The sequence below is a fragment of the Streptomyces sp. NPDC111606 genome (genome assembly GCF_055656945.1).
Window position 1 is genome coordinate 57,552 of the sequence record NZ_JBVKBY010000014.1, and the last position, 54,517, is coordinate 112,068.

At 71.0% G+C, this 54,517-nt stretch carries 55 protein-coding genes, 1 tRNA gene and 1 riboswitch (2 of these 57 only partly in view); of the genes, 25 read left to right on the top strand and 31 right to left on the bottom strand.

Going from position 1 to position 54,517, the window contains the following annotated elements; translation table 11 throughout:
- Positions 1-82: the 3' portion of an oligopeptide:H+ symporter gene (locus ACZ7M7_RS38145; protein ID WP_383613394.1), read on the top strand. The gene continues 1,415 nt to the left of window position 1, outside the view; the window shows 82 of its 1,497 coding nt (coding positions 1,416-1,497); its start codon lies beyond the left edge, outside the window; the stop codon is at positions 80-82.
- A 73-nt stretch (positions 83-155) separates the two neighbouring features.
- Here the strand turns inward: ACZ7M7_RS38145 and ACZ7M7_RS38150 are convergent, their stop codons facing one another.
- Both ACZ7M7_RS38150 and ACZ7M7_RS38155 read right to left on the bottom strand, forming a co-directional pair.
- On the bottom strand, positions 156-374 hold the full coding sequence (locus ACZ7M7_RS38150) for a DUF397 domain-containing protein (protein ID WP_472125154.1): 219 nt from the start codon (positions 372-374) through the stop codon (positions 156-158).
- Positions 356-1,198: a helix-turn-helix domain-containing protein gene (locus ACZ7M7_RS38155; protein WP_472125157.1), complete on the bottom strand. Its 843-nt coding sequence runs from the start codon at positions 1,196-1,198 to the stop codon at positions 356-358. Before ACZ7M7_RS38155 ends, ACZ7M7_RS38150 begins: the two co-directional genes overlap by 19 nt.
- Positions 1,199-1,387: 189 nt before the next feature.
- Here ACZ7M7_RS38155 and ACZ7M7_RS38160 point away from each other — a divergent pair, with 189 nt between their 5' ends.
- From ACZ7M7_RS38160 to ACZ7M7_RS38170, 3 genes are read left to right on the top strand one after another with little or no spacing between them, the layout of a single operon-like run.
- Complete coding sequence (locus tag ACZ7M7_RS38160; protein ID WP_472125160.1) at positions 1,388-1,534, top strand: hypothetical protein; 147 nt, start codon at positions 1,388-1,390, stop codon at positions 1,532-1,534.
- Complete coding sequence (locus ACZ7M7_RS38165) at positions 1,531-1,707, top strand: hypothetical protein (RefSeq protein ID WP_472125163.1); 177 nt, start codon at positions 1,531-1,533, stop codon at positions 1,705-1,707. The genes ACZ7M7_RS38160 and ACZ7M7_RS38165 overlap by 4 nt, the downstream gene beginning before the upstream one ends.
- Entirely contained in the window at positions 1,704-1,889 is a 186-nt protein-coding gene (locus ACZ7M7_RS38170) for a hypothetical protein (RefSeq protein ID WP_472125166.1), read from the top strand. Before ACZ7M7_RS38165 ends, ACZ7M7_RS38170 begins: the two co-directional genes overlap by 4 nt.
- Here the strand turns inward: ACZ7M7_RS38170 and ACZ7M7_RS38175 are convergent.
- Positions 1,872-2,774: a helix-turn-helix domain-containing protein gene (locus tag ACZ7M7_RS38175; RefSeq protein ID WP_472125169.1), complete on the bottom strand. Its 903-nt coding sequence runs from the start codon at positions 2,772-2,774 to the stop codon at positions 1,872-1,874. The genes ACZ7M7_RS38170 and ACZ7M7_RS38175 overlap by 18 nt on opposite strands.
- A gap of 103 nt (positions 2,775-2,877) precedes the next feature.
- Between ACZ7M7_RS38175 and ACZ7M7_RS38180 the strand changes: the two genes are divergently transcribed.
- A complete protein-coding gene (locus ACZ7M7_RS38180; protein WP_472125172.1) occupies positions 2,878-4,362 on the top strand; it encodes an MFS transporter in 1,485 nt (494 codons plus the stop codon).
- A gap of 69 nt (positions 4,363-4,431) precedes the next feature.
- Here ACZ7M7_RS38180 and ACZ7M7_RS38185 read toward each other — a convergent pair whose 3' ends face one another.
- From ACZ7M7_RS38185 to ACZ7M7_RS38215, 7 genes are all read right to left on the bottom strand, one after another.
- The gene (locus ACZ7M7_RS38185) at positions 4,432-5,751 is read right to left on the bottom strand and encodes a hypothetical protein (RefSeq protein ID WP_472125486.1); all 1,320 of its coding nucleotides are present in this window, start codon (positions 5,749-5,751) and stop codon (positions 4,432-4,434) included.
- Between the two features lie 62 nt (positions 5,752-5,813).
- Complete coding sequence (locus ACZ7M7_RS38190; RefSeq protein WP_472125175.1) at positions 5,814-6,920, bottom strand: hypothetical protein; 1,107 nt, start codon at positions 6,918-6,920, stop codon at positions 5,814-5,816.
- On the bottom strand, positions 6,917-7,771 hold the full coding sequence (locus ACZ7M7_RS38195; protein WP_472125178.1) for a COG1470 family protein: 855 nt from the start codon (positions 7,769-7,771) through the stop codon (positions 6,917-6,919). Before ACZ7M7_RS38195 ends, ACZ7M7_RS38190 begins: the two co-directional genes overlap by 4 nt.
- Positions 7,772-7,802: 31 nt before the next feature.
- On the bottom strand, positions 7,803-8,492 hold the full coding sequence (locus tag ACZ7M7_RS38200) for an LPXTG cell wall anchor domain-containing protein (protein ID WP_383626455.1): 690 nt from the start codon (positions 8,490-8,492) through the stop codon (positions 7,803-7,805).
- Positions 8,493-8,656: 164 nt separating this feature from the next.
- Entirely contained in the window at positions 8,657-9,955 is a 1,299-nt protein-coding gene (gene serS / locus ACZ7M7_RS38205) for a serine--tRNA ligase (protein ID WP_472125181.1), read from the bottom strand.
- A 335-nt stretch (positions 9,956-10,290) separates the two neighbouring features.
- Complete coding sequence (locus tag ACZ7M7_RS38210) at positions 10,291-10,884, bottom strand: ATP-binding protein (protein ID WP_472125184.1); 594 nt, start codon at positions 10,882-10,884, stop codon at positions 10,291-10,293.
- Between the two features lie 236 nt (positions 10,885-11,120).
- On the bottom strand, positions 11,121-11,507 hold the full coding sequence (locus ACZ7M7_RS38215; protein WP_369271502.1) for an STAS domain-containing protein: 387 nt from the start codon (positions 11,505-11,507) through the stop codon (positions 11,121-11,123).
- Between the two features lie 237 nt (positions 11,508-11,744).
- On the opposite strand from ACZ7M7_RS38215, the gene ACZ7M7_RS38220 reads away from it, so the two are divergent.
- A complete protein-coding gene (locus ACZ7M7_RS38220) occupies positions 11,745-12,698 on the top strand; it encodes an RNA polymerase sigma factor SigF (protein ID WP_383613412.1) in 954 nt (317 codons plus the stop codon).
- Between the two features lie 250 nt (positions 12,699-12,948).
- A complete protein-coding gene (locus ACZ7M7_RS38225; RefSeq protein ID WP_472125187.1) occupies positions 12,949-14,538 on the top strand; it encodes an RICIN domain-containing protein in 1,590 nt (529 codons plus the stop codon).
- A 39-nt stretch (positions 14,539-14,577) separates the two neighbouring features.
- Here ACZ7M7_RS38225 and hutI read toward each other — a convergent pair whose 3' ends face one another.
- The 4 genes from hutI to hutU form a co-directional block, all read right to left on the bottom strand.
- On the bottom strand, positions 14,578-15,867 hold the full coding sequence (gene hutI, locus ACZ7M7_RS38230) for an imidazolonepropionase (protein WP_383626463.1): 1,290 nt from the start codon (positions 15,865-15,867) through the stop codon (positions 14,578-14,580).
- Entirely contained in the window at positions 15,864-17,213 is a 1,350-nt protein-coding gene (locus ACZ7M7_RS38235) for a formimidoylglutamate deiminase (protein ID WP_472125190.1), read from the bottom strand. The genes hutI and ACZ7M7_RS38235 overlap by 4 nt, the downstream gene beginning before the upstream one ends.
- Positions 17,210-18,418, bottom strand: coding sequence for an allantoate amidohydrolase (locus ACZ7M7_RS38240; RefSeq protein WP_369276212.1), 1,209 nt, complete (start codon positions 18,416-18,418; stop codon positions 17,210-17,212). The genes ACZ7M7_RS38235 and ACZ7M7_RS38240 overlap by 4 nt, the downstream gene beginning before the upstream one ends.
- 107 nt (positions 18,419-18,525) lie before the next feature.
- Entirely contained in the window at positions 18,526-20,190 is a 1,665-nt protein-coding gene (gene hutU, locus ACZ7M7_RS38245) for a urocanate hydratase (RefSeq protein WP_383613424.1), read from the bottom strand.
- Positions 20,191-20,354: 164 nt separating this feature from the next.
- Between hutU and ACZ7M7_RS38250 the strand changes: the two genes are divergently transcribed.
- From ACZ7M7_RS38250 to ACZ7M7_RS38270, 5 genes are all read left to right on the top strand, one after another.
- Positions 20,355-21,761 carry a type III PLP-dependent enzyme domain-containing protein gene (locus ACZ7M7_RS38250; protein ID WP_472125193.1) on the top strand — a complete coding sequence of 469 codons (1,407 nt, stop codon included), beginning with the start codon at positions 20,355-20,357 and terminating at the stop codon, positions 21,759-21,761.
- Positions 21,762-21,943: 182 nt separating this feature from the next.
- Positions 21,944-22,333, top strand: coding sequence for a hypothetical protein (locus tag ACZ7M7_RS38255; RefSeq protein ID WP_383613429.1), 390 nt, complete (start codon positions 21,944-21,946; stop codon positions 22,331-22,333).
- The gene (locus tag ACZ7M7_RS38260) at positions 22,333-23,115 is read left to right on the top strand and encodes a transcriptional regulator (RefSeq protein ID WP_383613432.1); all 783 of its coding nucleotides are present in this window, start codon (positions 22,333-22,335) and stop codon (positions 23,113-23,115) included. The genes ACZ7M7_RS38255 and ACZ7M7_RS38260 overlap by 1 nt, the downstream gene beginning before the upstream one ends.
- Before the next feature lie 76 nt (positions 23,116-23,191).
- A complete protein-coding gene (locus tag ACZ7M7_RS38265) occupies positions 23,192-23,689 on the top strand; it encodes a roadblock/LC7 domain-containing protein (protein WP_383613435.1) in 498 nt (165 codons plus the stop codon).
- Between the two features lie 14 nt (positions 23,690-23,703).
- Complete coding sequence (locus ACZ7M7_RS38270) at positions 23,704-24,078, top strand: roadblock/LC7 domain-containing protein (protein ID WP_359044022.1); 375 nt, start codon at positions 23,704-23,706, stop codon at positions 24,076-24,078.
- A 1-nt stretch (position 24,079) separates the two neighbouring features.
- On the opposite strand, the gene ACZ7M7_RS38275 is transcribed toward ACZ7M7_RS38270, so the two are convergent.
- The 3 genes from ACZ7M7_RS38275 to ACZ7M7_RS38285 form a co-directional block, all read right to left on the bottom strand.
- Positions 24,080-24,667: a hypothetical protein gene (locus ACZ7M7_RS38275; protein WP_472125197.1), complete on the bottom strand. Its 588-nt coding sequence runs from the start codon at positions 24,665-24,667 to the stop codon at positions 24,080-24,082.
- 89 nt (positions 24,668-24,756) lie between these two features.
- Positions 24,757-25,641, bottom strand: a complete 885-nt coding sequence (locus ACZ7M7_RS38280) for a MurR/RpiR family transcriptional regulator (RefSeq protein WP_383613441.1) — start codon at positions 25,639-25,641, stop codon at positions 24,757-24,759.
- The gene (locus tag ACZ7M7_RS38285; RefSeq protein WP_472125200.1) at positions 25,638-27,155 is read right to left on the bottom strand and encodes an aromatic amino acid ammonia-lyase; all 1,518 of its coding nucleotides are present in this window, start codon (positions 27,153-27,155) and stop codon (positions 25,638-25,640) included. The genes ACZ7M7_RS38280 and ACZ7M7_RS38285 overlap by 4 nt, the downstream gene beginning before the upstream one ends.
- Positions 27,156-27,297: 142 nt before the next feature.
- Here ACZ7M7_RS38285 and ACZ7M7_RS38290 point away from each other — a divergent pair, with 142 nt between their 5' ends.
- From ACZ7M7_RS38290 to ACZ7M7_RS38310, 5 genes are all read left to right on the top strand, one after another.
- A complete protein-coding gene (locus tag ACZ7M7_RS38290; RefSeq protein WP_472125203.1) occupies positions 27,298-28,353 on the top strand; it encodes an ABC transporter ATP-binding protein in 1,056 nt (351 codons plus the stop codon).
- On the top strand, positions 28,350-28,991 hold the full coding sequence (locus tag ACZ7M7_RS38295) for an ABC transporter permease (RefSeq protein ID WP_472125206.1): 642 nt from the start codon (positions 28,350-28,352) through the stop codon (positions 28,989-28,991). Before ACZ7M7_RS38290 ends, ACZ7M7_RS38295 begins: the two co-directional genes overlap by 4 nt.
- Positions 28,991-29,653: an ABC transporter permease gene (locus tag ACZ7M7_RS38300; RefSeq protein ID WP_383613595.1), complete on the top strand. Its 663-nt coding sequence runs from the start codon at positions 28,991-28,993 to the stop codon at positions 29,651-29,653. The genes ACZ7M7_RS38295 and ACZ7M7_RS38300 overlap by 1 nt, the downstream gene beginning before the upstream one ends.
- Before the next feature lie 40 nt (positions 29,654-29,693).
- Positions 29,694-30,626 (top strand): ABC transporter substrate-binding protein, encoded by a 933-nt coding sequence (locus tag ACZ7M7_RS38305; protein WP_472125209.1) that lies wholly within the window; start codon positions 29,694-29,696, stop codon positions 30,624-30,626.
- A gap of 91 nt (positions 30,627-30,717) precedes the next feature.
- Entirely contained in the window at positions 30,718-31,146 is a 429-nt protein-coding gene (locus tag ACZ7M7_RS38310) for a hypothetical protein (RefSeq protein WP_383613598.1), read from the top strand.
- A 23-nt stretch (positions 31,147-31,169) separates the two neighbouring features.
- Here the strand turns inward: ACZ7M7_RS38310 and ACZ7M7_RS38315 are convergent, their stop codons facing one another.
- Complete coding sequence (locus ACZ7M7_RS38315; RefSeq protein ID WP_383613455.1) at positions 31,170-31,931, bottom strand: SDR family oxidoreductase; 762 nt, start codon at positions 31,929-31,931, stop codon at positions 31,170-31,172.
- 156 nt (positions 31,932-32,087) lie between these two features.
- On the opposite strand from ACZ7M7_RS38315, the gene ACZ7M7_RS38320 reads away from it, so the two are divergent.
- Positions 32,088-32,918 carry a helix-turn-helix transcriptional regulator gene (locus ACZ7M7_RS38320; RefSeq protein WP_383613457.1) on the top strand — a complete coding sequence of 277 codons (831 nt, stop codon included), beginning with the start codon at positions 32,088-32,090 and terminating at the stop codon, positions 32,916-32,918.
- A gap of 359 nt (positions 32,919-33,277) precedes the next feature.
- On the opposite strand, the gene ACZ7M7_RS38325 is transcribed toward ACZ7M7_RS38320, so the two are convergent.
- Complete coding sequence (locus tag ACZ7M7_RS38325) at positions 33,278-34,666, bottom strand: cystathionine beta-synthase (RefSeq protein ID WP_383613460.1); 1,389 nt, start codon at positions 34,664-34,666, stop codon at positions 33,278-33,280.
- Positions 34,667-34,822: 156 nt separating this feature from the next.
- On the opposite strand from ACZ7M7_RS38325, the gene ACZ7M7_RS38330 reads away from it, so the two are divergent.
- The 3 genes from ACZ7M7_RS38330 to ACZ7M7_RS38340 all read left to right on the top strand — a co-directional run bounded on the left by ACZ7M7_RS38330 (position 34,823) and on the right by ACZ7M7_RS38340 (position 38,364).
- Entirely contained in the window at positions 34,823-35,857 is a 1,035-nt protein-coding gene (locus ACZ7M7_RS38330; RefSeq protein ID WP_383613463.1) for an SGNH/GDSL hydrolase family protein, read from the top strand.
- 209 nt (positions 35,858-36,066) lie between these two features.
- Positions 36,067-37,287 carry an acetyl-CoA C-acetyltransferase gene (locus ACZ7M7_RS38335; protein WP_383613466.1) on the top strand — a complete coding sequence of 407 codons (1,221 nt, stop codon included), beginning with the start codon at positions 36,067-36,069 and terminating at the stop codon, positions 37,285-37,287.
- 294 nt (positions 37,288-37,581) lie between these two features.
- A complete protein-coding gene (locus tag ACZ7M7_RS38340) occupies positions 37,582-38,364 on the top strand; it encodes a hypothetical protein (protein ID WP_472125214.1) in 783 nt (260 codons plus the stop codon).
- Positions 38,365-38,451: 87 nt separating this feature from the next.
- On the opposite strand, the gene ACZ7M7_RS38345 is transcribed toward ACZ7M7_RS38340, so the two are convergent.
- Positions 38,452-38,763 (bottom strand): hypothetical protein, encoded by a 312-nt coding sequence (locus tag ACZ7M7_RS38345; RefSeq protein ID WP_383613472.1) that lies wholly within the window; start codon positions 38,761-38,763, stop codon positions 38,452-38,454.
- A 94-nt stretch (positions 38,764-38,857) separates the two neighbouring features.
- Here ACZ7M7_RS38345 and ACZ7M7_RS38350 point away from each other — a divergent pair, with 94 nt between their 5' ends.
- Positions 38,858-39,088: a DUF4287 domain-containing protein gene (locus ACZ7M7_RS38350; protein ID WP_030049879.1), complete on the top strand. Its 231-nt coding sequence runs from the start codon at positions 38,858-38,860 to the stop codon at positions 39,086-39,088.
- Between the two features lie 63 nt (positions 39,089-39,151).
- Here ACZ7M7_RS38350 and ACZ7M7_RS38355 read toward each other — a convergent pair whose 3' ends face one another.
- The 3 genes from ACZ7M7_RS38355 to ACZ7M7_RS38365 all read right to left on the bottom strand — a co-directional run bounded on the left by ACZ7M7_RS38355 (position 39,152) and on the right by ACZ7M7_RS38365 (position 41,671).
- Positions 39,152-40,048, bottom strand: coding sequence for a Bax inhibitor-1/YccA family protein (locus ACZ7M7_RS38355; protein ID WP_383613475.1), 897 nt, complete (start codon positions 40,046-40,048; stop codon positions 39,152-39,154).
- Positions 40,049-40,262: 214 nt separating this feature from the next.
- A complete protein-coding gene (locus ACZ7M7_RS38360) occupies positions 40,263-41,438 on the bottom strand; it encodes a 4-hydroxybenzoate 3-monooxygenase (protein ID WP_472125218.1) in 1,176 nt (391 codons plus the stop codon).
- A gap of 149 nt (positions 41,439-41,587) precedes the next feature.
- A tRNA-Leu gene (locus tag ACZ7M7_RS38365) sits at positions 41,588-41,671 on the bottom strand.
- A gap of 393 nt (positions 41,672-42,064) precedes the next feature.
- Here ACZ7M7_RS38365 and ACZ7M7_RS38370 point away from each other — a divergent pair.
- Together ACZ7M7_RS38370 and ACZ7M7_RS38375 are read left to right on the top strand one after the other, a co-directional pair.
- Positions 42,065-42,835, top strand: a complete 771-nt coding sequence (locus ACZ7M7_RS38370) for an ABC transporter ATP-binding protein (RefSeq protein ID WP_328427174.1) — start codon at positions 42,065-42,067, stop codon at positions 42,833-42,835.
- A complete protein-coding gene (locus tag ACZ7M7_RS38375) occupies positions 42,835-45,369 on the top strand; it encodes an ABC transporter permease (RefSeq protein ID WP_383613482.1) in 2,535 nt (844 codons plus the stop codon). The genes ACZ7M7_RS38370 and ACZ7M7_RS38375 overlap by 1 nt, the downstream gene beginning before the upstream one ends.
- Positions 45,370-45,420: 51 nt before the next feature.
- Here ACZ7M7_RS38375 and ACZ7M7_RS38380 read toward each other — a convergent pair whose 3' ends face one another.
- Positions 45,421-46,719 carry a class I SAM-dependent methyltransferase gene (locus ACZ7M7_RS38380; protein WP_472125221.1) on the bottom strand — a complete coding sequence of 433 codons (1,299 nt, stop codon included), beginning with the start codon at positions 46,717-46,719 and terminating at the stop codon, positions 45,421-45,423.
- A gap of 214 nt (positions 46,720-46,933) precedes the next feature.
- A complete protein-coding gene (locus ACZ7M7_RS38385; RefSeq protein ID WP_383626485.1) occupies positions 46,934-48,322 on the bottom strand; it encodes an NAD(P)/FAD-dependent oxidoreductase in 1,389 nt (462 codons plus the stop codon).
- A 547-nt stretch (positions 48,323-48,869) separates the two neighbouring features.
- On the opposite strand from ACZ7M7_RS38385, the gene ACZ7M7_RS38390 reads away from it, so the two are divergent.
- Positions 48,870-49,088 (top strand): hypothetical protein, encoded by a 219-nt coding sequence (locus ACZ7M7_RS38390; protein WP_383626488.1) that lies wholly within the window; start codon positions 48,870-48,872, stop codon positions 49,086-49,088.
- A gap of 105 nt (positions 49,089-49,193) precedes the next feature.
- Here the strand turns inward: ACZ7M7_RS38390 and ACZ7M7_RS38395 are convergent, their stop codons facing one another.
- The 6 genes from ACZ7M7_RS38395 to ACZ7M7_RS38420 all read right to left on the bottom strand — a co-directional run.
- Complete coding sequence (locus tag ACZ7M7_RS38395) at positions 49,194-50,150, bottom strand: Ppx/GppA phosphatase family protein (protein ID WP_383613493.1); 957 nt, start codon at positions 50,148-50,150, stop codon at positions 49,194-49,196.
- Positions 50,147-50,704, bottom strand: a complete 558-nt coding sequence (locus tag ACZ7M7_RS38400; RefSeq protein ID WP_383613496.1) for a DUF501 domain-containing protein — start codon at positions 50,702-50,704, stop codon at positions 50,147-50,149. The genes ACZ7M7_RS38395 and ACZ7M7_RS38400 overlap by 4 nt, the downstream gene beginning before the upstream one ends.
- Positions 50,705-50,760: 56 nt before the next feature.
- On the bottom strand, positions 50,761-51,237 hold the full coding sequence (locus tag ACZ7M7_RS38405; RefSeq protein WP_383613499.1) for an FtsB family cell division protein: 477 nt from the start codon (positions 51,235-51,237) through the stop codon (positions 50,761-50,763).
- 108 nt (positions 51,238-51,345) lie between these two features.
- Complete coding sequence (gene eno, locus ACZ7M7_RS38410; RefSeq protein ID WP_472125225.1) at positions 51,346-52,626, bottom strand: phosphopyruvate hydratase; 1,281 nt, start codon at positions 52,624-52,626, stop codon at positions 51,346-51,348.
- 317 nt (positions 52,627-52,943) lie between these two features.
- Positions 52,944-53,624: a transglycosylase family protein gene (locus ACZ7M7_RS38415; RefSeq protein WP_472125228.1), complete on the bottom strand. Its 681-nt coding sequence runs from the start codon at positions 53,622-53,624 to the stop codon at positions 52,944-52,946.
- Between the two features lie 3 nt (positions 53,625-53,627).
- Positions 53,628-53,826: riboswitch (cyclic di-AMP (ydaO/yuaA leader) on the bottom strand.
- A gap of 206 nt (positions 53,827-54,032) precedes the next feature.
- Positions 54,033-54,517, bottom strand: the 3' portion of a protein-coding gene (locus ACZ7M7_RS38420) for a transglycosylase family protein (RefSeq protein ID WP_472125231.1). The gene runs 544 nt beyond the window's last position; 485 of the gene's 1,029 nt are visible here — the last part of the coding sequence; its start codon lies off the right edge, out of view; it ends in the stop codon at positions 54,033-54,035.

Sequence of the window (54,517 nt, forward strand, 5' to 3'; positions counted from 1 at the left end):
GGCCACGCTCGCCGTGGTCGCCGGTGTGGCGGTGTGGATGTACCGCAAGAAGGTCAAGGAGCTCATGGGCAACGTCCGCTAGCGCGCTGCCGGAGCCGCCGGAGGCCGTCGCACCGAGGTTTGGTGCGACGGCCTCCGGCTTTTCGCGGGTCGGCTCAGTTCGGTATCTCGTCGCGTCGTACGGCTGCGACGAAGGGGGCCCAGGCGGCCGCGGGGAGTATCAGGGCGGGGCCGTGGGGGTTCTTGGAGTCGCGGACCGGGACGACGGGGGTGGGGGTGGGGAGGTTTTCGGCGACTTCGAGGCACGCGCCTCCGTCGGGGTTGCTGTAGCTGCTCTTGCGCCACGTCACACCGGTCAGGTCGATGGATCGCACGGTGCATCCTCCAGCATCTGCGTGATGACCTTCTGCGACTCGGCCGGTGACAGCGCCAGGTCGCGCGTCGAATCGTACGCACGTTGCAGACGCTCAACCTCCACGTTTTCCTCGATCAATTCGCCGTGGTACGCGGTCTCGGTATAGGCGACGGTTTGCCCTTCGGGCAACCGCAGGAACATCACGTCGGTGCTCACCAAGCCGTGCAGCCCAGCGTTCAGAGGCAGCACCTGAAGCGTGATGTCCGGGCGCTCCGCCGCTCCCGCAAGGTGTTCGAGCTGCTCGCGCCAGGCTCTGGCATCCCTCACCGGGGTACGCAGCACTGCCTCGGACAGGATGGTGCGGAAGGTCGGCGCATCCTCGCCCTCCAACAACGCCCTGCGGCCGACCCGCGCCTCCACCTGCTGGGCAAGCTGCCCGCCCTCGATTCCCCCCGTCGCGAGAACCTCACGCGCGTAGTCGTCTGTCTGAAGCAAGCCGTGCACGGTGCTTACGCCGAAGTGCCACAGCCTCACCGCCTCGGCCTCCAACAACATGTACCTGCGGTACTGCTCCTTGAACTGCGCCGGGTCCGCCACCGCCAGCTCCCACAACGCCAACAGCAGCCCCGGCGTCCCGTAGTACTCGTCCAGCGCCTGCGCCACCTCGGGGCTCCCCAGCGACTGTCCCCGCTCCAGCTTCCCGAGTGTCGACCAGTCCCAGCCCAACTCGTCCGCGAGCTGCCGCAGGCTCAGCCCGCGCCGCTCGCGCAGTTCCCGAACCTCCTCCGCGAACCGCCGTCGCGGCTCCTGGCTGCGGCTCGTCACCGTCCGTCGCTGCGGCACCCGTTCCTCCCCGTACGCCCGGCTGTGGAATTTGTGGAATTTGGCGTGCCCCGTGTGGAACTAGCGCCTCTCACCGGCCTTTTCGTGTTCCGGGCACGGCATGCTCGTACTGCGCCTGAACACGCACCGTAATCCAACGGATGCGTGCAGCACGGGCGTTCCCCCGCAAGCGACCTCAAGGAGTGAGCCATGACGACCGCGACCCTCCCGCGACTCCCCCACCGCAACCGCCCGCAGCGCCCGCACGCCGCCTGGACGCCGCCCGGCGGCTGGGCGCGGCCGACGCCCGCCGTCCTGCGCGCGATGGAGGCGGCGCTCGCGCGGTGGACCGCGTGACCACGCCCGCCATGTGGGCGGCGACGCCCCCGCCGCCGCCCGCCTGTGACGTGTGCGGGGCGTTACTGGCCCAGCGTGACGCGGCGAGAGCGGCGGGCCGGACCGCCGAAGCCGACGACTGCGACCGGGAGTTGCGGGACCACTGGAGCCTCGGGCGGGAGTGTGCGCCGTGACCGAGCCCCCGTCCCCGCCGCCCTTCGCGTACGACACGAGCCGCTCACCCGTCCCCGTGGACGGCTGCCGGTCGTGCCGGGAACTCGCGGCACGCCGGGCCGCGGCGCGGACCGCGTTCGACTACAGCGCGGTGGCCGACGCGAACGTGATGATGCGGTCGCACCTACGGTTGGACCACTGACCGGCTGCCCCGGCCGCCGGTCCACTGACCGCCGACCTGCCCGCCGACCTGTCCGGACAGCAGGCGCAGCGCGTCGGCCGAGGCGGTGTCGCCCGGTGTGTAGACCTCCAGCCGGTGATCGGGGCTCTCGGGCTGGAGCCACACCTGGTACTCGATGTTGAGGTCGCCGACGGTCGGGTGCCGCAGGCGCATCGTGCCCACGGTGCAGTCGGCGACATCCCCCTCGGCCCACAGCCTGGCGAAGTCCCGGCTGCGCATGGCGAGTTCACCGATCAGTTCGGCCAGCCGGGCGTCGGTGGGGTGCCGGCCGGCGGTGAGCCGTAGGTAGGCCACGTGGATGCGGGCGAGCTCGGCCCAGTTGCGGTGCAGGTCACGGGAGAGGGGGTCGAGGAAGAACATCCGCGGGATGGACGGCCGTCGCAGGAGATCGTGGGGCGCGTCGAAGTCGACGTGCTCCGCGACCAGGGCGTGTCCGGTGCGATTCCAGGCCAGCACGTCACCGCGCCGCCCGAGGACCACGGCCGGAGTGCTGTCCGCCAGGGACGCCAGGAGCGCGAGCACCCGTTGGTGCGGCTTCTCCGGGGCGGGGCGGACCAGGCGTGAACTCGTGGCCTGGCCTGCGAGGTTGTGCAGGTGGGCGGTTTCGGCGGGGTCGAGCCGGAGCACGCGCGCGAGCGCGTCGAGGACCTGCCGGGAGGCGGTACCGGCCTGGCCCTGCTCCAGCCTTGTGTAGTAGCCGGCGCTCACCCCGGCGAGCTGGGCGAGTTCCTCGCGGCGCAGGCCCGGTACCCGGCGGGCGGTGCCGTAGATGCGCAGTCCGATGTCGGCGGGCGTGACCCGATCGCGGCGGGACTTGAGATAGGCCCCGAGGCTCTCCAGCTCCATGCCTTCGAGCGTAGGTGCCGCGGGCCGCGGCTGGGTGCCCCTGCCAGGTGTACCCATGCCGCGGGGATGGTTGCCGGGCGGACGGCACCACACCGTCGTATGCATGAACGCACAAGTGAATGCGCAAGTGGCAGCACACGAGGGGTCCCACTCCGCCGGAATGCGGGCGTGGCTCGGGCTGCTGGTGGTGCTCGGCCCGGTCCTGCTGGTGGCGATGGACGGCTCGGTGCTGTTCCTGGCGACGGCCAAGATCTCCGAGGCGCTGTCGCCGACCGCCGGCCAGGCGTTGTGGATCCTGGACGCCTACGGGTTCGCCGTCGGCTCCCTGCTCATCGCCTTCGGGAACATCGGCGACCGGTACGGGCGGCTGAAGCTGCTGATGACCGGAGCGGCGGTGTTCGGAGCAGCCTCGGTGGGAGCGGCGTTCGCCCCGGGGCCGGAACTGCTGATCGCCTTGCGGGCGTTGATGGGTGTGGCCGGTGCGACGCTGCTGCCGTCCGCGCTGGCGGTCCTCAGCGAGCTGTTCCCCGACCCGCGCCGCCGGGCGAGAGCGATCGGGATCTTCGCGGCCACCTTCGCCGCGGGCTTCGCGATCGGCCCAGTAGTCGGCGGGCTTTTGCTGAGCGGCTTCTGGTGGGGGTCGGTCTTCCTGATCAACCTCCCCGTGATCGTGCTCTTCCTGATCCTGGCCCCGGTCCTGCTGCGCGAGGTACGTGCCACGCGGACCGGCCGCGTCGACGTCCTGAGCGTCGTGCTCTCCGCCGCGGGCATCCTGCTGACGGTGTACGCAGTCAAGGACGCGGCCGCGGCGGGGCCGACCGCGACGACCACGGCCACCGGGATCGTCGGCGTCGCCATCCTGGCGTGGTTCGTTCGGCGGCAACTCCGCCTCGAACACCCGCTGATCGACTTGCGTCTCTTCCGCGACCGGGTGTTCACGATCGCGGCCGTCACCGGTCTGCTGCCGCTGGCCGCATGGTCGGCCACGGCCTATCTCGGCGGCATCTACCTCCAGTCCGTCCTCGGGCTGAGCGTCCTCGACGCGGCTGTCGTCGCGCTCCCCGCCGCCGCCGTACTCACCATCACGTGCGTCGTCACACCGGCGCTGGTCGCCCGGATCGGTACCCGGGCAGCGCTCATCACCTGTCACTTCCTCATCGCCGCGGGTCTGCTCCTGCTGCCGGCCACCGGCGTCTCCGGTGGGGTCGTCTGGTACGTGACCTCCACCGCCCTCGCCGGAATCGGCTACGGCATCTCCTTCAGCGTCGTCGCCGACACCGCCGTGGCCGCGGTCCCGGCAGAACGCGCCGGGGCCGCCGCAGCCATCGCAGAGACCAGCAACGAGATCGGCAACGCCCTGGGCATCGCGCTCCTGGGCTCACTCGCCGCCCTCGTCTTCCGCCTCCAGGGCCCCGGCGCGGCGGGCACCCTCACGGAGACCCTGCAGGTACCTGACCTGACGGCTGCGACGGTGCACGACGCCAAGTCGGCCTTCGTGACAGGCCTGCACGTAGCCGCCGTCATCGCGGGTGCCCTCCACGCCACGCTCGGCGCTTTTGCACTGCGTCACCTGACTCCGCGGACCTGATCAGCCGCGGGTCGGCAGCGCCGCCCAGGGGCCGACCGACACCCCTGGCGCGGCACTACCGGCGGAGGGCTACCGCAGACGCCGCCGTCCCGGCAGGAACGTGAACACCGCCCCGCCCAGCAGCAGCGCCGTGCCCGCCACCAGACCCAGTGCCTTCAGGGACCCCTGGTCCTCCGCGCCGGTCGCCGCCAGGCCGCCGTCCGTCGACGAGCCGCCCGCGGAGCCTCCCGCCGAACCGCCCGTCGTGCCGCCGCCGGACGCGCCGCTCGCCTGCTCGCTCGTGTCCAGCGTCAGTGACACCTCCGACTTGGCCGGAGTACAGGTCGTCGTCGTGCCGAGGGCCTCGATCGTCAGGACTCCCGGGGAGAGGGTCGACTCGCCGCTCGCTCCCGGCTTGTAGGTGCCCGTGAGGTCGGGGATCTCGATCGGGTCGCCCGACTTGATGGCCTCGGAGTTGGTGGGCCCCTCGACGTGGACCGTGCCCTTGTCGGCGCCGCCCAGGGCGACCTCCATCGACGGCTTGACCGAGTCCTTGGGGATGTCGGCGGGGCTGTCCATCACCGACTTCTTGAACTGCACCGTCAGATCGAAACTCCCGCCGTTCTTCTTGGCGTTGATCTGGACCGGCGAGGTCGCTTCCTTGTCGCCGATGGGCGTCTTGCACTTGTACGGGACCTGGACCTCCTTGCCCGTGAAGTCGGTCTGGCCGCCGTCGCCGCCCCCGGTGCTCGTACCGCCGGTGTCCCCGCCCGTCTCGCTCTCACTCGGCGCCGGGTCCGAAGGGCTCGACGACCCCGTCGGCAGACCGGTCGGCACGCTCGTCGGCAGCGTCGGGACGACCGTCGGCAGGCCTCCCGTCGTACCGCCCGAAGTCCCGCCCCCGTCCGTCACCTTGATCGTCGCGGCCTTCTGCACCGTCTCCTTCGGCGCGCACTTGGTGTCCGTGGAGATGGGCTTGTTGACGTTGATGTTGTAGGCGCCCGGCGTCAGGGTCACCTCGCCCGGTGCCGTCAGCTTCAGCTTGCCCTTCATGTCGGACAGCTTCATGTCGCCGCCCTTGGGGATCGCCGGGTTCTCCCGGGGCCCCTGCATGGCGACGTCCGCGGTCTGCGCACCGGCCGCCTTCAGCGTTCCCGACGGCTGGATCGTGTTCGCCTGCAGGTCGAGGATGTCGGGGTTCTTGGACGCGGCCTGGACGAACTTCCAGACGATCTCCACCTCGTCGCCGACCTTCGCCTCCGCGGGCGCGGTGATCTCCACCTTCGTGGTGCCCTGGACCGGCGGCAGCCCGGAGATGGCGGGCGGGATGCACTCGGTCGCGTACGCCACCTCGGCGGCCTGGGCGGGCGCGGCGGACACGCCGAGCAGGATGCCCGCGCCGCCGAGCATCAGCGCGACGCCCGCCGCGCCGCCTCTTCCCGGGCGTGCCGGTGTGACTCTCCTTCGCTTGCTCACGGGGGTCCCTTCCTGGTCGGAGTCGACGGAGTCGTGGGGGCCGTCGAACTCGTCGGGCTGTCGTCGTGCGGTGCGGAGAGCCGACCGGCCGTGCCCGGATCGCTGTCCGGGGTGAACCACGGCAGGGCCGAGGAGGAGGAAGAGGGCAGGGCGTGCCTGGCCTCTTCGCGGGGCTTCAACCCCGGTAGGCGCAGGGCCGGTTCGGGCAGCCGGAACCTGCGGCGGCGGGCGGTCTGCCGCGGCCGTACCCGGTCCACGACCGCCAGCCCGACGCGGAACACCGCTGCCGGTACGACCAGACAGACCAGGATCCAGAACAGCGTCACGCCCCAGGGCCGGCCCACGCCCCAGGGCTGTTCGGCCATCACCTTGCCGCCGTACTTCAGGGAGACCGTGTAGTCGCCGTGCGCGCCCGCGGCGAGTTCCACCGGCAGCTCGATCCGCGCCTTCCTGCCCGGCTGGATCGTGCCGCGCCACTGCTGTTCCTGCCACTGCGGTGCGAACACGCCGTGGGAGGTGCCGACCTGGAAGACCGGGTTCCTGACGGGTGAGGTGCCGACATTGCCGACCGTGAACACCAGCGTCCGCGCCGGTGGTGCGCCGAACCAGGTCAGCAGGCCGCTCGAACCGTCCAGCCGGGTGTCCGTGAGGACCGACAGGCGTCCCCCGGCCGGCTCCGCGGGCAGCGGCTCGACCGCGTGCCCGGCCACCTGGAAGATCGCGTCGGCCTCGGCCTTCGCCCCGGTCACCGTCGCCACGTGCACCACACAGGGGCACGGCACGGGCGGCTCGGCCACCGGAAGTTTCCGGCTGAAGCGTCCGTCCGCGTCGGTCGTCACGGCCCGGCCCTCCGCATTGGCGCAGGAGTTGGTGCCGCCGCTCACGCCGGTCGACGGCACGGACCGGCCGCAGATCAGGATCATCAGCAGGGTGCGCGCCCGCCAGCCGCTGCCGGTCACGGTGATCGCACCGCCGGTCCCCGCCTGGGATTTGGACAGCTTGACGGTGGGCGGGTCGTCCGCGGCCGACACGTTCACGGCCGTCGCCGGCGACAGCAGCGCCAGCACGGCCAGCAACACCGCGATCCGTACCCTGGCGTTCACGTCCCCGCTCCCGTCAACTCGGCTTTTCTGTAGGGCTGTTCCGTTTCGGCGGACTCGCCGCGGTCGGGCTTACGGCGCCCTCGATGCCGTACGACGAACAAGGCGCCCGCCGCCGCCCCCGCGAACCCCCCGGCCCCGGCCACCGCATCCCACGGCACGAACCGCGCCGACGCCCGGGCCGTGTCGCTCGCCCCGCCGGCCGCCGTCACCGTCAGGCGCACGTCGACCGCGTCGAGCGCGGGCCGGTCGGGCCACGGCTCGGTGAGCTTCGTACGGCTGCCCGGGGGCAGGTCGACGGAGAGGGTGCGCGGTGCGCGGTCGAGGAGGCGGCCGAAGACACCGTCGGCGCGGATCGCGAGGCTCGGGGCGAGAGCGGTCGTACCGCGGTTGACCAGCTCGTATGTGATGCCGTCGGCGTGCACCCGGACGTGTTCCACCGTCAGCGCGGACAGCTCCGGACCGGTCACGCGCAGGCGGAGCGGAACGGTCCGCGCGCGGCCGTCGGCGTCGCGGGCGACGAGCTCGCCGGAGCGGTCGCCGGGGGCCGTGCCCGGCGGGACGGTCACCGTGAAGGGGACCTCGGCGCGGGTGCGGGCCGGGATCCGTACCGCGCCTTCGGCGAAGGCGATCGGGACGCCGGTGCCCTGCAGCCGTACGGTGACCGGCTCGCCGCCCCGGTTCGTCACGGACACCGTGTCCTGCTGGACCGTCCCGGGCGCGCCCTCGGCGTAGAAGGACGGCCGCCCGCCGCCGGAGGGCGCGACGGTCCAGGCCTCGGCGGCGGTCGCCACCGGAACGGCCGCCAGGAGGAACAGCAGGGACAGGCACAGGACACGGACGGCTGACGACATCGGCGGCTCCAGCGGTGATCAGGCGTGAAGGTCAGCGGCGTACCGCCTGACCCCTCCGCGTCAGCCACAGCGCGCCTGCCGCGCCCGCGAGCAGCACCGTGCCGCCGAGGGTGCCCAGGGCGATGGCCGAGTCCTCGGGGCCGGTCTGCGGGAGCTCGGCGCCGGAGTCGGAGCCGCCCTGGCCGGCGCCGCCCGTGCTGCCGCCGCCGGACGCCGCCGTCACGTCGAGGGTGAGCGACGGGCCGGGGCTGTTGCCGGGCGTGCACGTGGTCGTCGTGCCGAGCGCCTTGATGGTGAGCACGCCCGCCGTGAAGGTGACCTTGCCGGTCTTCTTCGGGGTGTACGTGCCCGTCAAGTCGTTGATCTTGATGGGGGTGTTGGCGGGAATGGCCTCCTGGTTGGCCGGGCCGGTGACCGCCAGGGTGCCGCTGTCGGCGCCGCCCAGCTTGATGGTGGCGCTCGGGTTCATCGCGCCCTTGCCCAGTTCGACCGGGCTGGACGAGACGCCCTTCTGCCACGACATGGTGATCTTGTAGCCGCTGCCGCTCTTGACGCCCTTGATGTCGATGGGCGAGACGGCGCTCTTGTCACCGATCGGCGTCTTGCAGGCGTAGTTGACGTCGACGACTTCGGCCCGGGCCGCGGGGGCGGCCATCAGCACCGCCGAGCCGGCCAGGGCCGCGGCCGTCGCGAGCGCGGCGGTTCGCTTCTGCTTCGACACGGTCCCCTCATTTCCTGACGGCACATCAGATCGGCCGTCAAGGTACGCCCGGCGCCTTGAGGAGGGAAGACACGGCGCACGCCGGAGTTGTGACGATCCGGCGTGTGCCGCAGGGGGTTCGGGTGGAGAGCCGACCCCTCAGGGTGACCCTGGGTAACACGGGGTCAGGCCGGGCGCAGCAGCTCGGGCAGCCCCCAGCGCCGCAGCACCTCCGGCACGAGCACCGTCCCGTCCGCCCGCTGGTACTGCTCCAGGATCGCGGGGAGCAGCCTGCTGGTGGCGAGGCCCGAGGCGTTGAGGGTGTGGACGTACGCCGCCTTGCCGCCGCCGGCCGGGCGGTACCGGATGCCGCCGCGCCGGGCCTGGTAGGCGCGGGCGTTCGATACCGAGCTGACCTCGGCGTACGCGCCCAGGCTGGGCAGCCAGACCTCCACGTCGTAGGTCTTGGCCTGCGCGGGGCTGGTGTCGCCGGCGGCGAGCTTGGTCACGCGATGGTGCAGCCCGAGTCCGGCGACCAGTTCCTCGGCATGGGCGAGCAGTTCGAGATGCGCGGCGTCCGAGTCCTGCGGCCGGGCGAACTGGAACAGCTCCACCTTGTTGAACTGATGCCCGCGCAGCGTCCCGCGCTCCGCCGTGCGGTGGCTGCCGCTCTCCTTGCGGTAACAGGGCGTGTAGGCGACGTACCTGCGCGGCAGCTCGCGCTCGTCGAGCGTCTCGCCGCGATGGAGATTGACCAGGGCGGTCTCGGCGGTCGGCAACAGAAAGTGGTCGTCGTCCGTCCGGAAGACCTCGTCGGCGAACTTGGGGAACTGCCCCGCCGTGTACCCCGCCTCGTACGTCAGCAGGTGCGGCGGCAGCACGAACTCGTACCCCGCCCGGCGATGCGCGTCCAGGAAGTGATTGAGCAACGCCCACTCGAGCGCTGCGCCCTCCCCCCGGTAGACCCAGTGGCCGCGCCCGGCGAGCGCCGTGCCCCGCCGGTAGTCGACCAGCCCCAACTCCTGCGCGAGCCGGACGTGGTCCCGCCCCTGGAATCCGAGGTCGGGCGGCACCCCCACGGTCCGCACGACCTGGTTGCACTCCTTGCCCCCCGCCACCACGTCGTCGTCCGGAAGGTTGGGCAGCGCGTCGAGGAACTCCTGATGCCGAGCACCGAGCTCGACGAGGCGAGCCTCGGCCCGGGCCAGCTCATCGGTCAGGGCCTTGGCGGTGGCGTGGAGTTCCTCGGTGGGAGGCAGGGCAGCAGCCGGGCGCTCGCCCGCCGGCGTTCCCTCCCGCCGCAGCTCAGCGATCTCCGTCGAGATGCGGCGGCGTTCGCCGCGGAGGCGCTCGACGGTCGTGCGGGCTTCGCGGAAGGCGGTGTCGAGGGTGAGGAAGGCGGGGATGTCGGGGGCCACGGCGCGTTTGCGCAGGGCTGCCCGGACCTGGTCGGGATGGGTTCGGATGAGGGTGACGTCGAGCATGGGGCGCGCTCCGTCCGGTCGGCCGGAGCGGCAGAGGTCGCCCCGGGGTGGTCCCTCGGGGCGTGGGCGAGAGGGTGCTCGCGGTGCCACCACGCCTTCACCGCCGTACGGCGGACTCGTTCGGGCCCGGTGACGGGGGCCGGCCCGGCGGGGCATTTCCTCCCCGCACTCGGGAGTGGATTCACCTGGGCGCGAGGCCGCTTTCACAGCGAACGGCGGCTCTCTCGGCTCGCGGACCCGGGCTACTTGTCTCCGTCAGCGCGTTGCAGGGAGCGTAGAGCGGCGCCGCGGCGGTGCGGAAACGAATTTCCTGTACGGCAGGCCGAACGGGTGACCTACGCCGGCGCTCCCAGCTCCGCCCACACCGTCTTGCCCGCGACCCCCGGCGTCCGCATGACGCCCCAGTCCAGACACAGCCGCTGCACGATGAACATGCCGTGGCCGCCGGGACGCCCCGCGCGGTGCGGCGTGCGCGGCGCCGGCTGGCCCGTGCCCTTGTCGGAGACCTCGACCCGGATCACCTTGTTGTCGCAGGCGATCCACAACTCGTCCGGCCCCTCGGCGTGCAGGCAGGCGTTGGTGACCAGCTCGGACACGACGAGCAGCACATCCTCCGCGGCGGCCCGCTGGTCGGCGGTGGCAGCGGGGAGCCAGCCCCACGCGTACAGCGCCTGGCGGGCGAAGTCACGGGCGAGCGGGACGACGCCGCTCTGGCCCTCGAGGACCAGCCGGCGGACCTGCCGCCCCGCCGACACCTCGGCGGACTCCACGGGGCTCAGGGACGGCACGGTGCCCCCTCCGGGCCCTCCGGCCGCCGCGGAGCCCTCGTCGGAGCTCCCCATGGCCGGCATGCCGCTCTCGGACGCCCCCGAAGCGCCGCTGGGCTCAGGGCCGCGGTCGCCCGGCGAGAAAGGCCGGGTGGTGCTCATCAGCGCTTCACCTCACCGATTCACCAGTTCAACGTTCACACGATTCAGAAGTCAGTACGTAGAGTCAGTACGCCAGTACACGGTCCTTGCCTGATACGTCGGTCACAGCCCCCACCCCGGTGGCCGACATCACAGCCGAGGGGTTTCAGGATGTCTCCTGCCCGACCGAGCCGAGGGAACACCCCTGTATTCGGCATGAATGATGTGACGTCTGATGCAGAGCCGGACGCGGGGGGTCAACCCGCCCCGTCGGCCTCGTCGGCCAGGGCGGCGTCGAGCGAGTCGTGGACCGTGAAGACGGCCTCGGCTCCCGTAATCTCGAACACGCGTGCGACCACGGGCAGCATCCCCGCGAGATGCACCCCGCCACCGGCGGCTTCCGCCTTCAGCCGGGCCCCGAGCAGCACGTTCAGACCCGTGGAGTCACAGAACTCCAGTCGCGAGCAGTCGACGACCAGCCGACTGAAGCCCTTCTCGAGGCAATCCTCGAGTGGCTCACGCAACAAATCGGCGGTGTGGTGATCCAACTCACCTGCCGGGGTCACGACGGCGCTGACGCCCTCTTCCCGCACCTCGACCAGAAGTCGGCCAGACTGTGCGCTGCCGACCGTCCCGCGGTCCATGCCGTCTCTCACTCCCGACGTCCTGGCTGCTGACTGACGCTGTCGAACACTACGCCCTCCCTACGCCTCCGAACACCCGAACATCCACCCAGAATCGGACATTTCAGACCAGAGCGCACTTGCGGTGGGCTCCTGAAAGCGGGTAGGGCTAGTAAAGACACGTAACCGACTCGGCCGGCTTTGGAGGCGCCGCACACCGCAGTGCACGCAGGCTTCGGCAGCCGAATGCCGAGAACGATGGAGGACATCATGTCACCCCGGCTCGACGCATCGCATACCCAGAGCGCGACGTCGGCATCCCAACCGGAACAGCTGGATCCCATCGAGTTGAGCGCCGACGTACGTCCCGAACAGGACTTCGGTCAGGAGTTCGGTCAGGACGACGCGCTCGCCGGACTTCCGGACATCCCGCCGTACGACGAGGTGGGGCCGGTGGACGCGCGGGCCCTGTCCAAGACCCTCTTCGAGCGGCTGGAGTCGCTGGAGGAAGGGACCCACGAGTACTCGTACGTCCGCAACACGCTCGTCGAACTCAACCTCGCGCTGGTCAAGTTCGCCGCCTCCCGCTTCCGCTCGCGCAGCGAGCCGATGGAGGACATCATCCAGGTCGGCACCATCGGCCTGATCAAGGCGATCGACCGCTTCGAACTCAGCCGCGGCGTGGAGTTCCCCACCTTCGCGATGCCGACCATCATCGGTGAGATCAAGCGCTTCTTCCGCGACACGTCGTGGTCGGTGCGGGTACCGCGTCGGCTTCAGGAGCTCCGGCTCGACCTGGCCAAGGCCGGGGACGAACTGGCCCAGAAGCTCGACCGCGCCCCGACCGTGGCGGAACTGGCGGAGCGCCTCGGCCTGAGCAACGACGAGGTCGTCGAGGGCATGGCGGCGTCGAACGCGTACACCGCCTCGTCGCTGGACGCCCAGCCCGAGGAGGACGACGCCGAGGGCGCGCTGGCCGACCGGATCGGCTACGAGGACCACGGGATCGAAGGCATCGAGTACGTCGAGTCCTTGAAGCCGCTCATCGCCGAACTGCCGCCCCGGGACCGGAAGATCCTGTCCCTGAGATTCGTGGCGGGCATGACCCAGTCGGAGATCGGCGAAGAACTCGGCATCTCGCAGATGCATGTGTCGCGACTGCTGTCGCGGACGTTGGTCCGGCTCCGCAAGGGGCTGACGGTCGAGGAGTGATCCATCCAGGAGTGGCGTCTCCTCCGCGCTGACCTGCGCTGTGCCCGGTGCCCTGCCGAATTCCGTCGGCGGGACACCGGGCACAGCGCGTTCGGGGAACGGATGCGTCCCGCCCTGCCGTGCATGCGCGGCTCACGGGTTACCCACAGAAACCCTTTCCCCACGGCTTCCCTTCCTCCACTATGAGCCGTCATACCCGCCGGTAGGTCAGGACTCCGGACGGGTCGCACGGCTGCAAGGAGGCAGGCGGATGGCTCGGGCCGACGACGGTGGGGACCGTGACCGTGGGATGCACACGGGCGCGGCCGACGCACGGCTCACCGAACTGCTGCGCGCCGACACGGCCACCGCGTATCCGGCCCTCCAGGAGCTGCGCGCCCGCCATCACGCATCCGTCCTCGCCTACGCCCGCCTGTGCACCCCGAACGACTCCATGGCCCGGCAGCTGGCGGCCCAGGCGTTCACCCTGGCGGCCCGTCAGACCGCGCGCGGCATCGACCCCGGACTGCCCTGGCGGCACCAACTGCTGATGCTGACCGCCCGGCTGGCCGGGACCTGGGCCATGGACGAACGGGCGGCGGGCCTCGACGCGGGACTGCTGCTCGTGCTGAACACGGCCGGCCCCTCCGGCCCGGTCCCGCCCATGCTGACGGCGTTCCAGACCCTTCCGTCCCGCACCCAGGGCCTGATCTGGTACGGCCTGGTGGAGCGGGAGCCGGCGGACCGGACGGCGGGCCTCCTCGGCGTCACCCGCGAGGACGTCACGTACGGCACGGCCCCGGCGCTCCAGCTGCTCGCCCGGTCCTGTCTGCGCGCCCGTCTCACCGCCTCCGACGACCTCGACTGCTCCGACTTCGGCCGCCTCATAGAGGAGTCCGTACGGCCGGACAGTCCCCGCGACAGCGCCGATCTGCACGCCCACATGGCCCGCTGCCCGCACTGCACGACGGCGTACGAGGAACTGTCGGCCCTGCGGGACTCACCGCGCACGGCGCTGGCCGAGGGGCTGCTGCCGTGGGGCGGGACGGCGTACGCGGCGGGCGTTCCGGGAGAGCGGGAGGGCGCGCGGCGCGGGGGTGCCGCCGCCCGCCTTGCCGCGAAGAGGAGCTGGCCGGTGCCGGGATGGCCGTCCGATCGTCGCCGGGTGGTGCTGGTGTCGGCGGCGCTCGGGGTGGCGTTGCTGCCGCTGGTGGCGTTCCTGGTGGCCCAGGGCGGCTCGTCGTCGCAGGATCCGGTGGGCGCGGTCGGCATTCCGGTGAGCGTGCCGCCGGTGGCGGTCACGGTGACGGCCACCGTGTCGGCGACGCCGTCGCCCTCGTCGCCGTCGCCCTCACCGTCACCGTCGCGGAGCTCCAAGTCGCCGTCGCCCACAAAGAGTCCGACGCCGACGAAGACGGCCGGCCCCCAGCCGAAGCCCTCCCCCACGCACCCGCCGAGCGGCACGTATGCCCAGGTCGTGAACGTCGCCTCGGGGCTGTGCCTGGACGTGGGCGGCGCCTTCTTCAACGGGACCGACGTGATCACGGCTCCCTGCACGTCGTCCGGCACCCAGCGCTGGCGGGTCGACGCGGATCGCGGTGTGCTCCAGTCGTCCGCCGATCCCGACTACTGCCTGGACAGCCGTGGTTCGACGGACCGGGGCGTCGGGGTCTGGACGTGCGACTCGGTGGAGGGTCGCAACGGTCAGAACCTGATGTTCGTGGTGGACGGCGACGGCGTGATCCGCCCCGCCATCGCCTTCGGGACGGCGGTGACCCCGGCGGGGGGTGCCGGGGACGGGCTGTCGCTGGAGTCGGTGAGCAGCGGCGGCGGCCAGCGCTGGAAGGCGGGGGCCGCCTAGCCCAGGTGCAAGGGCCCTGGGCTGGGCGGCCCTTCGGGCTCAGGCCTCGCGTACGCCGCGTCGCCACACCTGGCTGACCAGCGGCACGCCCGGGCGGTAGGCCAGGTGCACATGGCTCGGTGCGTCGAGCAGGAGCAGGTCGGCGCGAGCGCCCGGGGTGAGGCGGCCGATGTCGTCGCGCCTCAGGGCCGCCGCGCCGCCCGCGGTGGCCGACCAGATCGCCTCGTCCGGGGTCATCCCCATGTCCCGTACCGCGAGCGCGATGCAGAACGGGACGGACGAGGTGAAGGACGAGCCCGGGTTGCAGTCGGTGGACAGGGCGACGGTGGCTCCCGCGTCGAGGAGGCGGCGGGCGTCGGGCCACTGGGCGCGGGTGGAGAACTCGGCGCCGGGCAGGAGCGTGGCGACCGTGTTGCCGTTCGCGAGGGCGTCGACGTCGTCATCCGTCAGGTGGGTGCAGTGGTCGGCGCTGGCGGCGTCCAGTTCGACCGCGAGTTGCACGCCGGGGCCGTAGGAGAGCTGGTTGGCGTGGACGCGGGGGTGCAGGCCCTTGGCCTTGCCGGCGGTGAGGATCGCGCGGGCCTGGTCGCCGTCGAAGGCGCCCTTCTCGCAGAAGACGTCGATCCAACGCGCGTGCGGCGCACAGGCGTCGAGCATCTCGCCGGTGACGAGGGCGACGTAGGCGGCCGGGTCGTCGGCGTGGTCCGGGGAGACGATGTGGGCGCCGAGGAAGGTGACCTCGTCGGTGTGGGCGGCGGCGATGCGCAGGGCGCGGGCCTCGTCCTCGACCGTCAGGCCGTAGCCGGACTTGGTCTCGAAGGTGGTCGTGCCCTGACGCAGGGCCTCGGCGAGGTAGTGCGTGAGGTTGCGCTCCAGGTCCTCGTCGCTCGCCGCCCTGGTGGCCGCGACGGTCGTGCGGATGCCGCCCGCGCTGTACGGCCGCCCCGACATCCGGGCGTTGAACTCCTGCGTCCGGTCGCCCGCGAAGACGAGGTGGGAGTGGGAGTCCACGAAGCCCGGGACGACCGCCCTGCCACCGGCGTCGACCCGATTGTCAGTGGCGGGTGCTTTGCTTTGATCACCGGTCCACGCGATGCGGTCGCCCTCGATGACGACGGCCGCGTCCTGGATCAGTCCGAGGGGGGAATTGTCACCGAGGGAGGGGTCGTTGGTGACCAGGGCGGCGATGTTGGTGATGAGCGTGCTTGCGGTGCTCGCGGAGTGGGCGGGGCTGACGGTCGTCGCGTTGCTCATGGCGTCCTTGGTGGCCTGGTCGGCTGTGGGGTCGGGTTCGGGGGCGGGCCGCGCGGGTGGGCGGCTCCGCGTCATCCGCGCAGGGCTTCGACGGCGTCCGCGAGGGCTTTCGGCACATCCGGTACGAGGGTGTGGACCCTGTCGCGCACGACATGCCGACCTCCCACGACCGTATGCGACACGTCTGCTGCCGACGCAGCGAATACCGCCGTCTCGGCCCCGAGCCGCGCAAGCGGCCCTGCCGTCCTGACCGAGTCGAGCGCGATCGTCGTGAGGTCGGCGAGCGCGCCGGGTTCGATGGCTCCGGCGCCGTCCCAGCCGAGGGCGGCGTGGCCGTCGGCCGAAGCCGCCCGCAGGAGGGCCGCCGCCGTCCAGTGACCCCGCGTCCGGGTGCGCAGGCGCTCGTTCAGCTCCATGGCGCGCGCCTCTTCGAGCAGGTCGATCACGGCGTGGCTGTCGGAGCCGAGGGAGAGCGGGGAGCCGGCCCGCTGGAGGGCGACGGCTGGTCCGATGCCGTCCGCCAGGTCCCGCTCGGTGGTCGGGCACATGCAGGTGCCGGTGCCGCTGCCGCCGATGAGGGCGACGTCCTCGTCGGTGAGGTGGGTGTTGTGGACGCCGGTGGTGTGCGGCCCGAGGACCCCGTGGTCGGCGAGCAGCCGGGTGGGCGTGCAGCCGTGGGCCTCCCGGCAGGCGTCGTTCTCGGCGGTCTGCTCGGACAGGTGCACATGCAGCGGGGCCCGCCGCTCCTCGGCCCACCGCGCCACGATCGCCAACTGGTCGGCGGGCACGGCCCGTACGGAGTGGATCGCCGCCCCGATCCGTGCGTGATCCCGGTCCTTGAGAACTGAACAGCGTTCGGCCCAGGCCTCCGCGCTGCCGTCGGAGAAGCGGAGCTGGTGGTTGTCGGGGGGCTGTCCGAAGCCGGAGGACAGGTACACGGTGTCGAGGAGGGTGATGCGGATGCCGGCGTCGGCGGCGGCCTCGACGAGGGCCTCGCCCATGGCGTTGGGGTCGGCGTAGGGGGTGCCGCCCGGCGCGTGATGCACGTAGTGGAACTCGCCGACGGACGTGACCCCCGCCAGCGCCATCTCCGCGTACACCGCGCGGGCGAGTTCGCGGTAGGTCTCGGGGGTCAGCCGGTCGGCGGTGGCGTACATGACCTCACGCCAGGTCCAGAAGGTGCCGGAGCCGACCTGGACCGTGGAGCGCAGGGCGCGGTGGAAGGCGTGGGAGTGGGCGTTGGAGAGGCCGGGGAGCGTCAGCCCGCGGAGGATCTCGGCGCCCGGAGGCGGGGTTTGCGTGCCGGTGCGGACGGCGGCGATGCGGCCGTCCGCGACCTCGACGGCCACTCCCGGCTCGACGTGGGTGCCGAGCCAGGCGTGTTCCAGCCAGTAGGTACGGGTCCGCTGGGTGGGCGTCACGTGCAGGCCAGTCCTTCCAGTACGTCGGCGAGGGCGATGACTCCGGCCACGCAGTCGTCCTCGGCGGCGAACTCGGCCGGGGAGTGCGAGACGCCCGTGGGGTTGCGTACGAACAGCATGGCGGTCGGGATGCTCCCGGACAGGATTCCGGCGTCGTGTCCTGCGCCGGTGCCCAGGACGGGGACCTTGAGCTCGGGTTCCCGCTCCTGGCCGAGGATGCGGGCGAGTTCGTCGCGCAGGGCGTGGTCGAACTCGACGACCGGCGTGAAGGACTCGCGGACGACGTCGAGGTCGATGCCGTGGGCTGCCGCGTACTCGCGGGCCGCCTTCTCGACGCCCCCGACGACACGGTCCAGGCTCGCCTGGTCCTCGGCACGGGAGTCGAGCCAGCCGCGCACCAGGGAGGGGATGGCGTTGACGCCGTTGGGCTCCACGGCGATCTTGCCGAAGGTGGCGACGGCACCGGCGAGTTCGGCCTCGCGGCGGGCGGCGAGCACGGTCTCGGCGTACGACAGCATGGGGTCGCGCCGGTCCACGAGCCGTGTGGTCCCCGCGTGGTTGGCCTCGCCCCGGAAGTCGAACCGCCACCGGCCGTGCGGCCAGATGGCGCTGGCGATGCCGACCCGGTCGCCGGACAGGTCGAGGGCACGGCCCTGCTCGACATGGAGCTCGACGAAGGCCCCGATGCGGGCGAGCCGCTCCGGATCGGCGCCGATGGTGTCGGGGTCGTAGCCGGCGGCCTCCATGGCCCGGGGCAGGCTGACGCCCTCGCCGTCGGTCAGCTTGTGGGCGCCCTCGACGGTGAGCTGCCCGCCGGTGAGCCGGGACCCGACACAGGCGAGCCCGAACCTGGCGCCCTCCTCGTCGCCGAAGTTGACGATGGCGAGGGGCTTGGTGAAGTCGGCGCCTCTGCCGCGCAGTTCATCGAGCGCGGCGAAGGAGGACACGACTCCGAGGGGCCCGTCGAAGGCGCCCCCGTCCGGCACCGAGTCCAGATGCGACCCGGTGACGACCGCGTCCCCGGCAGCAGGGTCCCCGAGCCAGGCCCACTGGTTCCCGTTGCGGTCGACCTCGTAAGCGAGCCCGCGCGCTTCGGCCTGCTCCTTGAACCAGGCCCGGCATTCGAGGTCCACACCGGTCCAGGCGAAGCGCCGGTACCCGCGGGAGGCGGGGTGCCGACCGATGGGGAGCAGATCGCGCCACATGTCGTGGAACGAGCGGCCGGCGGGCCCCGGCACAGGCTGTGGGCCCGCACTCGGCGACGAGACCTCAGCCCCCACCGAAGAGTTGCCGTGCCCGCCCGAATGCTGAGTCACGCGTCGTCACCTTCGCGCATCGGGACGCGGACGTCCCGCTCGTCGGCAACCGACTCCGCGATGTCGTACCCGGCGTCGACATGCCGGATGACGCCCATCCCGGGGTCGTTCGTGAGGACCCGGCGAATCTTCTCGCCGCCGAGCTTCGTGCCGTCGGCCACCGTCACCTGGCCCGCGTGGATGGACCGCCCCATCCCCACGCCGCCCCCGTGGTGAAGGGACACCCACGACGCGCCGGACGCCACGTTCACCATGGCGTTCAGCAGCGGCCAGTCGGCGATCGCGTCGGACCCGTCGAGCATGGCCTCGGTCTCACGGTAGGGAGAGGCGACGGAACCGCAGTCGAGGTGGTCGCGCCCGATGGCCAGCGGTGCGGCGAGCTCGCCCGAAGCCACCATGTCGTTGAAGCGCTCGCCGGCCTTGTCCCGCTCGCCGTAGCCGAGCCAGCAGATGCGCGCGGGCAGCCCCTGGAAGTGCACCCGCTCGCCGGCCAGCTTGATCCAGCGGGCGAGGGACTCGTTCTCCGGGAAGAGGTCCAGGATCGCCTTGTCGGTCTTGGCGATGTCGGCCGGGTCGCCCGAGAGGGCGGCCCAGCGGAAGGGACCCTTGCCCTCGCAGAACAGGGGGCGGATGTAGGCCGGCACAAAGCCGGGGAAGGCGAACGCGCGGTCGTACCCGGCGAGTTGGGCCTCGCCGCGGATCGAGTTGCCGTAGTCGAAGACCTCGGCGCCGGCGTCCATGAAGCCGACCATGGCCTCGACGTGCTTGGCCATGGACTCGCGGGCCCGGGTGGTGAAGCCGGCCGGGTCCTTGGCCGCGTAGGAGCCCATGTCGTCGAAGTCGACGCCCAGCGGCAGGTACGCCAGCGGGTCGTGTGCCGAGGTCTGGTCGGTGACGATGTCGATGGGGGCGCCCATCGACAGGAGCTGCGGGAGCAGTTCGGCCGCGTTGCCGAGGACGCCGATGGACAGCGGACGGCGGGCGTCACGGGCCTCGGTGGCCAGCTGGAGGGCGTGGTCGAGGGAGTCGGCCTTCACATCGAGGTACCGGTGCTCGATGCGCCGCTCGATGGCACGCGGGTCGCAGTCGATGCAGATCGCGACGCCGTCGTTCATGGTCACGGCGAGCGGCTGGGCGCCGCCCATGCCGCCGAGGCCGGCGGTGAGGGTGATCGTCCCGGCGAGGGTGCCGTTGAACTTCTTCGCGGCGACGGCGGCGAAGGTCTCGTAGGTGCCCTGGAGGATGCCCTGGGTGCCGATGTAGATCCAGGAGCCGGCCGTCATCTGGCCGTACATGGTCAGACCCAGCTGTTCCAGGCGCCGGAACTCCTCCCAGTTGGCCCAGTCGCCGACGAGGTTGGAGTTGGCGATGAGGACGCGCGGGGCCCACTCGTGGGTCTGCATGACGCCGACGGGGCGGCCGGACTGGACGAGCATCGTCTCGTCCTGCTTGAGGCCCTTCAGCGTGCGCACCATCGCGTCGAAGGAGCGCCAGTCGCGGGCGGCCTTGCCGGTGCCGCCGTAGACGACGAGCTTGTCGGGGTGCTCGGCGACCTCGGGGTCGAGGTTGTTCTGCAGCATCCGCAGGGCGGCTTCCTGCTGCCATCCCAGGGCACTCAGTTCCGTACCGCGCGGTGCTCGGACGGGGCGGGGTCCTGACATGGTCTGCCTCCCAGCGGACTGTGACTGCGAACTGTTGAGGTTGGTATTCACATCCTGGACGCCTGAATAGAACTAGTCAATACATCCGTGCGCCAGCATCGGCGCGTCCCGGATGTTTGGCTGGATGCGTGGGCTCCTACGACGACGCGACAGGGGGCGACGACATGACGGGGGATGTTGTGGACAACGGAGCGGGCAGCGGAGCCGGGATCCCGGCGCATGACGCGGAGCGGGTGGCCCGGCGGGACGAGGCGGTGCGGGCGGCCGTGGAGCAAGGGCTGCTCGGGCCCGGCACTCCGATCGCCGGCCTGCTCGACGTCACCGGCATCCGGGAGTCGGCGAGGGCGCTGCGGGCGGCGTTCGACGCGGTGGTGGTGCCGGGCACGCCCGTGCTGCACGCCTTCGCGGTGAAGGCGACCCCGCTGGTGGCGGTGGTGCGGCTGCTGCGCGAGGAGGGCATCGGCGCGGAGGTGGCGAGCCCGGGTGAGCTGGCGCTGGCACGGGCGGCGGGGCTGGGTCCGGAGATGACGGTCCTGGACTCGCCCGCCAAGACGCCGGCCGAGCTGCGGGAGGCGCTGGCGCTGGGCATCGCCGTCAACGCGGACAACCCGCAGGAGCTGGACCGCATCGACGCCCTGATGAGGTCGGCGGCCAGCCGCTCGCCGCTCGGGATCCGGGTGAACCCGCAGGTCGGCGGGGGTTCCATCGAGGCGACGTCCACGGCCACGGCGACGTCGAAGTTCGGCGTGGCGCTGCGCGACGAGGGGGCGCGGGAGTGGGTCGTACGGGCATATCAGGACCGCCCGTGGCTGACGCGGCTGCATGCGCACACCGGGTCGCAGGGCATCCCGCTGTCGCTCATGGCGCAGGGGGTCGCCGAGGCGTATGCGCTCGCCGAGGAGATCAACCGGCGGATCGGCCGGCGGCAGATCGACACGCTCGACATCGGCGGCGGGCTGCCGGTGAACTTCGCCTCGGACGTGACGACACCGACGTATGCGCAATACGTGCGGCTGCTGGGCGAGGCGGTGCCCGGGCTGTTCGACGGGCGGTACGGGCTGGTCACCGAGTTCGGCCGGTCGCTGCTGGCCAAGCACGGGACGGTCGTGGCGCGGGTCGAGTACGCCAAGAGCGCGGGCGGGCGGCCGGTGGCGGTGACGCACGCGGGGGTGCAGGTCGCCACGCGGACGGTGTACGCGCCGGGGAGCTGGCCGCTCAGGATCGCCGCGTACGACGGCAAGGGGCATCCGAAGGAGGGTCCGGCCGTGGTGCAGGACGTGGCCGGGCCGGCCTGTTTCTCCGGGGACCTGCTGGCCGAGGGGGCCGCGCTGCCGTTGCTGGAGCAGGGGGACTTCGCGGCGGCGCTGGACACGGGGGCGTACTACTTCGCGCACCACTACGCGTACAACTCCCTGGCCCGGCCCGGCATCCACGGTTTCGTGCCGGACGGGTCCGGGGGCATCGCCTTCGCGACCGTGCGCGAGCCGCAGACGCTCGACGAGATCGTGGCCGAATCGGGAGGGGCGCACGCGACCTCGCTCACCACCCTGGCCACGCCGGAGCGCCGTTGACGTAGGTCAATACCCAGCAGTACGCCATATGCGATCAAGCCACTGGAAAACAGGGTCAGTTGACCCACCCTAGTCACTCGGCGCATGTTCCACTGGAAAATGCCCGAACGCTCACTCACCGCACACACGTTGCGTAGTTTGGCGGTCACTCAGCCGGACCCCGAGGCGGGAGGGGAGCGACGGTGCCCGGAATCGACGAGTGCTTGCTGGAGACGATGCGGCTGCCAGGTGCGCGTGGTGCTGCGTTGGTCGACTGGACGAGCGGGCTGGCCCTGGGCACGGTGGGCGATCCTCCGGGCGGTGACCACGAGACGGCGGCCGCCGAGGCGGCGGAGCTGGCACGGCTGGCCGCCGAGCAGCACGCCTTCGGGCCGGAGGACGGCTCCGACGCCACGGATCCGCCCGTCGAGGACGTGATCCTCAGCAACCGGGACAGCTATCACGTGCTCCGGTTCGTGCCGACGACGTTCGACAGCAGCGTGTTCCTGTACCTGTGGCTGGCCCGCGCGGAAGGCAATCTCGCGCTGGCCCGCATCCGGCTGGGCGAGATGGCCGAACGGCTGGTGCTGTGATGACCGTGGTCACGCCACCACCGCGGCTGCCGGTACGGGACCGGCAGACTGCGCACCAGCGGGCGGGCGGTGTCTCCCCGATGCTGACCCGTCTCGCGGACGAGCGGGCCACCGGCGTCCTGGACCGCGAGCACGGCACGCTCCACCTCGCCGAGGGCCGGGTGGTGCACGCCGAGAGTCCGCTCGCTCCCGGTCTCGACGAGCTCCTCACGGCCCACGGCATGCTCGGCGCCGAGGCCTGGCGGGACGCCGAGGACAGCGCCGACGAGGGTCGGCTGCTGCGGCACGGTGTCACGCCGGGGGCGCTGGAGCTGGCGCAGGTGAGCGCCCTGTACGACGCCGCGTACTTCGCGCTCGCCCCCAGCAGCACGCCCGGCCGCTTCCGCTACGGCACCGCGCACTGGCTCGCCTCCGTGCATCCCGTGCCGGTCGTCGCCGTGGAGCGCGAGACGCTGCGCCGCCGGGCCCTGCTGCTGGGCATCTGGCCCGACCCGGCGACGGACGGCGCGCCCCTGATCCGGGCCGACCCGGTCGCGGCGCCCGCGGTGCCGCCCCGGCAGGCCGCCGTACTCGCCCGGGTGGACGGCGTACGGCGGGCCACGGACATCGCCCGGGAGCTGGGCAGACCGGCGTTCCACACGCTCGTGCACATACGGCGGCTGGCCGCGGCGGGGCTCGTGGCCCCGCAGCCGCCGCCCGCCGTCGAAGACCCCCCGTCCGACCCAGCCGATCCCTACATCGCGCTGCTGAAGAGGGTCAGGGATGCGCTGGAGGCCCTTTGACCGCAAACCCTTCGAGGACCGCGAGCCGCCCGGGCCGCCCGAGCCGCGGCGGTCCCGCGCCGAGAGGAGACACCTGATGGCGGCCGAGGCCCCGATACTCGACGAATTCCGCCGGCTCAGAGCCCGCGTGCCCCAGCTGACCGGAGCACTCGCGGCCGGTGTGGACGGCCTCGTCCTCGCCCACGACACCCCCGGCGTCGAACCGGACGGCCTCGCCGCCCTCACCGCCGCCGCGCTCGGCGTCGCGGTGCGGGTGACGGACGCGACCGGCCGCGGCGACTTCCGCGAACTGCTCATGCGCGGCACGGAGGGCTATGTGGCGACGTACGCCGCGGGCCGTACCGCCGTGCTGACGCTGCTCGCCCAGGACGGCGTCAACGTCGGCCGGCTGCACCTGGAGGGCCGCCGCGCGGGTGCCCGTATCGGGGAGCTCGTCGACGCGGAGGCGACTCCTGTGCGCCGCAGCCCTGCCAAGAGCGCGGCCAAGGAGCCCGCCAAACCCATGCCCACCCGCACGAAAACCGCGCGCGCCGCACGCACCAACACCAACGCGCGCACCACTACGGAGAGTTGAGAGGAACACACGTCATGGCCAACACCGAGACCACGCTGAAGGAATGCCTCGCTTCGATCGAGGGCGCGACCGGGGTCGCGCTCGTCGACTACACCAGCGGAATGGCACTGGGCACTCTGGGCGGCGGCAAGAGCTTCGACCTCAATGTCGCCGCCGCCGGCAACACCGACGTCGTCCGCGCCAAGATGCGCACGATGGAGCACCTCGGCCTGAAGGGCGGCATCGAGGACATCCTGATCACCCTCAGCGACCAGTACCACCTGATCCGGCTGATCGCCGGGCGCGGGGGCAACGGTCTCTTCCTGTACCTGGTCCTCGACGGCAAGCGCGCCAACCTGGCCATGGCCAGGCACCAGTTGAAGAAGATCGAGGAGGACCTGGAGGTCTGACCTACACGAGCGCCGCGGTGCGGCGGCGGGCCCCTCCGGGGGCCGCGTCGCCCGCGGCGACACCCGTGGTGCGGTAGCCCTTCACGGCCTTGCCCGCGGGGCGGCCGCCCCGGCCGTCGAGCCAGTCGACCCGCGCCCACAGCAGGGCCTTCCCGGCCCGCTCCAGCCGTCCGAGCCACGCGGCCTTGAGCCGCAGCCCGGCCCCGCACCCCGCGAGAAGCATCCCGCCCGCCGCCGGCACCGCGAAGGCGCTGCCCAGCGCGGCGAGGAACGCCAGGATCAGCCACCAGCGGTGGCCCCGGCGCCAGTTGCGCACGGCGACCGCGCGGTCCTGGAGCACGTCCTGCTTGCCGGCGCGGGTGGCCGAGCCGATCAGCGCGGTGTAGCGCTTGCGACGCACGGACGCCACCACGGCCACCGTGACGATGAACAGCGCGGCGCCGCCCAGCACGCCGATCCTGCGGCCCGTGATGCCCGGCACCAGCACGCCGGTCCCCGCCGCGAACACCCCGAGCCACCACAACGGCGCCGCCCCGGCCCGTACGACGACGGCCACCCGAGCCAGCCCCTGCCCTCCACCGCGTGCCACGTTCCGCCTCCCGTCCCAGCACTGTCCAGTAGCTGTGCGCGCACGCTAGCCAGCCAACGTGAGACGAGCCTTAAGAAGCTCTCAGGAACTCACTCGACGAACAGCCCCCGTACCGCCGCCCGCGCGTCGAACTCCTCCAGTCGCGCCTGGGCGTCGGGCAGGTCGTCGCACATCGCCTCCAGCAGGACCCGGCCCAGCAGCATCGGCGCGCAGGCCGTGTCGAAGGCGAGGCCCGTGCCGACGGCGGCGGGCAGCAGCAGGTCGGAGACCTTGGCGACCGGCGCGAAGGCGGAGTCCGCGACCGTCACGACCGTCAGTCCGGCCTCCTTGGCGTAGGCCAGGGTGTCCACGACCTCGCGCGGATGCCGGGGCAGCGCGAAGCAGAGCAGGGCCGTCGCGCCGGCCCGTACGGCGGCGTCGATCCGGTCGTGGATCATCGTGCCGCCCTCGTGCAGCAGCCGTACGTCGGGGTGGACCTTGGCGGCGAAGTAGGCGAAGCCGTACGCCTGGGAGGCCGCGGCCCGCAGGCCCAGCACGGGCAGGGGGCGGGAGGCCGCGAGCAGGCGTCCGGCCTTCTGCACCGGGCGCGGATCGGCGAGCACCTCAGCGAGGTGCCGCAGGTTCTCGATCTCGGCCTCGACGGCCTGCTGGTACTCGTTGTACGAGCCCGCGTCCGCCGCGGGCTCCACGGGCGCGACCTCGCGCAGGTGCCTGCGCAGGGCGGGGTAGCCGTCGAAGCCGAGGGCGACGGCGAAACGGGTCACGGACGGCTGGCTGACCCCGGCCAGCTCGGCCAGCTCCACGCTGGACAGGAACGGCACGTCGGCGGCCCGCCGCACCATGCTGTGCGCGATGCGCCGCTGAGTCGGGGTCAGCCGGTGCCCCTCGAAGAGCGCCTGGAGACGCGCGGCGGGGCTGTCGGCCCCATGGGACGTTCCGTGGGCCGTCCCGCTCGTGGTCCTGTCCGCGCTCATGCGGCGCTCCCCCTCCAGATGTCCGTGAACCGGTCCAGCAGTGCTGCCGCCGCCGTCACGTCGTCGGTGAGCGGACGGTCGGCCAGGTCGTCGTCGAGCACCGACTCGGCCAGCTCCAGCGCCCGGCTCACGCCGAGCTCCGGTTCGGGCCTGAGGCCGCGCAGCCGCAACGCCCGTACGGCGGCGACAAGTTCACAGCCGACGACGAGACGGTACGCGTCGCACGCGCGCAGTGTCTGCCGCGCGGCGAGCGAGGCGAAACTGGCCTGCTCCTCCACGCCCCGGGAGAGTACAGCGTGGCCGAGCGAGGCGGGGGCCGAGAACGCGCGCAGGTCGCCGAGGGCGGCACCGGCGGCGTACTCCAGGATCATCACGCCGGACGAGGCGGGCTCCTGGTCGGCGAGGAAGGGCTTCAGGCGGGTGTAGGCGGGCTCGTTGAGGGTCGACAGCCGGGACGTCGACAGCCGCGCCACCTGGGTCAGGGCCAGCCTGAAGTGGTCCAGGGAGAGAGCGAGTTGGGCCTGGTAGAAGCCGCCGTGGTGGTAGGCGGCCATGTCCTCGGGGGAGATGAGGGGGTTCTCGGCGGCCGCGTTGATCTCGACCGCCAGCACCTGCTCCAGGGCGTCGGCCGCGTCGTGCGCGGGGCCGTGGATCTGCGGCAGGCAGCGGAAGCCGTACGGGTCCTGGAGCCTGCCCAGCGGAGGGGTGGGCCGGTCCTCGGCGCCGATGAACTCCCGCATCTCGCGGGCGACTTCGGAGCTGCCCCGGTGCGGTCGGGCGGTGTGCACGGGAGCGGCGTACGCCTCGTGGGAGCCGTCGACGGCCAGCAGTGACAGCGCGGCGACGACCTGGGTGGCGGCGACGAGCCCGCGCAGTTCGTGCAGCGCGAGGGCGGCCTGGCCGAGGGTGAGGGCGTTGCTGCTGATGAACGCGAGGGCGTCGTTGTTGTCGAGCGGCTGCGCCTCGGGGGCGCCGGGCCCCCGCCACGGATGTTCGCCGGCCAGCGCGAGTCCGGTCTGCGCGAGCGCCGCCAGGTCGCCGGTGCCGACCGAGCCGAACTCGTTCACGACCGGGTGGGCGCCGCTCTCCAGCGCCTCGCACATCGCCGTGATGACGGTGGGCCTGAGGCCCGCGCCGCCGGCCAGCAGTTGGTTGGCCCGTACGGCGAGCATGGCCCGCACCTGCCGGGCGGGCAGCTCCGCGCCGATGGCGCCGGCGTGGCTGCGCAGCAGACGCAGACCGTGTTCGGCGGCGGCCTCGGTGGGCACGTCCTCGTTCCGGTTGGCGCCCACGCCGGTGGAACGGCCGTAGACCCGCCCGGTCGCGGCGATGAGGCGGGCGGCGTCCCAGGACGCCTCCGCGCGCTTCATCGCGTCGGTCGCGGCGACCGGCCGCGCGCTCCCGTCGGCGAGGCGTACGACGTCCTCGACGCCCAGCCCGATCCCGTCGAGGACGACCAGGGCGGTGTGCCCAGAAGTCACAGCACTCGGCGCGTCCACGATCCGAGACGACATAAAGCCCCAAGCTCCCCTCAATCCGGACATCGGGTCTTGCCTAGCGACCATCCGTTACTTCGGATTTACACCAACCCGTTGACAACCTATTCAGCTACCGAGAACTCTGCATGACGTTATACAGCCGGGCAAGGGACAACTCATGATCCAGTTCGACGCGGTCCACAAGCGCTTCCCCAACGGCACGACAGCAGTCCACGATCTCTCCCTGGAGATGCCGGAGGGCGGCGTGACCGTCCTGGTCGGATCCTCCGGTTGCGGCAAGACGACCACCCTGCGGATGATCAACCGGATGGTGGAGCCGACCTCCGGCACCATCCGGGTCGGGGGCAAGGACGTCACCCGGCAGGACGCCGCCGAGCTGCGCCGCTCCATCGGGTACGTCATCCAGCAGGCGGGCCTGTTCCCGCACCGCACGGTGCTCGACAACGTCGCCACCGTGCCGCTGCTGCTGGGCCACGGCCGCAGGAAGGCCCGGGCCCGCGCGGCCGAGCTGCTGGAGACCGTGGGCCTCACCCCCGACACCGGCAGGCGCTACCCGCACCAGCTCTCCGGCGGCCAGCAGCAGCGCGTCGGCGTGGCCCGCGCGCTCGCCGCCGACCCGCCCGTGCTGCTGATGGACGAGCCGTTCGGCGCGGTCGACCCGGTGGTCCGCACCCAGCTCCAGGACGAACTTCTGCGCCTGCAGAAGGAGCTGAGCAAGACCATCGTCTTCGTCACACACGACATCGACGAGGCCGTACGCCTCGGCGACCAGATCGCGATCTTCCGCACCGGTGGCCACCTCGTCCAGTGCGCCTCCCCCGCCGAGCTCCTCGCCCGACCGGCCGACGACTTCGTGGCCGACTTCCTCGGCGCCGAGCGCGGCCTGAAGCTGCTGTCGCTGCGGACCCTCGCGGACGTCCCGCAGGGCCCGGCGCCGGAGGGCGGCGACTGGAGCCTCGTACGCGACGAGGCCGGCAAGCCCCTGCACTGGCGTTCGGCGGACGCCGCCGAGATCCCGGTGCGACCGCTGAGGGACTCCGACTCCCTCCTCGCGGCCCTCGACGAGTCCATCGCCTCCCCCGCCGGCCTGATAGCCCGCGTCGACGCCGACGGTGTCCTCACCGGCGTCTCGTCCCGCGACGACATCCACGAGCACGCGGGCCAGGCGCACACCGAGGCCCGCGCCCACGCGGAGACCGAGGTGGCCGCATGACCATCGACTGGTCGTGGATAGGCGACCACACCGACGACCTCACCACCCTCACCGTCTCCCACCTGCAGGCCGCGCTCACCGCCGTCCTGCTCGGGATACTGATCTCGCTGCCCCTCGCGGTGATCGCCCACCGGGTCCGCCCCCTGCGCGGCTTCCTGCTGGGCCTGTCGAACGTGCTCTTCACGATCCCGTCGATCGCGATCTTCGTCCTGCTGCTCCCGGTCTCCGGTCTCACCCGCACCACGACCGTGATCGGCCTGACGGTCTACACGCTGGTCGTCCTGCTCCGGAACACGGTCGAGGGCCTCGACTCGGTCCCCGTGAAGGTGAAGGAGGCCTCGAAGGCGATGGGCACGCGCCCCCTGCGCACGCTCCTCACCGTCGAGTTCCCGCTCGCGCTCCCCGTGATCATGGCCGGGGTGCGGATCGCGACGGTCATGTCCATCTCCCTGGTCTCGGTCGCGACCTACATCGGCGACGGCGGCCTCGGCCAGCTCTTCACCGACGGCTTCCAGCGCAACTTCCCCACCCCGGTGATCGCCGGAGTGGTCCTCACCCTTCTGCTGGCCGTGGTCGCGGACGCGGCCCTGGTCGCCCTGCAGCACGTCCTGACCCCGTGGCGGAGGCGGCGAGCCTGATGTACGAACTCTTCAAGAACCTCGGCGACTGGCTGGTCAGCGGCGAACAGTGGTCCGGCTCGGACGGCATCGCGCACCGGCTCGCCGAGCACCTGCAGTACTCGCTGCTCGCCACCCTCATCGCGGCGGCGATCGGCCTCCCCCTCGGCCTGCTCATCGGCCACACCGGCAAGGGCGCCTTCGTCGCGATCAACCTCGCGTCCTTCGGCCGCGCGCTGCCGACCGTCGGCCTGGTCGTCCTGGTCTTCCTGGCCGGCGGGCTGTCCATGCTCCCGGTCTACGTCGCCCTGGTCGCCCTCGCGGTCCCGGCGATCGTCACCAACACCTACGCGGGGATGACGGCCGTCGACCCGGACGTGAAGGACGCGGCGCGCGGCCAGGGCATGCGCGCCCACCAGGTCCTCCTCCAGGTGGAGCTGCCGCTCGCGCTCCCCTTGATCATGACCGGCCTGCGCCTGGCCCTGATCCAGGTCGTGGCCACGGCGACCATCGCCGCGTACGTCTCCTTCGGCGGCCTGGGCCGCTACGTGTTCGACGGCCTGGCCCAGCGCGACCTCGTGCAGGTGCTCGGCGGCGCGGTGCTGGTCGCCCTGGTCGCCGTGGCCCTGGACCTGCTGCTCTCCGGCCTCCAGCGCTTCCTCTTCCGCCACCGCACTGCCTAGGGACCCCTCGATGAACCGACGCTCGACGAACGGACGCGCGATGAACCGACGCACCCTCCTCGGCGGCCTCTTCGCAGCGGCCTCCGTCCCCGCCCTCGCCGCCTGCTCCAGCGGCATCACGTCCCTCGAAAGCCAGGGCTCCGCCGGCTCCGGCGGCGGCTCCAGCAAGGGCGGCCTCACCATCGGCACCGCCAACTTCACCGAGAACCAGGTGCTCGGCCACCTGTACGCGGCCGTCCTGGAGGCGGCCGGCGTGAAGGTCACCGTCCGCCCCAACCTCGGCACCCGCGAGATCCTGATCCCCGCCCTCAGGGGCGGCGACATCGACCTGCTCCCCGAGTACCAGGGCGCCCTGCTGCACTACGTCTCCCCCAAGGCGAAGGCGACGGAGGAGGGCGAGATGCAGAACGCACTCACCATCGCCCTCCCCGACGGCCTCCAGGTGCTCCCGTACGGCATGGCCGAGGACTCGGACGCCTTCGCCGTCACCCGGGAGACGGCCGAGAAGTACGGCCTGACCTCCCTCGCCGACCTGAAGAAGCAGAACGGCAAGCTGGTGATCGGCGCGGCGCCCGAGGTGAAGAAGCGGGAGGTCGGTGCCGTGGGCCTCAAGGAGGTCTACGGGGTCGAGTTCAAGGAGTTCAAGTCCCTCGACTCCTCCGGTCCGCTGGTCAAGGGCGCCCTGAAGAAGGGCGACGTCGACGTGGCCAACCTCTTCACCACGGACACCGACATCCAGGCCAACGACTGGGTGGTCCTCACCGACCCCAAGAACCTCATCCCCGGCCAGCACGTCGTCCCCCTCATAGCCGACCGCAAGGCCGACGCCACGGTCCGCAAGGCCCTCGCCCGCCTCGGCAACACCCTGACGACCGCCCAGCTCACGGAGCTGAACCGGCTGGTCGACAAGGACAAGAAGGATCCGGAGGACGTGGCGGACGAGTACGCCAAGGAGCACGGGCTGGTGAAGTGACGGCGCACTGCCGTACGCCCCCATCCGAACAGGGGGGCTAACCCCAGTGCGGCCCCGGCCCCCGCTGCCTACCTTGGATCCCATGACCGGAATGGACGCGCGGGACACCGAACTCAAGAAGGAACTCAACGCCACCCTGCAGGCCCGCAGGGAGCTGGGCGACGAGTACGAGTCCGCGCTGGTCGACTCATTCATGGAGAAGGTCGACCAGCGCATCGACGGGGCGGTCGAGCGCCGCATGCGGCGTCAGATGGCCGAGCAGCAGATGGTGGCGGCCCGCGGCTCGCGGTCGCCGAGGCCGACGGACTCGTTCGGCGAGCGCTTCGGCTTCGCCATCGTCTCGCTGGTCCTGGCGATCCCGCTGTCCGGGATCGGTGCGGGCGTCGCCGACCTCCCGGGCCTGCTGGTCACCTGGGTCGGCATCGTCGGCGTCAACGTCGTCCAGGCGGCTCGCACCACCCCCGGCCTCTTCCAGGGCTGGCGCCGCAACGCCAAGAGCGAGGACCGCTGGGAGGGCTGACCCTCCGCACCGGCCCATGAGGTTCACGCCTGCCGGGTCGGCATGGCCATGATCTGCCGCAGGTTCACATGCCGCGGGCGGCTCGCAGCGTAGGCCACCACATCGGCGAGCTCCGCCGCCGACAGCGTGCCCATCGCCTCGACCATGCCGTCTACCTGCGCCGAGATCTCGTCGTTGTCGGTGTGGAGCCGCAGCTCGCTCTCCACGAACCCGGGCTCGATGTTGGTGACCCGTACGTCACGCGGGCCGAACTCGGTGCGCAGGCACTGGGAGAGATGGGTGATCGCCGCCTTCGTCGCCCCGTACACCGCGTAGTTGGGGAAAGCGAGGTGCGCGCCGACGGAGGAGATGTTCACCAGGTCGGCGGTGCGGCCCTCGGCGGCCGCCGCCACCAGGTCGCCGGTGAACGCCCGGACGACGCGCAGCACCCCGGTCACATTGGTGTCGATCATCCGCTGCCACTCGTCGAGCCGTCCCGCCTCGACGGGGTTGCCCAGCATGACGCCGGCGTTGTTGACGACGAGGTCCACGGCCCCGTACGCCTCGTGGACCCGCTCCGTGGCCGCGGCCACGGACGCGTCGTCGGTGACGTCGGCGACGACGCCCAGCGCCGCGCCTCCGCCCGCGGTGATCTTCGCGGCGAGCTCGTCCAGCCGCTGCCCGCGCCGGGCCAGCAGCGCGACCCGCGCCCCCTGCTCGGCGAGCAGCACGGCGACGGCCTCGCCGATCCCGCTCGCTGCTCCGGTCACGACGGCGGTACGGCCGGTCAGGTTCTCGTACGACATGGGATTCCTCCAGGTCAGGGAGGTGCCAGGGCGTGTCCCGGCGCCTTGCGGACACCACTCACCCTCCGCCGCCGCGCCCGCCCTACCCAGGGCTGCGTCGTTCCTGTGTCTGGCAGTACCAGGCTCACGCCCCGCCGTCCGTCTACGCTCGAAACCATGGACGGGGACCTGGGAGACTTCCTGCGCTCACGCCGCGGCCGTATCCAGCCGGAGGAGGTGGGGTTGCCCTCGTACGGGCGGCGCCGCGTTCCGGGGCTGCGCCGCGAAGAGGTGGCGCAGCTGGCCGGAGTGAGCGTCGACTACTACGTCCGCCTCGAACAGGGCCGGGGGCAGAGCGTCTCGGATGCCGTCCTGGACGCGATCGCGCGGGTGCTGCGGCTGGACGAGACGGAACACGCCTATCTGCGTACGGTGGCCCGGCCCCGTGACCGAGCCATCCGCCGCCAGGACACGGCTCGCGTCCGCCCGGGCGTCCAGACGCTGCTGGACAGCATGGACCGCACGCCCGCCTTCGTCATCGGCCCCCGCATGGACGTCCTCGCCTGGAACTCTCTCGCCGACGCGGTCAGCGACTACGGCCGTACGGCTCCCGCCGACCGCAACATCCCCCGGCACGTCTTCCTCGACCCCGACTCCCGGACCCGCTACCCGGACTGGTCCGCGATCGCCGCGCAGGCGGTCGCCCATCTCCGTCTGAACGCCGGCCACCGCCCGGACGACCGCAAGCTGTGTGCCCTCGTCGGCGAACTGTCCCTCCAGAGCGAGGACTTCCGCCGGCTCTGGGCCGACCACCAGGTCGAGGCCTGCATGTCCGGCACGAAACGCATCCAGCACCCGCTCGCGGGCCTGCTGACCCTCCCGTACGAGACCATGACCATCCAGACGGAACCGGACCAGACGATGGTGGTGTACACACCGGAACCGGGCTCGGAGACGGCGGAGCGGCTTGCGCTGCTGGGGAGTTGGGCCGCGGCGGAGGCGGGCTGAGGCTGCCGACGCTCCCGCGCGACTCTCGAACAGAGCAATGCGCGGGGACCGCCGCACCCCCGTTTCCGGGGGGCGGGACGACGGCGGTCCCCGCGAGGGACGTCGACCGGGTCAGGGCCAGGTCTCACGTCCGGGCGTCCATGGAGGTCCGGGAGCCGCTCCGGAGGTCCTTGGACGTTCGGCGCCGGCCCGGGCGGGGAGCCGCTCCCGCCCCCTGCCGACACCAACTAATGTGCCCGACCCGTGTTAAGCGGGTGCTGCGTGGACGTGACGCGCTCGTACCAGTTCCGCGACGCTCCGAGCGGCGCCGGTCACCGCAAGTTCGCCGCGGACACGGGCCGTTCACCGCAGGTTTGCCGCTACTTCCCGCTCTTGGCGAGGAAGGCCAGCAGGTCCTGACGGCTGATCACACCGGTCGGCTTGCCCTCGACGAGGACGATCGCCGCGTCGGCCGCGCCCAGCACGGACATCAGGTCCGCGACCGGCTCACCGGAGCCGACCTGCGGCAGCGGGGCCGACATGTGCTTCTCCAGCGGGTCCTCCAGCGAGGCCCGCTTGGTGAACAGGGCGTCGAGCAGCTCGCGTTCGACGACGGACCCGACGACCTCCGCCGCCATGACGTCGGGGTGGCCGGCGCCCGGCTTCACGATCGGCATCTGCGAGACGCCGTACTCGCGCAGCACCTCGATGGCCTCACCGACCGTCTCGTCCGGGTGCATGTGGACGAGGGACGGGATGGCGCCGTGCTCCTTGTCGTCGAGGACGTCACTGACACGCGCGCTCGGGCCGGTGTCCTCGAGGAAGCCGTAGTCGGCCATCCACTCGTCGTTGAAGATCTTGGAGAGGTAGCCGCGGCCGCTGTCCGGCAGCAGCACGACCACGACGTCGTCCGGGCCGAGCCGCTCGGCGACCCGCAGCGCGGCCACGACGGCCATGCCGCACGAGCCGCCCACCAGCAGGCCCTCCTCCTTCGCCAGCCGCCGGGTCATCTGGAAGGAGTCCTTGTCGGACACGGGGACGATCTCGTCGGCGACGGTCCGGTCGTACGCCGTCGGCCAGAAGTCCTCGCCGACGCCCTCGACGAGATACGGCCGACCGGACCCGCCGGAGTACACGGAGCCCTCGGGGTCGGCGCCGACGACCTGCACCTTGCCGTCGCTGGCGTCCTTGAGGTAGCGGCCCGTACCGGAGATGGTGCCGCCCGTCCCCACACCAGTCACGAAGTGGGTGATCTTCCCCTCCGTCTGCTCCCACAGCTCGGGGCCGGTGGAGTGGTAGTGGGAGAGCGGGTTGTTCGGGTTGGAGTACTGGTCCGGCTTCCAGGCGCCCGGCGTCTCACGGACCAGCCGGTCGGAGACGTTGTAGTACGAGTCCGGGTGCTCGGGATCGACGGCGGTGGGGCAGACGACCACCTCGGCGCCGTAGGCCCGCAGCACGTTGATCTTGTCGGTGCTGACCTTGTCGGGGCACACGAAGATGCACTTGTACCCCTTCTGCTGGGCCACGATGGCGAGGCCGACGCCGGTGTTGCCACTGGTCGGCTCGACGATCGTGCCGCCGGGCTTGAGCGCGCCGCTCTCCTCCGCGGCCTCGATCATGCGCAGAGCGATGCGGTCCTTCACGGAACCGCCCGGGTTGAAGTACTCCACCTTGGCCAGGACGGTAGCCCGGATGCCCTTGGTCACGTTGTTGAGCCTCACCAGCGGGGTGTTGCCGACGAGACTGATCATCGAGTCGTGGAAATGCACCGTTGTCTCCGGATGCTGCAAAAGAAGTGGTCTTAGTTCCGCCAGCCTATGGCCTGCACGGGGCCCATGACGGTCGTTCACTCCTCGTTGGGATTGGGCCACGGTCCGTGCGGGGCAAGCAGTTGATGTACGGCTATGAGGAGGTGGCGGCGACGCATGACGAGCATGTCGAGGGCGAGGGTGGCACGGCGGATCGCGGCGGGCGCCGCGTACGGCGGAGGCGGCATCGGTCTGGCGGGGGCGGCGGCCGTCGGTCTGGTCCTCGCCGAGGTGCGGATGGCCCGGCGTCATGTGGGCAACGGCACGAGCAACCACGTACCGAACGCCGACGGCCGGTACGGCCGCCTGTACGCCACTCCCGGCGAACCGCCCCTGCGCCTGACCATCCTGGGTGACTCCACGGCCGCGGGGCAGGGCGTGCACCGGTCGGGGCAGACCCCGGGGGCGCTGCTGGCGTCCGGGCTGGCGGCGGTGGCGGAACGCCAGGTGGTGCTGCGCAACGTGGCCCTGCCGGGCGCCCGCTCGGACGACCTGGACCGCCAGGTGGCCCTGGTGCTCGCCGATCCGGCTCTGGTGCCCGACATCTGCGTGATCATGGTCGGCGCGAACGACGTCACGAACCGCATGCCGGCCACCCGCTCGGTACGCCACCTGTCCGCCGCGGTACGGCGTCTGCGCACGGCAGGCGCGGAGGTCGTGGTGGGCACCTGCCCCGACCTCGGCACGATCGAGCCGGTCCAGCAGCCGCTGCGCTGGCTCGCCAGACGGGCCTCACGCCAGCTGGCGGCCGCCCAGACGATCGGTGTCGTCGAACAGGGCGGCCGCACGGTGTCGCTGGGCGACCTGCTGGGCCCGGAGTTCGCGGCGAACCCGCGCGAACTCTTCGGCCCCGACAACTACCACCCCTCCGCGGAGGGCTACGCCACGGCGGCGATGGCCGTCCTGCCGACGCTCTGCGCGGCCCTGGGCCTGTGGCCGGCGGAGGAGGAACGCCCCGACGTCACCCGCCGCGAGGGCTTCCTCCCGGTGGCCCGTGCGGCGGCCGAGGCCGCGTCGGAGGCGGGCACGGAGGTCACGGCAGCCATGCCGACCGGCCCGAAGGGGCCCTGGGCCCTGCTCAAGCGGAGGCGCCGGCGGCGGGTGCAGGAGGCCGAGCCCACGTCCACGCCGTCCAGCCCGTCCGGCGTGTGAGGACGAGGCCCGTTCCCAGCGACCCCGAGAGAGCCAAGCAAGCGCTTAGAAAGCTGCGGCAAAGGTCACATGCCCATCCCCGTGACCCGATGCGTACGTACGGGTAACTTCCCTCACAGCCCTGCCCGACCCCCCGGTATGCCCACCCGTCGCCCGACCACCACCCCTCAACGAGGCGCTACGCGCCGCACCTTTTAACTGGAGCCGTGATGCCCGAAGCCGTGATCGTCTCGACCGCCCGCTCCCCCATCGGCCGCGCCTTCAAGGGCTCCCTCAAAGACCTGCGCCCCGACGACCTCACCGCCACGATCATCCAGGCGGCTCTGGCCAAGGTCCCCGAGCTGGACCCGCACGACATCGACGACCTGATGCTCGGCTGCGGCCTCCCCGGCGGCGAGCAGGGCAACAACCTCGGCCGCATCGTCGCCGTACAGATGGGCATGGACCACCTCCCGGGCTGCACGGTCACCCGGTACTGCTCCTCCTCCCTGCAGACCTCCCGCATGGCCCTGCACGCCATCAAGGCGGGCGAGGGCGACGTCTTCATCTCGGCCGGCGTCGAGACGGTCTCCCGCTTCGCCAAGGGCAACTCCGACAGCCTCCCCGACACCCACAACCCCCTCTTCGCCGAGGCCGAGGCCCGCACCGCCGAGGTCGCCCAGCAGGAGGGCACGACCTGGCACGACCCGCGCGAGGACGGCCTCGTGCCGGACGCCTACATCGCCATGGGGCAGACCGCCGAGAACCTCGCCCGCATGAAGGGCATCACCCGCCAGGAACTGGACGAGTTCGGCGTCCGCTCGCAGAACCTCGCCGAGGAAGCCATCAAGAACGGCTTCTGGGAGCGCGAGATCACCCCGGTGACCCTCCCCGACGGCACCGTCGTCAGCAAGGACGACGGCCCCCGCGCCGGCGTCACCGTGGAGGGCGTGTCGGGCCTCAAGCCGGTCTTCCGCCCCGACGGCCTCGTCACCGCCGGCAACTGCTGCCCCCTCAACGACGGCGCCGCCGCGCTCGTGATCATGTCGGACACCAAGGCCCGCGAGCTCGGCCTCACCCCGCTCGCCCGCATCGTCTCCACCGGCGTGTCCGGCCTGTCCCCCGAGATCATGGGCCTCGGCCCGGTGGAGGCCTCCCAGCAGGCCCTGCGCCGCGCCGGTCTCACCATCGACGACATCGACCTGGTCGAGATCAACGAGGCGTTCGCCGCCCAGGTGATCCCCTCCTACCGCGACCTGGGCATCGACATCGACAAGCTGAACGTCAACGGCGGCGCCATCGCCGTCGGCCACCCCTTCGGCATGACGGGCGCCCGCATCACCACCACGCTCATCAACTCGCTCCAGCACCACGACAAGCAGTTCGGTCTGGAGACGATGTGCGTCGGCGGCGGCCAGGGCATGGCGATGGTCATCGAGCGCCTGAGCTGAACCGGCCATTTCGAGCCCCTGGGTAGTCAACTCACGACCCAGTGTGAGCCTTCGGCCCAGAACCCGGGAAACCCCGCGGTTCTGGGCCGTTTTGTGATCCAATCTCCCCCAGGATGTGACCTATCTCCCTCGACACAGGGATTTACGCAGGTCAGAGCCGTTCACCGCTAAACATCAGGCCCAAAGTCCTGTCCGTTTGGTGACGTTACGCACTGACAGCTGGATAGTCCGCCCTTCAAGCTGATGTAGGAAGTCGGGGGTCGACTTTGAACCGGGAGTACGTCAGTGAGCGCCATGCCGATCGCTTTGCTGCTCACCACGGCCGCCACGGGCGCCGTGGGCGTCGCCGTCCTGCGCACGCTCTTGGTGCTGCGCCGACAGGTCGCGGCCCTGCACACCGAGCTGGAGCGGACCAACGCGGGCTCGGCCCGCGGCCTCGTCCCGCAGGCCCGCCTCTCCGCGGACGCGGATGAGATACGCGCCGCGGTGGCCGAGGCGCTCGCCGAGGAGCGCGAGCGGGAGCTGGCCGAGGCGCGGGCCTTCTGGGCCGCCCAGGAGTCCCGTGACGCCACCGACGCACCCACTCTGCTGGGCCTGTCCGACAGTGAGCTGTTCCTGCCACGCCAGGCAGATTTCGCGGGCCTGGAGCATCTGGAGCCGGTGACCGAGTCGACCGCGGACGCCGACGAGTTCGCCGGGGAGTCCCCCGAACTGGCCGCGGCCCGCCGCCGGCACCCTTCCCACCCGGACTTCGTCCCGGTTTCCTCACCGGCCGTGAACGATCACGAGCGCACGGTTGCCACCCTCGAGGACCTCGCGGCCTCCGCCACCGAACTGACCGACGTCCGCCCGGGCCCGCTGGGCACCCTCGACGTCTACGTGTTCGCGGACGGCACGACCCTGTGCATGACCCCGGGTCACCGCGAGACGGCGGAGCGCCTCGCCACGGCCCTGCGCGCCGGCGAGACGCCGGTCCTGCTGGGCGGTTCGGGAGTCTCGGGCGCGTACACGCTGACGTTCGCGTGCGGCGAGGAGAACGTCTACATCCTGGCCGACCGGGTCATAGCGTCCCTCTAGCCTCTGAGGCGCCGGGGACCGCAACGCCCTCAGGGGCGCGGGGAACTGCGCGACCGGCCCCCACGCACCCGCGGCCGCCGACGACGCTCAGACGCCCGCCCTCTTCTGCGCCTCCTCCACCAAGCGCACGGCTTCGGAGACCTGGTCGTCGCTCTCGAGAACGACTGCCAAGTCGTGCACGGCAACGGTGATCTGATCCGCTGCGGCGAACATCCCGGCATCAGGCATCACTCGAGGCTCAGCCCCGGGCGCCTCCAGAACCTGCGCCCACCGAGCCAACTCCCTGGCCAGCGCCAGCGCCTCCGCGGCCGCGCTTCTCTGCAACCGGCTCTGCGGCGCCGCCCGCAACCGGTCGGCGAAGTGATCTACGGCTCGGGTCAGACGCGTCGTATCAACCACGCCGTGAGCGTACGCGACTGTTGCCAACGGGCGAACGCTCAGGCACGGTGACCTGAAGGACCGGCTTACATCCCCTTTGCGTCCGGAGGCGCCGATGTCCCACGTCCTCTCCGAGGAGACCCACCGCAACATGCTCGCCCGCATCCCCCATTGCACCGGTCGTGAAGTCTCCGACTGGCTCCGCACGGTAGAAGAAGGCCCGGCCCTCGTCCGCTTCGAGGAGAAGGTCAGCTGGCTTCGCCACGAATACGACCTCGCGTACGGCCACGCGAAGGCGATCGTCCACGAGTACGACCTGAGGAGGGCGGCGCGCAAATTCCTCTAGGCGCGCACACGACGAAGGGCCCCGGAATGAACCCGGGGCCCTTTGCTGCACAGCCGTCGCAGGCTAGTCGCTGCTGTTGAGGATCGAGATGAGCCTCAGGAACTCCATGTAGATCCACACCAGCGTCAGCGTGAGGCCGAAGGCGGCGAGCCAGGCCTCCTCGCGCGGTGCGCCGTAGGCGAGGCCGTCCTCGACCTGCTTGAAGTCCAGGGCGAGGAAGCAGGCGCCGAGCAGGATGCCGACGATGCCGAACACGATGCCGAGCGGGCCGCTGCGGAAGCCGAGGCCGTCACCGCCGCCGAAGACGGCGAACAGCAGGTTGACCGCCATCAGCAGGATGAAGCCGAGCGCGGCCGCCATCACGAAGCCGACGAAGCGGCGGTTGACGCGGATCCAGCCCGCCTTGTACGCCACCAGCACGGAGGCGAACACCGCCATGGTGCCGATCACCGCCTGCATGGCCGCACCGCTCGCGATGCGGTTGTCGACGACGCTGGAGACCACGCCGAGGAACACACCCTCGAGCGCGGCGTACGACAGGATCAGCGCGGGCGAGGCCTTGCGCTTGAAGGACTGGACGAGCGCCAGAACCATGCCGAGCAGACCGGCAACGATGGCGATGCCGTACGACCGGCTGATGTTCGCGTCGTCGACGGGCAGCAGCGCCCAGGCGAGCGCGGCCGTGACGATCAAAGTGCCGAGCGTGGTGCCCGTGCGCAGGATGACGTCGTCGATCGTCATCCGGCCGGTGGTGGCCGGGGCCTGCGGCGGTGCGCCGTGCTGAAGGTCCGTCTGGGCGTAAGGGTTCTGCGCATACGGGTTGCCGGCCTGCGGCTGGGCATACGGGTTGCCCTGCGTGCCGACAGCGGCGCCCCCGGCCTGCGGCGCGGTGTTGAAGCCCGCGTAGCCGTTGTCGCGGCTGAACCCCCGTCGCGAGAAGACCGGGTTGCTGCTCCTCATTTCACTCCTCCATGGCCACCGTGCGTGGCCTTGGCTCAAGAGTAATAGGTTGGCAAAGGATCGACCCTAATACCTGCGGAGGATCTTTCCCTCTTCGTGCTGCGCAACACGGTACGCGGCTGGGTGATTCCCGGCCATGGACGGGATCATTCATGACCAACCTGGGACGTGGCCGGAACCCGTCGGAGATCACTCCCCCGGCCCCGCCCCGCGCTCACCCGAACGGAAAGCCCGTGTACCCCTCGGCCAGGTCCGTCTCGGCGGCCCGCGACGACGCGAGCCGCTCCAGCCGCGCCAGCTGGAGCCGATCCTCGAAGGGCGTTGCGCCGGGGGCCCGGTGCAGCAGCGTCGTCATGTCGTACGAGAACCGCTCGGCCTGCCAGACGCGGCGCAGACAGGTCTCGGAGTAGGCGTCGAGCAGCTCCGCCGAACCCGTCTGCCGTTGATGCGTCAGCGCCCGCGCGAAGGTGACGACGTCCCCGACGGCCAGATTCAGCCCCTTGGCACCCGTGGGCGGCACGATGTGCGCCGCGTCACCGGCCAGGAACACGCGGCCGTACCGCATGGGTTCGTGGACGTAGGAGCGCATGGGGGTGACGGACTTTTGGGTGATCGGACCGCGCTGCAGCCGCCAGTCGTCGTCCGTCTCGAAGCGGCGCTCCAGCTCCGCCCAGATCTCGTCGTCGCCCCAGTGCTCGGCGTCGGTGCCGTCCGGTACCTGGAGGTAGAGGCGCGAGACAGACGGGGAGCGCATGGAGAGCAGGGCGAAGCCGCGGTCGTGCCGGGCGTAGACCAGCTCGTCGTGGGAGGGCGGTACGTCGGCGAGGATGCCGAGCCAGCCGAAGGGGTACGTCCGCTCGTGGACCCGGGCCAGCTCGGCCGGGATCGCCTTGCGGGCCACGCCCCAGAAGCCGTCGCAGCCGACGAGGTAGTCGCACTCCAGGACGTCCTCGCGCCCCTCGTGCCGGAAGCGCACGCGCGGGCTGCCGGTGTCCGCACCCTCCACCGCGAGCGCCTCCGCCTCGAACAGCAGCGGGCCGCCCTCCTTCAGCTGGAGGGCGATGAGGTCCTTGCAGACCTCGGTCTGGGCGTAGACCATCACCGACCGGCCGCCGGTGAGTGCGGGGAAGTCGACGCGGTGGCGCTTCCCGGCGAACCGCAGTTCGATCCCGTCGTGCCGGAGGCCCTCGCGGTCCATCCGCTCCCCGGCGCCGGCCGCGCGCAGCACGTCCACCGTGCCCTGCTCCAGGATCCCGGCGCGCTGGCGGTGTTCGACGTAGGCGCGGTCGCGGCTCTCCAGGACGACCGAGTCGATGCCGGCGTTGTGGAGCAGACGGGCGAGGAGGAGGCCGGCCGGGCCCGCTCCGATGATGCCGACGGTGGTGCGCATCGGTCGCCTTCCCTTCGCTGTTCGCCAGGTGAAGTTTCATTCACCATTTCCTGACGCGAGTCTCCGACCGCACACGCCCGCTGTCAACGGTTCGGTGAAGACTTGAAGGGAGCTTGCAGGAAGCTCGAAGGAAAGGAGAAGGACGGAAGTGCCCAGAGCCGGACTTGAACCGGCACGCCCGCGAAGGGGCAGCGAGGTTTAAGCTCGCCGTGTCTGCATTCCACCATCTGGGCAGGCCATGGGCTCCGCATCGAGGTTCCGAGCCTATCGGGATACATCCCCCGAACAGCGGACGGGCGGACCGATGTTGTCTTATTTTATTGACGTCTGAGGGTGCATCAGCCCACGGAACACGCCATCCGCACTTGCCAATAGCCTTACGGGCGGCGGTCGACGGCGCATACGGAATGACGGAATTTCACCGTCCGAACGAGGACGCTCCACCTGTTCTTGACGCGAGCAGCCGTCAGGGGTCCTCGTCATCCTCAGGTATGACGCGGCGGGGTCCGGTCCATCCGCAGTCTGCCTTCGGAACCGGAACAGCGACTGACTACACGGCGCACTTCGGCCGGGACGATGGACTACGTCCCCTCGTACACACCGTCGTCCCTCAGGAGTGCCTTCTCGTGACCACCGCATCCATCGCCGGCCGGGCCACCTCCGTGGCCGCGCGTGCCACGGATCTGTCGAAGATCTACGGACAGGGCGAGACCCAGGTGGTCGCCCTGGACCGGGTCTCCGTCGAATTCCGGCAGGCCGAGTTCACCGCGATCATGGGCCCGTCCGGCTCCGGCAAGTCCACGCTGATGCACTGCGTGGCCGGCCTGGACACCTTCTCCTCCGGTTCGGTGCGCATCGGCGACACCGAACTCGGCTCCCTGAAGGACAAGCAGCTGACCAAGCTGCGCCGGGACAAGATCGGCTTCATCTTCCAGGCGTTCAACCTGCTGCCGACGCTGACGGCCCTGGAGAACATCACCCTCCCGATGGACATCGCGGGCCGCAAGGCCGACAAGCAGTGGGTGGATTCGGTCATCCGGATGGTGGGCCTCGCCGACCGCCTCAGCCACCGCCCCGCCCAGCTCTCCGGCGGCCAGCAGCAGCGCGTCGCCGTCGCCCGCGCCCTGGCCTCCAAGCCCGAGATCATCTTCGGCGACGAGCCCACCGGAAACCTCGACTCGCGCTCGGGCGCCGAGGTGCTGGGCTTCCTGCGCAACTCCGTACGGGAGTTGGGGCAGACGGTCGTGATGGTCACGCACGACCCGGTGGCCGCCGCGTACGCGGACCGCGTGGTCTTCCTCGCCGACGGCCGGATCGTCGACGAGATGTACCGGCCGACCGCGGACAACGTCCTCGACTTCATGAAGCAGTTCGACGCGAAGGGCCGCACCAGCTGATGTTCCGCACCGCCCTGCGCAACGTACTGGCGCACAAGGCCCGGCTTTTGATGACCGTGCTCGCCGTCATGCTCGGCGTCGCGTTCGTCTCCGGCACCTTGGTCTTCGCCGACACCCTCTCCAACGCCTTCCGCAACCAGTCGGCGAAGAGCTACGACAACGTCGCCGTCTCCATCACCTCGTACGCCAACCCCGACGACGCCAAGGAAGAGCCCGGCCTCTCCCGGAAGACCCTCGACAAGATCGCCGCGGTGGACGGCGTCGACGCCGCGTACGGCCGCGTCGAGGGCTTCGCCGGGGTCGCCGACCCCGACGGGAAGCTGATCGGCGTCGGCTGGTCCAACAAGGGCTCCAACTTCGCCCCCGGCAAGGACGGCAAGAACCCCGCCTACACGTTCACCGACGGCTCCGGCCCGGTGAAGGACGATCAGATCGCCCTGGACAAGGAGTCCGCGACCAAGGGTGAGTACCAGGTCGGCGACCGGGTCCGGGTCGCCACGAACGGGCCGGTGAAGGAGTACACCCTCAGCGGCGTGTTCACCACCGAGGACGGCGCCGTGAACGCCGGCGGCAGCCTCGTCCTCTTCGACACCGCGGTCGCCCAGAAGCAGTACCTCAAGCCGGGCTACTTCGAGAGCGTCACCGTCACCGCCGCCGCCGGCGCGGACGACAAGAAGATCCTGGACGCGGTCAAGCCGCTGCTGCCGGACAGCGCCGAGGCCCAGACCGGCAAGGCGCTCGCGGACGAGCAGGCCGAGCAGATCGAACAGGGTCTGGGCTCGCTCAAGCAGGTCCTGCTGGGCTTCGCGGGCATCGCGCTCTTCGTCGGCATCTTCCTGATCTCCAACACCTTCACGATGCTGGTCGCCCAGCGCACGAAGGAGATCGCCCTGATGCGCGCCGTCGGTGCGTCGCGCAAGCAGATCACCCGCTCGGTGCTCGCCGAGGCCGCGGTGGTGGGTCTCGTCGCCTCGGTGATCGGCTTCGTCCTCGGCATCGGGCTCGCGGTCGGACTGCGGTCCGGGATGGCCGCGTTCGAGATGAAGATTCCGGACGGCCCGCTCATCCTGTCCGCCACGCCGGTGATCGCCGCGATCAGCGTCGGCGTGCTGATCACCATGTTCGCCGCCTGGCTGCCGGGCCGCCGGGCCGCGAAGATCCCGCCGGTGGCGGCCATGAACAGCGTTCACGCGGCGGCCACCACCAAGTCGCTGGTGCTGCGCAACTCCATCGGTACGGCCATCACCGGCCTCGGCGCGGCCGGGATCGTGCTGGGTGCCTCGACCGGCGGCGACGACGGCCGGATGTACATCGGGGCGGGCGCGTTCTTCGCGCTGATCGGCGTGATCATCCTGATCCCGCTGCTGTCCCGGCCCGTGATCGCGCTCGTCCGTCCGCTGCTCGTCGGCCCCTTCGGCGTGGCCGGCAAGCTCGCCGGCCAGAACGCGGTCCGCAACCCGCGCCGTACCGGCGCCACCGCCTCGGCGCTGGCGATCGGACTGACGCTGGTGACCGGCCTGTCGGTGCTCGGCATCACGGTCGGCACGGCCATCGACAAGATGACCACGGACAACATCAAGGCCGACTACATGGTCTCGATGGCGAACGGCGGGGACCTCGACCAGTCCGCGCTGACGGCGCTGGAGAAGGCCAAGGGCGTCTCGGCGGTCTCGCCGCAGCAGAGCGTCTACTTCCAGGCCGGTGACGAGGACTACGTGTCCGCCTCGGCGGTCACGCCGGGCGACATCGAGCAGGTCCTGAACGTCGACGTCGTCAGCGGCAACATCGACTCGCTCGCCGCGGGCCAGATCGCGGTCGCCGAGAAGACGGCCAAGAGCAAGGGCTGGAAGCCCGGCGACAGCGTCCCCGTCACGTTCAACGACGAGAAGAAGGGCACGCTCAAGGTCGGAGCCGTCTTCAAGGACAGCGAGTTCCTCTCGCCCGTCCTCGTCGACACGAAGGTCGTGAACCCGCACGAGGTGCAGCCGTACATCCAGCAGATCTTCGTGAAGGTGGACGGCGGCCAGTCCGCGGCGAACGAGAAGGCCCTCATCAACGCGCTGGGCGACAACCCCGCGATCAAGGTGATGGACCAGCAGGACATCCGCAACGAGTTCGGCGGCGTCATCAACACCCTGCTGAACATCATGTACGGCCTGCTGGCGATGGCCCTGATCATCGCGGTGCTGGGTGTCGTCAACACCCTCGCGATGTCGGTCTTCGAACGGCAGCAGGAGATCGGCATGCTGCGTGCGATCGGTCTCGACCGGCGCCGGGTGAAGCGGATGGTCCGGCTGGAGGCCGTGGTCATCTCGGTGTTCGGCGCGGTGGTCGGTATCGGTCTCGGCTCGTTCCTCGGCTGGGCGATCGGCGAGACCTTCGCGGACCAGATCCCTGGCTACGCGCTGGTCCTGCCCTGGGACCGGATCGGGATCTTCCTGGTGCTGGCCGGACTGGTGGGCGTCCTCGCCGCGCTGTGGCCGGCCCGCAACGCCGCGCGGCTGAACATGCTGAACGCGATCAAGGCGGAATAGCCGTACGAGCGCATGGGCCCCGTTCCCGGGAGGGAGCGGGGCCCTGGCGTTTCAGCCCCAAGTACGGGCCCGCAACGACATCCCGGAGTCGCCGGAGTCGGGTGTCCTGACGGCCAGCACCTGGTTGACGCCGATGCGGTTGCGCTCGAAGGCGAGCACGCAGGCGGCCATGTACAGCCGCCAGACGCGGGCGCGTCCGACGCCGGTGAGCTTGACGGCCCGCGGCCAGTCGGCGTCCAGGTTGGCGACCCAGCGGCGCAGCGTCAGGGCGTAGTGCTCCCGGATCGACTCGACGTCACGCACCTCGAACCCGGCGCGTTCGAGCTGGGTGACGGTGACGCCGATGGGCTGGAGTTCGCCGTCGGGGAAGACATAGGCGTCGATGAACTCGTCGACCTCGTACGTTGATTCGTCCCGCTGCGGCCGGCGCCCGATCTGGTGGTTGAGCAGCCGCCCACCGGGCTTGAGCAGCCGGTGCAGTACGTCGGCGTACTCCAGGTACCGCTCGGCGCCGACGTGTTCGGCCATGCCGATGGAGGAGACCGCGTCGTACGGCCCGTCGTCGACGTCCCGGTAGTCCTGTACGCGGATCTCCACCTTGTCGGTGAGCCCCTCGTCGGCGATGCGCTTGCGGGCGTAGGCCGCCTGCTCCTGGGAGAGGGTGACGCCGACGACGCTCACGCCGTACTCGCGGGCCGCGTGCATGGCCATGGAGCCCCAGCCGCAGCCGACGTCGAGCAGCCGCAGGCCGGGCCGCAGGCCGAGCTTGCGGCAGACGAGGTCGAGCTTGTCGTGCTGGGCGGCCTCGAGGGTGCCGTGCGGCGGCGGGTCCGGCCAGTAGGCGCAGGAGTACACCATGGACGGGCCGAGGACGATCTCGTAGAAGTCGTTGCCGACGTCGTAGTGGTGGCTGATCGCGCGTCTGTCGGTGCGCTTGGTGTGCAGATGGGCACGGGCCCGGCGCACCTCCTCGGGAGGCGGCGCGGGCGGCAGCGGAAGTCCGCCGAGCTTGACGAGGCCGCGGACGGCGGCGCGTACGTCGGGGTCCCGGAGCGCCTGAGCCAGGCTGCGGGCATCCTCCCCGCGCTCCCAGACGAGCCCCGCGAGCAGATCGAGTGCGGCGTACAGGTCGCCCTCGATGTCGAGGTCCCCGGCCACCCAGGCCCGGGCCAGCCCCAGCTCCCCGGGCTTCCACAACAGCCGCCGCACGGCGCGGCGGTTGCGTACGACGAGGGTCGGCGCGCCCGGCGGGCCCGTCTGCGAACCGTCCCAGGCGCGAATGCGCACCGGGAGCGGAACCCCCAGCAACTGTTCGAGCAGGCCCTTCAGCCGCACCGCGGCGTCTGGCATGGCGCACACCTCCGTGATGGGATCCCGGAATGTCCAACACCACGTAAACACCTGCAAGCCCCGCGCGCAGTCCCCCACGCGCGTCACAGCTGGGCAAACCCTGGGAAGGCGTACGCGACCGGCACCCGCGGAGGTCTCCCGGACAGCCCGAAGGGGGCCGCCCGCACCACGGATGGCGGGTGGCCCCCTTCGGGGTCGTTCAAGTGACCGGAGGTCAGGAGGCCTTGGCCTTCTCGCCCTTCTCGGCGCTGCTCGCGGGAGCGACCGGGGCCGGCTTGGCGGCCTCGTAGAACTCCTCGCGCGGGGACTCCAGCGCGCCCAGCGCCACGACCTCGCGCTTGAGGAACATGCCGAGGGTCCAGTCGGCGAAGACGCGGATCTTGCGGTTGAAGGTCGGCATCGCCATGCCGTGGTAGCCACGGTGCATGTACCAGGCGAGACGGCCCTTGAGCTTGATCTTCACCTTGCCCATGACGATCATCGCCACGCCCTTGTGGAGGCCGAGGCCCGCCACCGCGCCCTTGTTGGCGTGCGAGTAGTCCTTCTGCGGGAAGCCCCGCATACCGGAGATCACGTTGTCGCCGAGGACCTTGGCCTGACGCAGCGCGTGCTGGGCGTTCGGCGGGCACCAGGCGTTGGGGTTGCCGGCCTTGCGGCCGACGAGGTCCGGGACCTGGGCGTTGTCGCCGGCGGCCCAGATGTAGTCGGTGCCCGCGACCTGGAGGGTCGGCTCGCAGTCGACGTGACCGCGGGGGCCGAGCGGCAGGCCGAAGCGGGTGAGGGCCGGGTTCGGCTTGACGCCGGCCGTCCACACGATGGTGTTGGAGTCGACCTCGAGGCCGTTCTTCAGCACGACGTGGCCGTCGACGCAGGAGTCCATGGAGGTCGAGAGGTAGACCTCGACGCCACGGGCCTCCAGGTGCTCCTTGCCGTACTGGCCGAGCTTGGGGCCGACCTCGGGCAGGATCTTGTCGGCGGCGTCGACGAGGACGAACCGCATGTCCTCGCGGGTGACGCTGGTGTAGTACTTCGCCGCGTCGCGGGCCATGTCCTCGACCTCGCCGATGGTCTCCGCACCCGCGAAGCCACCGCCGATGAAGACGAAGGTGAGCGCCTTGCGGCGGATCTCCTCGTCGGTCGTGGAGTCGGCCTTGTCCAGCTGCTCGAGGACGTGGTTGCGCAGGCCGATGGCCTCCTCGATGCCCTTCATGCCGATGCCCTGCTCGGCGAGGCCGGGGATCGGGAAGGTGCGGGAGACCGCGCCCATCGCGATGACCAGGTAGTCGAACGGCAGCTCGTACGCCTCGCCCACCAGCGGGGCGATCGTGGCGACCTTGCGGTCCTGGTCGATGGTGGTGACCCGGCCGGTGAGGACCTCCGCCTTGGGCAGCACGCGTCGCAGCGGGACGACGACGTGGCGCGGGGAGATGCTGCCGGCGGCGGTTTCGGGGAGGAAGGGCTGGTAGGTCATGTACGACCGGGGGTCGACGACCGTGACGGTCGCCTCGCCGTAGCGCATCTTCTTGAGGATGCGCCGAGCTGCGTACAGGCCTACGTACCCACCGCCTACTACGAGGATCCTGGGACGCTCCGTGGTGCTCATGCCATCGAGTATCCACCTGCCCCAGGGGGGTCGCTCGTGCGCCCCTTCACAAGCTCTTGCAGCCCCTGTGCTACACTCCCCGGCCCGCGTGACACAGGTCATGGTCACGATGGGGAACCGGGAAGCGATACGCCCCGTTGTCAATGCCGCGTGAGCTGCCTCTCTGTCGCTGCGGGGCCTCTGTGAGCGGGCCGGAAGACCCTCGGACGAGAAGCTCCCAGGACCTCTTTACACCGGCCATCTGAACATGTTCAAGGGGCTGTTCACCCCTCGGAAGGGTCAACCGGCACCGATCTGTGGTCCGACAGGGCCGAATTCCTTGTGAAGAACTTCACGAACTTTCTCGGGCGGGCGCTCGCGGCGGGTCCACGAGGGCCCCGAAAGCCCCCTTGGAGGCGCTCATACGCTAGCCGACCTGCTCAACCGAAGCTACCCACCAGTAATGAATCGAGACCCGAACCACCCCGCGACGGCAGATCTGAGGCACCGTCACCCGGTCGGCCACACTCCGCGCGAAATTGATCAGAAGGCCACATAACGTGCAGCCATGATCACCTCACAGAAGGCGCCCCTGCGGGCTGCCAAGCGAATAGTCTCGGTCGGCGCTGCCCTCGGCATCGCCCTTGCACTGGGGACGGCTGCCGCATCCACTGCGGCAGCGACGCCCGCCGCCATGAACACCGCTGCCGTACAGTCCAGTCCGGCCCACGGCGGCCATGGCGACGACGGAGGGTGCAGCGGCCTCCTCGTCATCCTCTGCAACTGACGGACAGCCCGCACGGGCTCAGAGGCAACGGCCCCGGTCCCTCTTCACGAGGTACCGGGGCCGTTCCGCGTCTTCACGCATCCGCGGGTGCACAGCGGCTCCGCTCTACCGGGCCGCCGCCTCCGCCACCTTGAAGGCGATGCCGTCGAGGATGTCGTGCTCGCTGACGACGACCTCCTCGGCGCCGATCCGTTCCATGATCGCGAGCAGCACCAGCGCGCCCGCCGCGATGACGTCAACTCGCCCCGGGTGCATGGACGGTACGGCCGCGCGCTCGGCGTGGGTGGAGCGCAGAAGCCGGTCGGTGATCTCGCGGACCCGGTCGTGGCCGATCCGGGAGTGGTGGATGCGGGCCGAGTCGTACTCGGGCAGGTCCTGCGCGATGGCCGACACCGTGGTGACCGAACCGGCAAGCCCCACCAGCGTCCTGGCCTCGCGCAGCGGCACCGTCTCCTCGGCGAGGTCGAGAGCCGCCTCGATGTCGGCCCGCATCGCCGCGATCTGCTCCTCGGAGGGCGGGTCGGAGACGACGCCGTCGCGGACCAGATGGCGCTCGGTCATCCGCACGCAGCCGACGTCCACGGAGCGTGCCGCGCGGACGTGCTCCTCACCGACGACGAACTCGGTCGACCCGCCGCCGATGTCCACGACGAGGTAGGGCCGGTGCAGGTCCTCGCGCCCCACGAGCTCCTTCGTGGCGCCCGTGAAGGAGAACTCGGCCTCCTGGTCCCCGGTGACGACCTCGGGCTCGACGCCCAGGATGTCCATGACCCCGCGGACGAACTCGTCCCGGTTCTCGGCGTCCCGGGAGGCGGACGTGGCGACGAACCGCAGCCGCTCGGCGCCGTGCTCCTTGATGATCGCCGCGTAGTCACGGCAGGCGGCGAAGGTCCGCTCCAGCGCCTCGGGCGCGAGCCGCCCCGTGCGGTCGACGCCCTGACCGAGCCGCACGATGGTCATACGGCGGTCCAGGTCGACGAGTTCCCCGGTGTGCGGGTCGACGTCGGCCACGAGGAGCCGGATGGAGTTCGTACCGCAGTCGATGGCGGCGACGCGGGTCACCGGCCGCCCTCCTCGGACTTCCCGGACGCCTCGGACTTCTCCGGGAGCGTCACGCACGCGCCCTTGCTCCACCACTGCGGCAGCATCGCGATCGCCTCGTCCCCCAGCGGGTTCACCCCCGGCCCCGCGGCCAGCGAGTGCGCGACCAGCACATGCAGACACTTCACCCGGTCCGGCATGCCGCCCGCGCTCGGAAAGCCCGTCAGCTCCTCGATCTCGTCGCGCCGCCGGATGTAGTCCTCATGCGCCGATCGATACGCGGCGGCCAGCTCGGGGTCGGACTCCAGCCGGGCCGTCATCTCCTTCATCACGCCGTTCGCCTCCAGCGTGCCGATCGCCGACGACGCCTTCGGGCACGTCAGGTAGTACAGCGTCGGGAAGGGCGTGCCGTCGGGCAGCCGCGGGGCCGTCTCGACGACGTCCGGCTGCCCGCACGGGCACCGGTGCGCGATCGCGCGCAGCCCGCGCGGGGGACGCCCGAGCTGCTGCTTGAAGGCCTCGACGTCCGCGTCGGTGGGCTCGGTGCGCGGGGTGGGCGGCGGGGCGGTTTCCATGCCTGTCTTTCTGTCTGTTCTCGTCGGCGGTCTGTCGACCGGTCCGGACGATCGGTTCACTGGCGGGACGCGTCGGCCTTGTCGACCCCGTCCCAGATGTTCGCGTACCAGGGGCGGTCGGCCGCGCCCAGGTCGGCGCGCGACTGCTTGGCCGCGTCCGGGTCGATCACGACGTAGCCGGTCTCCCCCGGCATCACATAGTGCAGCCGCAGCCGGATCTGCTGCTCGGCGTAGGCGTCGTCCTGCCAGCGTGCCTTGACGTCGCGCAGTTCCTCGACCCGCTGGGCGGCCTCTTCCTTCTCCCGCTGCATGTCGGCGATCTCGGCGCGCTGGGAGACGTACTGCCTTATCGGGTAGGCGAGCGCCACGATCATGGAGCAGACGACCAGCGCCAGCAGCGCGGCGCGTCCGGTGAGCCGGGAGCGCCGGGCCTGCCGCTTGGTCTGGGAGCGGTAGACACGGGCTGCCGTCTGCTCGCCGAGCAACCGGATCCTGGTCGCGGTGGAGAACCGGTCCCGATCCTTGACGGCCATGTCCCGCCTCCCGTTTCACATGCGTACGTCCCCGCACACGGTACGGGACCGAGTACGGGGACGTACGTACGACTGGCTAAGGCTCACCCAAGGTTGGGCTCGGCCAGGTCAGCCCTTGAAGCGCGGGAACGCGCTGCGGCCGGCGTACACCGCCGCGTCGTCGAGGATCTCCTCGATGCGCAGCAGCTGGTTGTACTTGGCGACGCGCTCGGAGCGGGCCGGGGCGCCGGTCTTGATCTGGCCGCAGTTGGTGGCGACGGCCAGGTCGGCGATGGTGACGTCCTCGGTCTCGCCGGAGCGGTGGGACATCATGCACTTGAAGCCGCTGCGCTGGGCCAGCTCGACGGCGTCCAGCGTCTCGGTGAGCGAGCCGATCTGGTTCACCTTCACCAGCAGGGCGTTGGCCGCGCCCTCGTCGATGCCGCGGGCCAGACGCTCCGGATTGGTGACGAACAGGTCGTCGCCGACGAGCTGGACCTTGTCACCGAGCCTGTCGGTGATGGTCTTCCAGCCGTCCCAGTCGTCCTCGAACAGCGGGTCCTCGATGGAGACGAGCGGGTACGCGTCGACGAGCTCCGCGTAGTACTCGGTCATCTCGGCGGCCGAGCGGTCCTTGCCCTCGAAGGTGTAGACGCCGTCCTTGTAGAACTCGGACGCGGCGACGTCGAGCGCGAGGGCGATCTGCTCGCCGGGGGTGTAGCCGGCCTCCTTGATCGCCTCCAGGATGAGGTCGAGGGCCTCGCGGTTGGAGCCGAGGTTCGGGGCGAAGCCGCCCTCGTCGCCGAGGCCGGTGGCCAGACCCTTGCTCTTCAGGACCTTCTTCAGCGTGTGGTAGACCTCGGCGCCCCAGCGCAGGGCCTCGGAGAAGGACTCCGCGCCGATCGGGGCGATCATGAACTCCTGGATGTCCACGTTGGAGTCGGCGTGCGAGCCGCCGTTCAGGATGTTCATCATCGGCACCGGCAGCAGGTGCGCGTTGGGGCCGCCCAGGTAGCGGAACAGCGGGAGGTCGCTGGCCTCGGAGGCGGCGTGGGCGACGGCGAGCGAGACGCCGAGGATGGCGTTGGCGCCGAGGGAGCCCTTGTTGTCGGTGGCGTCCAGGTCGAACATCGCCTGGTCGATCAGGCGCTGCTCGGTGGCGTCGTAGCCGACCAGCTCCGGGCCGATCTGCTCGATGACGGCGAGGACGGCCTTCTCCACGCCCTTGCCGAGGTAGCGGTTCGAGTCGCCGTCGCGGAGCTCGATGGCCTCGAAGGCGCCCGTCGAAGCGCCGGACGGAACGGCGGCACGACCCGTGCTGCCGTCGTCGAGGCCGACCTCGACCTCGACCGTGGGATTGCCTCGGGAGTCCAGGATTTCCCGGGCTACGACGACGTCGATGGACGGCACGAGTATCTCCTTCTTGGGATGTGAAGCACTGTGTCGCTGGTGGTGCGGGGCTGTGAGCCTTGCGACTAGAGCCTAACCGCCCCGGGGACATCGGCAGCCGACCGACCGTCCCGTGGACAGGACCGAACCGTACCCATTGTTCCCTATCGGAACAAAGGGTGGGTGACTTACAGGGAAAGAAAAAGCCCCGCTCCGGTGCGTACGGGGGAACACGCACCGGAGCGGGGAGCCCGTGGGGGACGGGGGTGACCCTCACGAGGTCTTCAATATGAGTTCCACGGATGTGAGGGCCCTGCGGTTCAGCTGGAGGCCGCGTATTACTTCAGGTGCAGCTGCTGACCCGGGTAGATCAGGTCGGCGTCCTCGACGATGTCCTTGTTCAGCTGGAAGAGCTTCTCCCAGCCGCCCTTGACCTTCTTCTCCGCGGCGATCGAGCTGAGGGTGTCACCCTTGGCGACCTTGTACTCGCCGTCGCCCTTCTTGACCTTCTTGCCGGTCGGGGTGGTAACGGTCTTGGTCGACTTCTTCTCGGCCGCCGGGCGCTCGGCGGAGCGGGAGGCCGGCTGCTCCTCGGTGGCGCGGGGGGCGGACTCGGTGCTCTGCGAGGAGCCGGAGCCGCTGTACGCGGCGCTCGACAGGCCGGTGCCACAGTGCGGCCAGGCACCCTTGCCCTGGCCCGCGAGGACCTTCTCGGCGATCTCGATCTGCTGGGCCTTGGTGGCCTTGTCGGCGGTGGCGGCGTACGCCGTGCCGCCGTACGCGGCCCAGGTGGAGGCGGAGAACTGCAGGCCGCCGTAGTAGCCGTTGCCGGTGTTGATGGACCAGTTGCCGCCGGCCTCGCACTGGGCGACGGCGTCCCACTCGGAGGCGGTGGCGGCGGAGGCGCTGCCGGCCGCCATCAGCGGGGCGGCGACGGCGGCGCCGGTGACGCCGACGACGGCTATGGCGCGAGCGGCCTTGGACGGACGACGGTGCTTGCCCTTGCTGGAAAACAGCATGGTGGATCCCCTCACCGACGCCTGCGAGGTGAGCTGTCGGGTTCGGGCCGGTTGAGTTGCCCGGCCGCGCTCGTCCGCCTTTCGGCTCGCGTTGCGCGGCTTCACCCCGAGCCGGCTCCGGCGTGCGGCCCCGAAGGGCCTCAACTGCCGGACCCGGCGCTTACCTTGGGTCCCCCGCTCCTGCCTACGGCGCTTGACGCGACGACTGTTCCCGTGCGGCCGCTGGCAGGATTCGGCGTTGCGGCAGCCGGGGCTCGCGGTGACGAGCGATCACGACCGTAGACACCCGATTCCCGGAATTACAAAGACGATCAGGGCTTCTGAGATCTATCTCTCACTGCATTCAAAACGGACATTCAGGTGCGAAAGGTGACGCGAACTCTCGCTGTTTTTCGCCCCGTTCGGCCCTTATTCGACGGGGACGTCCAGGGTCTGACCGGGGGTGATGTCGTTCGCGTCGCCGCCGATGGCGCCCGCGTTCGCGTCATACAGCGCCCGCCACCCGCCCTCGAGGTCAAGGGAGTCGGCGATGGAGGCCAGCGTGTCGCCGGCGCGGACCTTGTACGAGGCATGGCGGCCGGAGGTCTCGGCGGCCGGGTCGGCGGCCTCGCTCTCGTCGGCACTGGGCCCACGGTGACGTCCGGCGCCGGCCTCCTCGCCCGTGAGCGCACTGGTGTCGACGAGGCTCCAGGCGCCCACATCTTGCACCCAGTTGTCCTGATTACCCCCGTCCGAGGTCTCCACGGGAGAGCTGTCGGGCGACTTGGAGGCCTTGGCGTCAGGTGACGCGTCAGGCTTCGCCGAGTTGTCCGCCTTGGACGACGAGGAAGGGGAGGAAGAGGGAGAAGAGGATGAATTCCGGGGCGATTCGGACGAAGCGCTGGGGGATTCAC

What these genes read in the sequence shown, in the direction of transcription:
- ACZ7M7_RS38335 (WP_383613466.1), top strand. Translation starts at nt 36,067, where the DNA reads ATGCCCGAAGCCGTGATCGTCTCGACCGCCCGCTCCCCCATCGGCCGC.
- ACZ7M7_RS38280 (WP_383613441.1), bottom strand. Translation starts at nt 25,641, where the DNA reads ATGAGCGCGGACAGGACCACGAGCGGGACGGCCCACGGAACGTCCCAT.
- ACZ7M7_RS38215 (WP_369271502.1), bottom strand. Translation starts at nt 11,507, where the DNA reads ATGGACCGCGGGACGGTCGGCAGCGCACAGTCTGGCCGACTTCTGGTC.
- ACZ7M7_RS38340 (WP_472125214.1), top strand. Translation starts at nt 37,582, where the DNA reads ATGCCGATCGCTTTGCTGCTCACCACGGCCGCCACGGGCGCCGTGGGC.
- ACZ7M7_RS38320 (WP_383613457.1), top strand. Translation starts at nt 32,088, where the DNA reads ATGGACGGGGACCTGGGAGACTTCCTGCGCTCACGCCGCGGCCGTATC.
- ACZ7M7_RS38355 (WP_383613475.1), bottom strand. Translation starts at nt 40,048, where the DNA reads ATGAGGAGCAGCAACCCGGTCTTCTCGCGACGGGGGTTCAGCCGCGAC.
- ACZ7M7_RS38195 (WP_472125178.1), bottom strand. Translation starts at nt 7,771, where the DNA reads ATGTCGTCAGCCGTCCGTGTCCTGTGCCTGTCCCTGCTGTTCCTCCTG.
- ACZ7M7_RS38390 (WP_383626488.1), top strand. Translation starts at nt 48,870, where the DNA reads ATGATCACCTCACAGAAGGCGCCCCTGCGGGCTGCCAAGCGAATAGTC.
- ACZ7M7_RS38270 (WP_359044022.1), top strand. Translation starts at nt 23,704, where the DNA reads ATGGCCAACACCGAGACCACGCTGAAGGAATGCCTCGCTTCGATCGAG.
- ACZ7M7_RS38385 (WP_383626485.1), bottom strand. Translation starts at nt 48,322, where the DNA reads ATGAGCACCACGGAGCGTCCCAGGATCCTCGTAGTAGGCGGTGGGTAC.
- ACZ7M7_RS38415 (WP_472125228.1), bottom strand. Translation starts at nt 53,624, where the DNA reads ATGCTGTTTTCCAGCAAGGGCAAGCACCGTCGTCCGTCCAAGGCCGCT.
- ACZ7M7_RS38315 (WP_383613455.1), bottom strand. Translation starts at nt 31,931, where the DNA reads ATGTCGTACGAGAACCTGACCGGCCGTACCGCCGTCGTGACCGGAGCA.
- ACZ7M7_RS38330 (WP_383613463.1), top strand. Translation starts at nt 34,823, where the DNA reads ATGACGAGCATGTCGAGGGCGAGGGTGGCACGGCGGATCGCGGCGGGC.
- ACZ7M7_RS38295 (WP_472125206.1), top strand. Translation starts at nt 28,350, where the DNA reads ATGACCATCGACTGGTCGTGGATAGGCGACCACACCGACGACCTCACC.
- ACZ7M7_RS38250 (WP_472125193.1), top strand. Translation starts at nt 20,355, where the DNA reads ATGACGGGGGATGTTGTGGACAACGGAGCGGGCAGCGGAGCCGGGATC.
- ACZ7M7_RS38285 (WP_472125200.1), bottom strand. Translation starts at nt 27,155, where the DNA reads ATGTCGTCTCGGATCGTGGACGCGCCGAGTGCTGTGACTTCTGGGCAC.
- ACZ7M7_RS38400 (WP_383613496.1), bottom strand. Translation starts at nt 50,704, where the DNA reads ATGGAAACCGCCCCGCCGCCCACCCCGCGCACCGAGCCCACCGACGCG.
- hutU (WP_383613424.1), bottom strand. Translation starts at nt 20,190, where the DNA reads ATGTCAGGACCCCGCCCCGTCCGAGCACCGCGCGGTACGGAACTGAGT.
- ACZ7M7_RS38220 (WP_383613412.1), top strand. Translation starts at nt 11,745, where the DNA reads ATGGAGGACATCATGTCACCCCGGCTCGACGCATCGCATACCCAGAGC.
- ACZ7M7_RS38240 (WP_369276212.1), bottom strand. Translation starts at nt 18,418, where the DNA reads ATGTGGCGCGATCTGCTCCCCATCGGTCGGCACCCCGCCTCCCGCGGG.
- ACZ7M7_RS38210 (WP_472125184.1), bottom strand. Translation starts at nt 10,884, where the DNA reads ATGAGCACCACCCGGCCTTTCTCGCCGGGCGACCGCGGCCCTGAGCCC.
- ACZ7M7_RS38305 (WP_472125209.1), top strand. Translation starts at nt 29,694, where the DNA reads ATGAACCGACGCACCCTCCTCGGCGGCCTCTTCGCAGCGGCCTCCGTC.
- ACZ7M7_RS38160 (WP_472125160.1), top strand. Translation starts at nt 1,388, where the DNA reads ATGACGACCGCGACCCTCCCGCGACTCCCCCACCGCAACCGCCCGCAG.
- ACZ7M7_RS38375 (WP_383613482.1), top strand. Translation starts at nt 42,835, where the DNA reads ATGTTCCGCACCGCCCTGCGCAACGTACTGGCGCACAAGGCCCGGCTT.
- ACZ7M7_RS38260 (WP_383613432.1), top strand. Translation starts at nt 22,333, where the DNA reads ATGACCGTGGTCACGCCACCACCGCGGCTGCCGGTACGGGACCGGCAG.
- ACZ7M7_RS38310 (WP_383613598.1), top strand. Translation starts at nt 30,718, where the DNA reads ATGGACGCGCGGGACACCGAACTCAAGAAGGAACTCAACGCCACCCTG.
- ACZ7M7_RS38300 (WP_383613595.1), top strand. Translation starts at nt 28,991, where the DNA reads ATGTACGAACTCTTCAAGAACCTCGGCGACTGGCTGGTCAGCGGCGAA.
- ACZ7M7_RS38175 (WP_472125169.1), bottom strand. Translation starts at nt 2,774, where the DNA reads ATGGAGCTGGAGAGCCTCGGGGCCTATCTCAAGTCCCGCCGCGATCGG.
- serS (WP_472125181.1), bottom strand. Translation starts at nt 9,955, where the DNA reads ATGCTCGACGTCACCCTCATCCGAACCCATCCCGACCAGGTCCGGGCA.
- ACZ7M7_RS38360 (WP_472125218.1), bottom strand. Translation starts at nt 41,438, where the DNA reads ATGCGCACCACCGTCGGCATCATCGGAGCGGGCCCGGCCGGCCTCCTC.
- ACZ7M7_RS38405 (WP_383613499.1), bottom strand. Translation starts at nt 51,237, where the DNA reads ATGGCCGTCAAGGATCGGGACCGGTTCTCCACCGCGACCAGGATCCGG.
- ACZ7M7_RS38180 (WP_472125172.1), top strand. Translation starts at nt 2,878, where the DNA reads ATGAACGCACAAGTGAATGCGCAAGTGGCAGCACACGAGGGGTCCCAC.
- ACZ7M7_RS38225 (WP_472125187.1), top strand. Translation starts at nt 12,949, where the DNA reads ATGGCTCGGGCCGACGACGGTGGGGACCGTGACCGTGGGATGCACACG.
- ACZ7M7_RS38350 (WP_030049879.1), top strand. Translation starts at nt 38,858, where the DNA reads ATGTCCCACGTCCTCTCCGAGGAGACCCACCGCAACATGCTCGCCCGC.
- hutI (WP_383626463.1), bottom strand. Translation starts at nt 15,867, where the DNA reads ATGACGCGGAGCCGCCCACCCGCGCGGCCCGCCCCCGAACCCGACCCC.
- ACZ7M7_RS38185 (WP_472125486.1), bottom strand. Translation starts at nt 5,751, where the DNA reads ATGCTCGGCGGCGCGGGCATCCTGCTCGGCGTGTCCGCCGCGCCCGCC.
- ACZ7M7_RS38290 (WP_472125203.1), top strand. Translation starts at nt 27,298, where the DNA reads ATGATCCAGTTCGACGCGGTCCACAAGCGCTTCCCCAACGGCACGACA.
- ACZ7M7_RS38380 (WP_472125221.1), bottom strand. Translation starts at nt 46,719, where the DNA reads ATGCCAGACGCCGCGGTGCGGCTGAAGGGCCTGCTCGAACAGTTGCTG.
- ACZ7M7_RS38265 (WP_383613435.1), top strand. Translation starts at nt 23,192, where the DNA reads ATGGCGGCCGAGGCCCCGATACTCGACGAATTCCGCCGGCTCAGAGCC.